Genomic DNA, 50,375 nt, shown 5'->3' on the forward strand with positions numbered 1-50,375 from the left:
GAGACGGCCGTGGTGGCCGCCCGGTCTGGAGTCGGCCCGCCGGACGGTAACTGGAGTCATCCGGCCTGGCAGCCGGGCCGGTTCACACAACCGGACGGCGTTTCCGCTTCGGGTCAGGTGCAGGTCGATTCCCCCTGGAGAGTCGGGAGGACGACGTGGTCGGCGGTAGGCGGCGGAGTGCAAATGTGTGCGCCCGCAACGGCCGTGGACAGGGTGCCAATGTGTGCGTCCTCCCGGTCGCGCGTCCGCTTCTGGGCCCCCAATGACGTCGCCGACCTCTGGCAGCATGCCCTGAACGTCTGCCGCCTGGTTCCGGGGGGGCCCGTCGACGCGTCCCCTCTCGAGGACTGGGAGTGCGTCGCCCGGATGATCGCCTCGTTCCTGCACACCTGGGACGTCAGCGGCGACCCCAAGTGGCGACGCGATCACCGGATCTTCGAGAGGGACGGCTGGCGCTGCCGGGTCCCTGGCTGCTCGTCGCGCCAGAGCCTGCAGGTCCACCATGTGATCTACCGGTCCCACGGTGGCGGCAACGAAGACGACAACCTGGCGGTGCTCTGCGCCACGCACCACCTGCAGGGGATTCACGCCGGGCGCCTGCGCTGCCGCGGATCGTGCGAGGGGCACCTGCGCTGGGAGTTCGGCGTCGGCCACGGCGGCGCGCCGATCATGACCACCGTCGAGGAGGTCATCTTGAAACCCGACGAGGTCAAGGCGAGCGACGCCGACCGTCACGGCGCTCAAATAGAAGCCGCCAACGCCGACCGCTGCCGCTCCCGGCAGGCCGCCTGCTAGCCCGAGCAGGCGCGACAGCCGCCGGGACTGCGCCGGAAGTGCCTCAAGGTTGACGGATTCGACATGACCCGGCGTAACATGCAGCCTGATTCGCCGGGCGCAGCACGGGACGCAGGTGACCCTGGTGGCGGGCGCAGGGTCGGCGCCATGAACCGGGGATAGCCCGGTGCTCCTGGGGGGACGGGTGAAGGACCTCCGGCCGGCGGCGGTGTTCGTGCTGGCGTACGCGCTGAGACTCCTCTACGTCCTGCAGATCCGGGACGCCCCGTACTTCGACGTCCCCCTGATCGACGGCCCGAACTACTTTCGCATGGCCGCCGCGATCGCCTCCGGCTCCCTGACCGGCGGGCATCAGGTGTTCTGGCAGCCGCCGCTGTACTCCTACTTCCTGGCCCTCCTGTTCGTGACGGTCGGCAACGGCATGCTGGCGATCTACGCCGTCCAGGCGGCCGTCGGGGCGCTCTCCTGCGTGCTGATCTACTGGATCGGGAAGCGACTGTTCGACGCGCGGGCGGCCACGGCGGCCGGAGTCATCGGCGCCCTGTACGGCCCTTTGATCCACTTCGACGCGCAGCCGCTCGTCCCGGTCGTGCACATCGTCCTCGTCCTGGGCGGGCTCCTGATGCTCCTTCGTGCGGCGGGGATCGGCGAGCCGGCCGACCCGCGCCCCGGAGGATTCTTTTCGGCCGGGCTCCTCTGGGGGCTGGCCGCCACGGCGACCCCGAACATTCTCCTGGCGGTCCCCCCGGCCGCCGCCTGGGCCTGGCGGCGGATGCGCGCGGCGGGCGTCGCGGGACTTCTGGTCGCGGGCGTGGGGCTTCCGGTTCTGGTCGTCACGGCGCGCAACGTTCTCGTGGCGCGCGATGCGGTGCTGATCTCCTCGAACGGCGGCATCAATTTTTTCGTGGGCAACAACCCGGACTACGAGCGGACGATCCGCCTGCGCCCCGGGGGGGAGTTCGAGCGCCTCGCCCAGGAGCCGGAGAACCTCGGCATCGTGAAGGCCTCCGCCCGGTCGCGCTATTTCGCCGCGCGCGCCGGTCGGTACCTGCGCGAGCACCCCGGGGAGGCGTTGCGTCTCTATGCGCGCAAGACAGGCGAATTGATCGCCGGACGGGAGATCCCGCGCAACCAGGACGCTTACGTCTACCGCCGCGAGTCGTGGCTTCTGGCGCTCCTCCTCTGGCGCTTCGGCATTTCGTTTCCGTTCGGCCTCGTCGCCCCGCTCGCCCTGGCCGGCCTGTTCGTCGGCGGACAGGCCTCCGAAGCGCAGGGTTCCGGCCGCCGACTCCTCCTGCTCTACACGGCGGCGTACGCGGTCTCCATCCTTCTGTTTTTTCCAACCGATCGCTACCGGCTCCCTCTGGTTCCGGTCGCCGCGCTGCTCGCGGGTCGGATGCTGGCCGCGCTGCCGGGGTGCCTGAAGAGACCGATCGTCCCGGCCGCTTTCCTGTGCGGGCTTGTCCTGTTCAATCTGGACGCCCGGGCCCCCCGAGAGGTCTACCCGGAAGAGGAGGCGCTGAACGCCGCCTACGCCCTCAGAATGAAAGGGCGGCCGCAGGAGGCGCGCGACGCGTACCTGCAGGCGATGGCGCTGAACCCGCGGAGGATCGATCCGTACAACGCCCTGGCCGTCATGGCGGCGGAGGAAGGACGCTGGGACGAGGCGGCGGCCCGCTACGAAGCGCTTCTGGAGATTGCCCCCGACTTCGCCGAAGTGCGGCGCAGCCTCGGGGAGGCGTACAGAGCGCTCGGGCGCAAGGAGGATGCCTGGCGCGAATGGCGGGCCGCCGTCGACCTCGCCCCCGGCGAAGGGCTTGCTCTCGCCGACATGTGCATGTCGGCTTACGAGGACGGGGCGATCGCCGACGCCGAGGCGCACTGCGAGCGGGCCGTGCGGGCACGGCCCGACCTGCCCGAAACCCACCTGTCCATGGGCCTGGTCGCCCGCGCTCTGCAGCGACGCGACCGGGCGCGGGCGGAATTGACCGAGGCGGCCCGTCTCTTTCCGCGCGGGAGCGCCGGCGGCCGGCGCGCGATCGAGATCCTGGAGAAGATGCGGCGTCGGGATGCGCGTCTCAAAGGAGAGCCGTCCCCCACCCCGCCCTGAGGGTGCCCACGCTTCCGGTCGGGCCGCCGGGGCGCACGAGCCGCCGAGCCCTGCGCCGAGCCCTCCGCTTGCGGCGCGGCGCCGGGGGATGGTAACCTCATGACTCTGCCCAACTTGGGGAGGTGACAACCGCCATGCTTTCAATAGGTTCCATTGCGCCTGCGTTCACGGTGAAGGACGACCGGGGGCGGGACGTCTCCCTGGCCGATTTCAAGGGGAAGACCGTCGTCCTCTGGTTCTATCCGAAGGCCGACACGCCGGGCTGAACCATCGAGGGTTGCGGGTACCGCGACCTGGCGACCGAATTCGACAAGAGAAACGCCGTGATCCTGGGAGCGTCGTTCGACACCGTGGAAGAGAACCGGGCCTTCGCCGAGAAGTTCGGCTACCCGTTCCGCCTGCTCTGCGACACGAAGCGGGAGATCGGGATGGCCTACGGCGCCTGCGACACGCCGCAGGACGAATGCGCCCGGCGGATCTCCTACGTGATCGACCCGCAGGGCACCATTGCGCATGCCTTTCCGAAGGTCGACACGAAGAGTCATCCGCGCGCGGTGCTCGCCCTTCTCGCATGAGCATGCCGATGCCGGTCGACAATCCGCGCGCCGCACCGGACCTGGCGGGCCTCAGGATCCGCCGCGAGCCCGACCGCCCGAAGCGCCCCATCGGGATCCTGCTTCTCGGGGCGGTCCTGGCGTTCGCCGTCGCCGCCGGCGCATACGTCCTCATGTCCCCTGTCCTGCGGGCCGTGCCGGTGGAGTCCACGAAGGCGGCTCTGGTCACGGAAGGCCAGGCGCTGACGGTCCTGTCGGCTTCGGGGTACGTCGAGGCCGAGACCCGGGCGGACCTCTCCCCCAAGATCACCTCGCGCATCACCGACTTGCGGGTGACGGAGGGATCGCGCGTCAAGAAAGGGGAGATCATCGCCCGCCTGGACCACCAGGACCTCGACGCGCAGCTCGCCGAGGCCCAGGCGGCCTGGGCCCAGGCCGCGGCGGATCTCGCGAGACAGCAGACGCTCTTCCAGCAGGGGCTGGCGACGAAATCGGCCCTCGACGCCGCGGTGTCCGGAGAGGCCGCGACGCGCGCCCGGGCCGACTACATCCGGGCCCTCCTCGACTACACGGTCCTGCGGGCGCCGTTCGACGGGGTCGTGGTCGCCAAGCGGGCGCACGTCGGCGAGGCGGTCTCTCCGTTCGGGTCGCCCGGCCAGGGCTCCTCGAACGGCGGCGCCATCGTGACGCTGGTCGACTTCTCGACTCTCTACGTCGGCGTGGACGTCAACGAGTCGAACCTGGCGCGCCTTGCCTCGAAGCAGCCGGCCGAGATCACGCTCGAGGCGTATCCCGAGCGCGTCTACAAGGGCTACCTGAAGCAGGTGATCCCGTCCGCCGACCGCCAGAAGGGGACGGTGAAGGTCAAGGTGGCCATCCTCGATCCCGACGAGAACATCCTTCCCGACCTCTCGGCGCGCGTGAGCTTCACCAGCGAGGCGACCCGGGGGGCGTCGGCGCGGACGCAGATCGAGATCCCGAAGAGCGCCCTGGCTGTGCGCGACGGGAAGACCGGTGTCTTTCTCATCCAGGACGACAGGGCCGTCTTCCGGCCGGTCGTCCTCGGGCGCGAGAAGGATTCGACCGCCGAGATCAAGGAAGGGCTGCGCGGGGGCGAGGCGCTGGTCGCCGACGCGTCGAAGGACGGCCTCGAGGACGGCGCCCGCATCCGGATCAGCAAGTAGGCAGGGGCCGCCCGCCCGGCTGCGGCCGACGCGCCTGCGGGAGCGGCACACAGGAGGAACCGTGGCAGAGCCGCTCATCACCATCGAGCACGTTTCGAAAGTCTATCGCCGGGATTCCCTCCAGATCCCGGTCCTCGAGGACATCAACCTGGACATCGGCAAGGGGGAGTTCGTCGCCCTGATGGGGCCCTCCGGCTCGGGCAAGACGACGCTCCTGAACCTCATCGCTGGGATCGACACCACGACCCGGGGCCGCATCACCGTCGAGGGGAAGGACATTTCGCAGATGGGCGAGAGCGCGCTGGCCCGGTGGCGGGCCCGCCACATCGGCTTCATCTTCCAGCTCTACAACCTGATCCCGGTCCTCACCGCGTTCGAGAACGTCGAGCTGCCGCTCCTCCTGACGCCCCTGTCGCGCCGTGAGCGCCACGAGCACGTGAAGACGGCCCTGTCGATCGTCGGCCTGGCCGACCGCATCGATCACTATCCCCGGCAGCTCTCCGGCGGCCAGGAGCAGCGCGTCGCCATCGCCCGGGCCATCGTCGCGGATCCGTTGATCCTGGTGGCCGACGAGCCGACGGGGGATCTGGACGCGAAGAGCGCCGAGGAGATCCTCGCCCTGCTCGACCGGCTGAACGCCGAGTTCTCCAAGACGATCGTCATGGTCACGCACGACCCGCGCGCGGCGGCGCGCGCCCACCGGATGCTGCACCTCGACAAGGGCGTGCTCTCGGCCGAGACCGCCGCCTCCGCCCTGGAACGATCCCGGGAAGGCCGGTCATGAAGTATTTCCGCTACGTCTGGAAGAACGTCTTTCGGAAGAAGAGCCGGGCGTTTCTCACCATGGCATCGATCGTCCTGGTCCTGGTGCTCATCGTCGTCCTCTCGTCGCTGCTCGAGGCGATGGAGTACGACCCCAGCGGCGGCCGGGGATCGACGCACATCGTCGTGCAGCACGCCACCGGGCTCGCCAATTTCATGCCCCTCGCCTACCGCCAGAAGATCGAGCAGGTCCCGGACGTCGTCGCGGTGGCGCCGCAGATCTGGTTCGGTGGCACCTACATCGACGATCGCCCGGAGAACTTCTTCGGCCAGCTCTCGACCGACCCGGAGGTCTGGGCGGTCATCCACGACGACTACACGATCCCGGCGGACCAGCTCGCGACCTGGCAGGGTGAGCGCGATTCGTTCATCGCCGGCCGGCAGCTCATCGACAAGTACCACTGGAAGATCGGCGACCGGATCCAGCTGAAGGGGACCTATATCTCGATGACCCTCGACCTGGTCCTGCGCGGCGTGTACCGCGGCCCCGACGAGTCGAACATCTTCTTCCACAACAAGTACCTGGAGAACTCGTTCGTGGGGCGCCTGAACCAGACCGGCATCTTCTTTCTGCGCACGAATCTGGCGGGGCAGGTGCCGGGGACCTGCGACGCGATCAACCGCATGTTCGAGAACAGCGAGGCCCCGGTCAAGGCCATGCCCGAGCAGCAGTTCATGCTGCAGTTCGCCGAGATGATGGGAAACATCAAGCTCCTGGTTCGATCCATCGCGCTCACCGTGCTGCTCACGGTGGTCCTCATCGTGGCGAATTCGGTCGCCATGAGCGCGCGCGAGCGTGTGACGCAGATCGCGGTCATCCGCGCCCTCGGGTTCCGGCGCGGCCAGGTCCTGGCGCTCGTCCTCTCCGAGGCCGTCGTCCTGGCCCTTCTGGGCGGCGTCGCGGGGGTCCTGCTTTCGATTCCGTTCACCCACATCCTGGTCGAGGGGATGAAGCACTCTCCCGTGGCGCCCTTCGCCTTCAACGTCCGGATCTCCGCCACCACGCTCCTCACCTCCTTCGCCGCCTCCGTGGCGATCGGGATCCTGGCCGGCTTCGTGCCGGCGATCCGCTCGGCGCGGGTGCGGATCGTCGACGGTCTCAGGCAGGTGGCCTGATGGGCATCCCGGACGGCTCGGAGGTCGTCTGATGGGCATCCCGCTCAAGTACAACCTGCGCAACCTGGTCGTCCGCAAAGTCTCGACCGGCATGACCGTTCTCGGCATCGCCCTCGTCGTGACGGTCTTTCTCCTGGTGATGTCGCTCGCGGAAGGGGTCCGCAAGACCCTCTCGACCAGCGTGTCTCCCCTCAACGTCGTCGTCCTGCGGGTCGGGGCGCAGTCCGACGTCCAGAGCTACGTCAGCCGCGACCAGTACGAGGCGATCCGCACGCTCGACGGCATCGCCAAGGGGGAGGACGGCCAGCCGATCGTCTCCTCCGAGATGGTGGTCCTGATCAACATCCCGCGCCGGGACGGCAAGCGGACCAACGTGATCGTGCGCGGCGTCGAGCCGGTCGCCATAGGGATCCGCGACGACAAGGTCAAGGTCGTCGAGGGCCGGATGTTCCGGTCCGGCACCAGCGAGGCGATCGTCTCGACCCGGCTGCGGCAGCGTTTCGCCGACATGCAGATCGGCCGCACGATCCAGTCCGGATCGGAGCGCTACACGGTCGTCGGGTTCTTCGACGCCTCCGGGTCGCCCTACGACTCGGAGATCTGGGCCGATCTGCACAACGTGCAGGAGCAGGCCCACCGGGGGACCGGGTTCAGCAGCGTGGTGGCCCGCGCCACCGACTCGGGGGCGCGCGACCGGGTGGTCGCGGGGATCAAGGGCGACCAGCGGATCAAGCTCGAGGCGACGCCCGAGACCGAGTATTTCGCGAAACAGATGGGGACCGCCAAGCCGATCCAGTTCCTGGCCTACCTGGTGGCGGTCATCATGGCGATCGGCGCCTCGTTCGGCGCCATGAACACGATGTACGCGCAGGTGTCGGCCCGCACGCGCGAGATCGCCACCCTGCGCGCCCTCGGTTTCTCCCGGACCGTCATCCTGGCCTCGTTCGTGTTCGAGTCGATGAGCCTCGGGCTCCTGGGCGGTGTCCTGGGCGGCGCCATGGCCGCCCTCATCGTCAACCTGTTCCTCACCGCCCCGACCGGCACGAACAACTTCCAGACCTTCGCCGAGATCATGTTCAACTTCGAGCTGACCGCTCCGCTGATCGTCGCGGGTGTGATCTTCTCCCTGGCGATGGGGCTGTTCGGCGGCCTGTTCCCCGCCTCGCGCGCCGCGCGGCTGAAGATCACCAACGCCCTGCGCGAGGCCTAGAGGACGTGGAGAAGCGCGCCGCGGCGCTCCCGCGGGCCGAGGTCCCGGGCCTTGTGGCGCTCGCCGGCGCGATGCTCCTGCTGCGCGCCGCCTACTGCTTCAGCTACCCCTTCGACTCCGACGAGCCGCAGCACCTGCACGTCGCCTGGGCCTGGACCCAGGGCCTGCTTCCGTACAGGGATGTCTTCGACAACCACGCGCCGCTGTTTCATGTCCTGAGCGCCCCCCTGGTCGCCCTGATCGGCGAGAGCCCTCGCATCCTCGTGTTCATGCGTCTGGCGTTGATCCCGCTCTCCGCGGCGACGCTCTGGGGAACGTACCTCCTGGGCCGCCGGCTCTTCGGAGCGCGCGCCGGATGGTGGGCGGCGATCCTCTGCGGGCTGAGCCCGACCTTCTTCTTCAAATCGGTCGAATACCGGACGGATGTCCTGTGGGCCGCGCTCTGGGTCCTGGCCATCGCCGTCTTTCTCTCGGGTCCTGCCGGACCCAGGCGCTGGCTCTTCGGCGGGCTGCTCCTTGGGGCCTGCCTGGCCGTCTCGCTCAAGACGGTGATGCTCCTCGCGGCCCTGGGGATCGCGGCCGCGGGCGTCCTGCTCCTGGGGGCCCGTCCGGCCCGGATGGTCCGCTCGGCGCTCGCCGCCGCGGGCGGCATGGTCGTCGTGCCGGCCGCGATCGTGGCCTGGTTCGGGGCGCGCGGCGCCCTGACGGACCTTTATTACTGCGTCATCGGGCACAATCTCCTGCCGGGAGTCGGCCGCTGGGGGTACTCGAAGCGACTGTACCTGCTGCTGCCGATCCTCGCCCTCCTCCTCGGAATGGCGCGCCTCCTCGTCCGCCGCGTTCCCGGACCCGGCGTCGTGCTCGCCTTCCTGCTGCTGCTCTCCGGGTCGCAGTACCTCCTGCTCTCCACGGTCTGGCCCGTTCACACACGCCAGGATCTGCTGCCGTTCTACCCGCTCTTCACCGTCCTTCTGGCGGGAGGGATGCTTGCCTGGCGGGGCGGGGGCGTCCGGCTGGCGGCGGGCCTCGCCTGCCTGCAGCTCCTGGTCCTCCCCGCCCTGTCGCCGCTGCGCGGCCAGGGCACGCGCGTCCAGGAGCGGCTCCTCGCCGAGGTCCTGCGCCTCACGGATCCCTCGGATCCCGTGCTCGACCTCAAGGGGCAGAGCGTGTTCCGCAACCGCCCCTTTTACTTCGCCCTCGAGACCATGACCCTGGAGCGGATGGCGCGCGGTCTCATCGCCGATCGCATTCCCGAGCGCTGCGTCGAGACCAGGACCTGCGTCGCCCCGGCCGACATCAAGGGCTTTCCGCCGCGCGCGCGGCGCTTCCTGGAGGAGCACTTCGTCGTGGTCGGCTCGTGGCGCGTGGCGGGGGTCGTCCTGGAGCCGGCCGCGGGGGACGCGGACCGGGCGCTCTCCTTCGAGATCGCCATCCCCGCGCGGTACGCCGTGGCGGGCAGAGAGGGGCCTCCACGGGGTATGCTGGACGGCGCGCCGTGCGACGGTCCGCGCGATCTCGCGCCCGGCCGGCACGAGTACCGCCCGGCGCCTGCCGACGGACCGATCGCGATCATCTGGGCGCAGGCGGTGGAACGGGGGTTCACCCCGTTCGCGAAGCGCGGAGACTCGCTGTGAGATGGGATGGGCCGGGGCCCGGGGAGCGCCTTCTCGTCCTGGCGCCCCATCCGGACGACGAGACGCTCGCCGCCGGCGGCCTGCTGCAGCGCGCCCTGGCGCGCGGCGGGGCCGCCCGCGTGCTGTTCGCCACCGACGGGGAGAACAACCCGTGGACGCAGCGCCTGGTCGAGCGGCGCGTGCGTATCGGCCCGGAGGATTCCGCCCGGTTCGGCCGGCGCCGCCGCGGAGAAGCGCTCGCCGCCCTCGTGGAGCTGGGGCTCCGGGCCGAGGACGCCGTCTTCCTCGGCCTGCCGGATCAGGCCATCACCGACCTGCTGCTCTTCGGCGACCAGATCGGAGTGAATCGCCTCGCCTCCCTGCTGGCCGACTGGAGGCCGACCCTGGTGATTCTCCCCTCCCCCTTCGATCTGCACCCGGACCACAGCGCCCTGGCCGTCCTGGCCCGCCTCGCGCTGTCCCGGGTCTCCCCGGGCCGATCCGCCGGGGAGGAAGGGGCGCGCATCCTGACCTACATCGTCCACCGCACCGCGGCCATGCGACCCGATGAAGGGGCCGAGGAGGGGCCCGATGTGGCACGCTTCGAGCTGTCGCCTGCGGAGAAGGCCCGGAAGCGTCGCGCGATCCTCTGTCATGCCACCCAGCTGACGGTCCACCGGCGCAAGTTCCTGGCGTATGCCCAGCGCCCCGAGGTGTTTCTCGTCGACGCCGCCCGCGGCGTGCCGGGCAACGGCCTCCACCCGGTGCGGCGGGCGATCCGGGACGGCTCCGCGCTCCGGCTCGACCTGAAGCTGCGTCCGCGCCCGGGGGCATTCGGCCGCCCGACCCTGCACGTGGCGGCGGGGGCCGAGGGGGCGCGGCAGAGCCTGTCGCTCGACCTGCGCTGGAGGCGCGGGCGCTCGGACATCACCGATGCGCTCACCATGGAATCCAGGGGACTGGCCTCCCTGCGGGGCGGCCGGCGCGGCGGGATCGTCGAGGTGCCTCTGGCGTCGCTGCCGCGATCCGGCCGGCTGTTCGTGAAGCTGAAGCGTCGCTTCGGGTTTTTCGACGAAGGGGGCTGGCTGGAGGTGGACGGCCTTCCGGACGAAGACTAGCACGACCGGGCACCCGGCCGGGCCGCGCTTCAGCGGGAGCGGGCCGGGGGCCGATCGATCCGGCAGGCGCGCGCCACGCCGTCCCTGTACAGGAGCCACAGGTCGAGGCTGCGGGCCATGACGCGCCGGATGCGGTCGGCGGTCACCGGCGATCGGGCGTGATCGAGGACCATCTTCCAGGCCATCTTGCGGTGCCCCGTTTCGACCATGTGGTGCGCCCGCTTCAGGTCCAGGAAGCGGGGATCGACGCCATAGTGCGAGACCAGTGCGTTCCGGCGCAGCTCGGCCTCGAGATCGACCGGATCCTCCGGCTCGGGCGTCGTGACCCGGCGGCGATCCTCGACGCTCCCCTCGATGAAGATCGTCACCAGGGCGGCCCCCTCGATCCACGGGCGGCGCGTGGTGACCTGATCGATGAAGGCGCGGTAGGCGGCCGCCTCGGGAATCAGTTCGATCCCGGTGAAGCGCGCCCGAGGGAACCCGAGCCCTTCCATCATGATCAGGAACAGCTCGGGATGGGGCACCCCCTTGCTCAGCTTCCCGGTCTCTTCCTCGTAGAGGTTCTCGGCGAGGTCCTGCCGCACTTCGGGGTGCGGGCAGCGGGCGTGCACCCGGCTCAGGAGCACGGGGAAGTCGCGCACATACACGTCGAATTCCTGCGCGAAGTGCAAGAGAAGCTGGGCCCGCGTGGCGTGCCCTTCGTTGATGTGGGGCCAGGCCCAGTGGTTCTTGCGGTCCATGATGGCCAGGAGGTCTTCCTGGAGCTCGGCAACGGCCAGCGGCATCGAGATCCCCTTCCAGCGACGGTCCTGATGATTGTGCCCGAGGGGCGTGAAATCAAGCCCCGCCGGAGGGCGGGGCATCCTGCGGCGGGCCCGCTTCCGCGTCGCCCGGCCCGGGGGAAGGCGTCGGCCGGGCTTCGGCGGGTGGAACCTCCTCCCAATCGGGATCCGGCTCGGCCTCGACGGCAGGGGCATTCTCGTCGCCGGGCTCGCCGCCGTTCGCCGGACGGGATTCCTCCTCGGGCGGGGCCTCGATCGGCGGCGGAATCTGGAAGGGGACCCCTTCCGCCGGCGGACCGGGCTTCTCGGCCGGCACCTTGACCGCCTTGCCCGGTTTGATCTTGCCCGGAGCTTCCTGGCCGACGTCCGGCAGCAGGTAACCACGTGGCGGAACGAGGACGATGGGCTCCCCCGGAACGAGGGATCGGTAGACTTCGCGCGCCGTCCCCTCCTCGAGGCGCAGGGCGACGCGCAGGTCGATCCGATCGGCGCCGTGGCGCGCGCCCGGCCAGAGGCGCCGCCACCATCCGGCGGCCCGCGAGAACGCACCGCGGCTCTCCGGCAGTCCCTCGACCCGGATGGCCACGCGCTGCCGGAAATGCAGCGTGTAGCCGGCCGGCGCCTCGGGAGGCAGGGCATCCGCCACGTTTTCGTCCGCCGCGCCCGCCTCGATCTCGGCGGGCGTCAGCGGCGAGAGGCGCGGATCTCCATCTTTTTCCTTCAGGAACACCGTCCCGGCGTGCGCCAGGAGACCGGGAGCTCCCCCCTCACCCGCGCGCGCGAGTCCGCCGATTTCGATCGCCTGCAGCGGGAGCTCACGCATCGTCATCCCGAGCAGCCGGTAGCGGAGGAGCTTCGCCTCCGCGTCGACGATCACGTACGGCTTGCGGGTCTTGGAGAGCGCCAGTTCGGATTCGAGCAGGGCGACCCGGCGACGGAGCGCATGGAGGTCTCCCCGGGTCGGCGCCTTCGCGCTCCCTGCCCCCAGGGCGGCCAGGAGAAGCGCCGCAGTCCATCCGGCCCGCATCCGTGCGCCGCTCATCAGAAGATGTAGACCGGCGTGCCGATGCGGATGCTGTGGTAGACCATGTCGAGGTCGCGCGCTCCGAGACGCACGCAGCCATGGGTGATGCTCAGCCCCAGGGCGCGCTCGTAGAGCGTGCCGTGAATCAGGTACCCGTCGCCCAGATCCATGGCGTAGTCGCCCAGCTCGGTCGGCGCGAGGCGCGCCGCCAGGTCGCGCGGGATCGGCTCCCCGATCTCGAGGAACGCCCAGTCGGGCTTGATCCAGACCGGGTTGGGGTGCTTGGCGCGAATGTCGAACTCGCCCCGCGGCGTGTCGAACACCCACAACCGCTTCTTGACCGGGTCCGACAGGGCGCGCCCGCTTCCGGTCGAGCAGACCGCCTCGAGCGCCGGCCGGTCGTTCTTGACCAGAGTCAGGAGATTCCGCCCGGTGTCGATGATCACGTAGGTCCCCTTCGGACGGAGGGCGGCGATCTGGCTCTCCAGGGCCGCCGCGCGTTTCTCGAGAGCGCGGAACTCCTTCTGATCGGCGGCGTCGAGCGGGGTCGGGTCGGCCGCACCGGGATGCAGCCGTTCCTGTCGCAGGCGCAGGATCAGGCCCCCGGCGAGCAGCACGAAGCCGGCGAGAACGAGCAGGGGCATCGCACGCCGCCAGGCCGATCGCGCCACGTTAGTCGGGTTCGGCGGGGTTCCGTTCACGGCACCACCTCTTCCGGAATCGTCCCGACGATCGTCACCGCCGTCCCGACCTTCACTCTCGGGACGAGATCGTCCATCTCGTCGTTTTCGAGGGCCACGCACCCCTGGGTCCAGTCCTGGCTCCGTCCCCCGTTGCCGTGGATCTCGATCAGGCTGCCGATCCCCTTCCCCTTCGGGACCTGGCCGCTGCGCTGCAGCCTGCGGAACCGCTCACGGTCCTCGGCGTTCGGATAATCGAGCATGAGAGCGCGATAGTACCTGGTCTGACCCGGACCGCGGACCTCGGTCACGCGGTAGCGTCCTTCCGGTGTCGCGTCGTCCCCCGCCTGCGTCTTGGTGGCCACGCCGGCCAGCCCCAGATCGGCACGATACGAGGCCACCTCGTCCTTCCCCTTGAACAGCCGGAGCTGCCGCCGCAGCTTGTCGACGATGATGACCGGCTTGCCGGTCGCCGTGCTCTCTTTGAGCGTCTCCTTCACCCACCGTCTCCACACGGCGCGCCGCGGGCTGCTGTGCAGCGCATCGAAGGCGCGGTTGAGCTCGCCGACCGCTCCGGCGAGGCGGGAGCGCCCGCGCTCCGCCGCCTCCAGCGCCCGTTCATACTCCCCCTTCTCGAACGCCCGCTTCGCCTCCCCCAGGGCCACGTCGGCCTGCAGGATGGCCTGGGCGCTGTCCGCGTCCCAGGCATGGCGTGCCAGCGCGTGCACCCGCGGCAACACGGCGGTCAGCTCCTTGATCGCCGCGCCCGCGCGTGTCCTGATGCGGGCCCGCGCCACGGTCGCCTGGTAGGCGCAGATCTCCGCCGCGATCCGGGCCTCGGACATGAGGCGCGCGGCCTCTTCGAAGTCCCGGGACAGCGCCCGGCGACGGGACTCCAGCCGAACCTCGGCCTCGGCCAGCACCAGCGCCTCCCGGGCCGCGGCGCACGGGGCCGAGGCGCGCGAGACCCCCTCGGCGGCCTCCGCCCGCTCCATCGCCGAGCGGGCCGCATCCATGTCGTCGAGAGGAGGACGCCCGCACGCGGAGATGATGCACAGGACCGCGAGGAGGAGTGCAGCGCGCCTCAAGACATCGAATGCGGGACGACCGATCGAAGGGACGGATCCGGGATGCAGGACCCCGGCCCGCGCCGGGCGGGCCGGGGTGCCGTGGAGCGCCAGGCTATCGGGCCCTGGCCTGGCCAGCCCTCTTCTGCTTGGCCTGCTCCAGCTGGTCAGCAATGGAGGTGGCCTTGTCCTTCACGGAGTTGGCGCTCTCGAGCGCCTTCTTGTAGTCGCCTGCACCGAAGGCCTGGCGCGCCTGCTCGAGCGTCCCGCGCAGGTTTTCCAGGTCGGTCTTGAACAGGGCGAGGTCGGCCCTGGAGTCCTTCGTGACCGGGGCGACCTTGAGACCGGCCTCGGCGGCCGCGACCGCCGTGTCGGCGGCGGCAATCGACGCCTCGGAATCGGTCTTGGCCTGCTCCTTGTTCGCGGCGGCGGCCTGGGCTGCCTTGGAGGCCTCTTCCTTCGACTTCGTCAGAAGCTCCTTGGCCTTGTCGTAGTTCTTGATCCACTTGGCGTTCTGCGCCTGGATCTCGTCATTCGCTGCCTTGAAGGTGGAGTCGGCGGCCTGGTACTCGTTCGGGGCCCAGGTCTCCGCCTGCGCCTCGCGTGCCTTGTCCATATCGGCCTGGGCCGCGTCAATGTCCTCCTGGGGGGCCTTGGCGCAGCCGACCGCCGCGACGCATGCCAGAACCGCAATGGCGACGATGCTGTTCCGTCTGCTCATGGATGAAATGTCCCTCCTCTCTCTCGCTGGGTTTGGACACCGTGTCAACTCGTTCACGCCTCGTCTCGAACTCTTCCGTCGGCCTCCTTTCCTCAAGAGGGGCAAGAGGATACCAGAAACCGGCGACCTCGGTATCCGGATCCGCTCATCCGTGGATGAGCTCCGCGGCCCGCCGGGTGGCGCGGACGACCGCCTTGATCAGCGTCACCCGCAGCCCCCCCTCCTCCAGCTCGAGGAGCCCGTCGATCGTACACCCAGCCGGCGTGGTCACCCCATCCTTGAGCTTGGCGGGATGCTCCCCCGTCTGCAGGACCATGGTGGCCGATCCGAGCACCATCTGCGCCGCCAGGGTGGTGGCCACGTCGCGCGGCAGGCCGACCTTCACCCCCCCCTCCGCAAGCGACTCGATGACGACGTAGATGTAGGCGGGCCCCGAAGCCGACAGGCCGGTCACCGCGTCCATGTGCCGCTCTTCCAGGATCAGGCAGCGCCCGAGCGGCTCGAAGATCCGGCGCGCGACTTCCAGGTGCTGGGCGTCGGCGAAGCGACCCCGCGCCAGGACCGTCATCCCCTGCCGCGCCAGGCAGGGGGTGTTCGGCATGGCGCGCACGATCGGAACGCGCGGACCGAGCCGCTTCTCGATGAACGCCGTGTCCACGGAGGCGGCCACCGACAGGACCAGCTGCTGGCGCGTCACCCGTCCCCGGATGCCGGCGAGGACCTCGCCCATGGCCTGCGGCTTGACGGCGAGGATGACGACCGATGCGCCGCGCACCGCCTGGGCGTTGTCGAGGGTCGTGGCGACGCGGAAGCGGGCGGACAGCGAGTCCAGGCGCTCCTGATGCCTCGCGGTCGCCACGACCTGATCGCGCGCCACGAGCCCGGCGTCGATCAGGCCGCCGATCAGGCTCTCGCCGATCTTCCCGGCCCCCAGGACGGCGATCTTCCGTATCCCCTTCTGCGGCTTCATGTCACGACCCCGAAAAAGACCGCCTAGTCTAGCATCATCCTCCGCGCTTTCCCGATTGCCGGGCCGGGCTGTGCCGTGTATATTGACGGCATGCGGACACGGAGTCGTATCCTGTCGCTGGTGACGGCCGTGGCCCTGCTCGTCGCCGGCGGACCGGCCCTCTACTGCGCGCAGGCCTCGATGCACTCGATGCCCTGCTGCAAGACCTCCGCGCGCTGCGATCTCGGCATGAAGGCCGCCGCCTGCTGCACCGTCGAGCCGTCATCCGGCTTTCCCGAGAGAACGGCGGGGCTTGGAACCGGTTTCGCGGCACCGGGTCAGGAGAAGCGTCCGCACGCCGCTCGTTCCCTTGCGGAAGCCCCCGCGGTCGATCCGGTCGCCGCGAAGGGTCCTGCCCGTCTCTGGTACCCTCCGGCGCACGTCGAGACCGTCCCCGCATACCTTCGCCACGCCTCGATCCTCTGCTGATCGGCCCGCCTCCGCGTCCCTGATCCTCCGCCTTGCACGGCTCTGAGTTTCTGACGCGCGCGTCGTGCCGTCCTGCAGCATGCGGCCGCGTGTCGATCGAGGTAGCGCATGCGAACACGTGTTTACGCATTGTGGGTGCTCGTCCCGGTTCTGGCCTTCGGTTCCGAGGATCCGTCTCCTCCACGTGAGCGGACGGAAACCAGGGCGCCAGGGGCGACGTGGAGCACCGTCTATCACGGATACGCCTTCCTGACGTCGAACCGCCAGGGCGGTCCCTCGGGCGAGCAGGATTTCGACTCGGTCAACCATCTGATGATCGTCACGTCGAGACGGTGGGGTCCTGGAACCTTCGATCTTCTCGGCACCTTCAGTGCCGAGCCGATGACCATCGCCCCCGCCGGCGCTCCGCTGCTCTTCCAGAGAGGCGAAACGTACCGGGACGTCCTCCTGGTGGACCGCCAGCACGCTCATGACCTGTTCGTGCAGCTGGGGGCCCGCCTGACCGTCGAGCTCGTGCCGGCGCGGAGCGTCCGGATCGGCGTGGCGCCGGTCGGGGAGCCGACCGTGGGCCCCACCCCGTTCGTCCACAGGCTCTCGGCCTCCGAGAACCCGCTGGCCCCCCTGGCGCATCACAACCAGGATTCGACCCACATCTCCGCCGACGTCCTCACCGCCGGAGTCCAGCTCGGGCGCCTGGGCCTCGAGGCCTCGGCGTTCCATGGACGGGAGCCGGATGAAAACCGCTGGGACGTGGACCAGGGCGGCCTCGATTCGTACGCGGCCCGCCTGTCCTGGCGCCCGGCCCCCGGGCTCTACCTTCAGGTGTCGGCGGCCCGCCGGGAGCGCCCCGAGGCGGTCGAGGACGGGGACCAGACGCGCCAGACCGCCTCGGTCGAATTCGAGCGGAGCCACGAAGGCGGGTTCGCCGCGGCGACGCTCGTGGCCGGCAGAAACCTCCTCGAGGATGGCGCCCAGGAGTGGGGCAGCCTGCTCGAAGGGATCTGGAAGCTGGGGGGGAAGCATTTCATCTACGGTCGCGCCGAGCGGGTCGACCGCGATCTGTTCGAGCTGCAGAACAAGGCCCAGAGGCCCTCGACCGTTCCGGCGCGGCGCGTGGCGGTGGAGGCCCTGACGGTCGGATACACGCGCGAGCTGCCGTCCTTTCCGGCCGCAGACGCCGGTCTGGGGGCGGCCCTGACCGTCTATCGCTTCGAGGACCGCCTCGAGCCGGTCTACGGGGAGCGACCGGTTTCCGCCCAGATCTTCCTGAGGCTGAGATTTGGATCGAAGCAGGCCGGGGCGCACCACCATCACGGTGCGCTCGCGCGGCCTCTCGATCAGGGGGCGGATGGGACGTCGTAGATGTAATAGGCGTGGCCGACGATTGCGGTCGGACGGAGATGCAGGAGCCAGTTGTCCGGCCCGTCACCGTGCCGGGCGCGCAGCCGGCCGATCGCGCGGGCCAGGATGTGGGCGCTCAATGCGTAGGTGCCCGGACTCGGTCCTCGCTGCAGGTCCTCGACGGTGACACGGACCGCCTCGATCCCCAGGTGCTCGGGGCGGACGCTGCCGAAATAAGCGAACCTGAGAACCCCGCTGGGGGGGTGGCGGGCCAGCCAGTCTTTCAGCTGGTTCAGGCTCTGCCCCCAGTCGACGTTGCTGTCGTCGAGCCAGAGGTACCCGCAGCGAGCGCCTCCGTCCAGGCCCGTCTTCCCGGGGTCCGAGAGCAGGCAGGCCATCTCGTTGAAGTACGAGAGATGGTCAGGATAGATGCCGGTCCCGGCGACGACCATCCACGCGATGAGAACGCAGGCGGACGCCTTCCGCCAGGCCCCTCCGTCCTTGAGGAGAGACGCCAGGCCGGCCCCGCCGACCAGGTGCAGGAACGGCAGCGCGGGAATCATGTAGCGGAAGCCGAGGTTGTCCGAAAAGAGCGTGTAGACCGCGAAGAAGAAGATCGGCGGCAGGAGGAGGAAGGCCCGGTCCATGGCCGGCGCGGCCCCTCGCCGCACGAGCGCCCACGCTCCGATCGCGGCCAGGATGATCGCCGGGAGCGGCTCCTTGAGCAGGTACGAGACCAGGTAATAGGTCAGGAAACGCGGCTTGAACTGCCCGGCCATGAAGGCCCAGTACCCCGGATCGTGATCGGCGTTGATGATCTTGATCCCCTCGATGTACAGGAACGGGTTGCGCGGAAACAGGTACAAGGCGTGCAGCACGAGGGCCGCGACGGCGCACATGGCGAGAAAGGCGTACAGGCACCAGGCGAGTCTCTGCCCGCCCTCCTCCGAGGCGTAGGGGTCGACCAGCGTCGACTGGCGCATCGGCACCGCCGCGGGGATCCAGCGCGTCGCCCAGACCAGGAGAGCGAAGCCGGCCATCATCAGGAAGACGCCGGAAAATTTCGCGCCCAGGAGCAGTCCGAGAGCGAGACCGCACCAGACGAGCCGCTTCAGGCTCCGGTGATTGAGGTAGTGCCAGAGGGCGAAGAAGAACAGCACGGCGAAGAGCGCGAGACCCGAGTCGGTGGCGACCAGGGGGGCGTGGGCCACGATGGTCGGATCGAAGACATGGAGCAGGAGGGCGCATGCCGCCGCGGTCGCCCCCAGGAGCTTCCGGCCCCAGGCGACGATCAGGCCCGCCAGGGCGATCGACAGCAGGACGAACGGAAAGCGCGACCACGACACGACGCGCCCCTCCCCGTTTTCGAAGAGCACCTCGTTGCCGAGCTGCCACTGGAAGAACGGATCGGGCGTGTCGTCGATCGCCGCCCAGTCCTCCGGCGAGATCGGAAGCCGGGCGCCGATCAGGAGCAGGGGGAGCGCCGCGATCTCCTTGAGGAGAGGCGGGTGCTGCAGGTTGACCTTGAATTCCCCCGTCTTCAGGTACGAGAGCCCGGCGCCGATGTGCGCCGTCTCGTCGAACGTGGTCGACTTGGACCGGCTCTCGCTGAACACTTGAAGAAAGAAGACCAGGACGAGTCCGCCCAGAACGAGCGGGTGCGATGACCATTCACGAGGCCGGCCCATGGCGCGCATCCTAGCATGGAGGCTCCCGGCCGCGGTTGACCCCGCACCGGGCGTGCAGTAGCATCCCCCGCTCCCGTGCCCGCCACGCGGCGGGCCCGCGCGCACCCATGGCCAGAGCGGAATCCAGCCGATCTTCAACAGGAAACGGACCGCCGGGGAAGGACCCCTGGGAGGCGCGCGCCGTTCCGCTCGCTCTCGTCCTGCTCGCCGTCCTTCTCCTCCAGGGGCTGATCTTCATCGGCGAGTCCTCCCAGACGAGCGACGAGGCGGCGCACCTTGCCGCCGGTTACTCGTACCTGACGAAGGGCGATTTTCGCCTGAACCCCGAGCATCCCCCCCTGATCAAGGAATGGGCGGCCCTGCCGCTTCTCCCGCTCGACCTGGCGTTCCCCTCGGGGGCCCTGTGGGAGCAGTCCGAGGAGTGGAACATAGGCCGCCTGTTCGTGCATGAGAACCGGCTCCCGAACGACACGCTGCTCCTGCTCGGCCGGCTGCCGGTCCTGCTCCTGTCACTCCTGCTCGGCTGGTTCCTCTTCCGCTGGGGGCGGACGCTGTTCGGGGCGCGCGGCGCGCTTCTGGGCCTGGCGCTGTACGTGCTCGATCCGAACGTCGTCGCGCATTCGTCCCTGGTGACCACCGACCTCGGCGAGACGCTGTTCATCTACCTCGCCGTCTACGCCCTGTGGACCTGGACGGAGCGTCCGTCCCCCGCGAGGCTCGCCGTGTGCGGCGCCATGGTCGGGGGGGCCTTCGCCTCCAAATACACCTCGATCTGGCTGGTGCCGATCTTCGGGGCTCTGCTTTGCGGCTTGCTCCTGCTGCGCTTCCCGGTGGCGGCGATCCCCTGGAGGAGGGGCCCGGGCGATCCGCGCGCGCCGCTGTCGCGGCGGCTGGCCGGCCTCGTCCTGGCCGCGCTCTGCGTGGCGGCGGTTTCCTTCTTGGTCCTGGCGGCCTGCTACGGCTTCACCGGCCTGCCGGCGTACGTCGTCGGCCTGCAGCGCGGCCTTTACCACTCCGGCACCGGACACATGGCCTACCTGAACGGCGCGTACTCGGAGGACGGCTGGTGGTACTACTTTCTGTATGCCTACCTGGTCAAGACGCCGATTGGCACGCTCCTGCTCGTCGCCTGGACGCTGGCCGCCCTGCTGCGCGGGCGCCGGCTCCGCATGAAGGAGGAGATGTTCCTCTGGATCCCGATCGCGGGGGTCGTCGCGATCACCTCCCTGTGGAAGGTCAATATCGGCCTGCGGCACATCCTGCCCATCTATCCGTTCCTGTACGTCGCGGCCGGGCGGATTCTCATGCCGCGCGCCGAAGCCGATCCCGGCCGGGCAGGCCGCCCGGCGGCCGTCCTGACGGCGGCGTGCCTCGCCTGGAACGTGGTCGCGGCCGCGGGCATCGCGCCGCACCACCTGGCCTATTTCAACGAGATCGTCGGCGGGCCGCGCAACGGCCACCTCCACCTGCTCGATTCCAACCTGGACTGGGGGCAGTCGGCCAAGGCCCTGCGCCGCTATGCCGAGCAGGAGAACCTGCCGGTGATCTACTGCGCCTTCTCGGGGAACTCCGATCCCTGGTATTACGGGCTGCGGTACCAGTACACCCCCGGCTCGGGAAACCTGGACAATGCCAAGACGCGCCCGGTGCGCGTCCCCGCGGATGCGCCCCGGGAGGTCGTGGCGATCAGCGCCATGGTCCTGCATTCGGTCCATTTCCTCGACGAGACCGACAAGGGGTCGGTGGCCTCGCACGATCTGTACGAGCCGTTTCGCAGCCAGACCCCCGTGGCCACGCCCGGATACTCCTTCCTGGTGTACGACATCACGCGGAGCGCCGGCGCGCACTCCTATTTCGCCGCCCTGCATCTGAGCTTCCGGCAGCTCGAGCTGGCCGGCTACGAAGCCGGCAAGGCGCTCGCGATCGACCCGCGCAATGCGGTCGCCCTGGCGGTCCTCGAGAAGCTCAGGGAGAGCGTTTCCCCCCCGACGACCGGCGGAGACCCTTCAAAAGCGCCCGCGCCTTGGCGTCCATGACGGTGCCGCCGGGATCGAGCGCGGCGGCGCGCTCGAGCGCCGCGAGCGCCCCGTCACGGTCTCCCATGCGTTCGAGGAGCAGACCGAGCGCCCGGTAGGGAACGGGGACGGACGGCGCCAGACGGATCGCCTCGCGGTGTTCCGTGGCGGCGGCCGCCAGATCCCCCGCCTGCTCCAACGCCCGGGCCAGATGGTAGTGGTAGACCGGATGGTCGGGCCGCGCGGACACCGCCTGCCGCAGCGCCTGCCGGGCCGCCTCGGTCTGCTGCGCGTCCAGAAGGGCCAGCCCCAGGCCGTCGAGCAGGTCGGGGTCCCCCGGCCGGAGGGCCAGCGCTCTCTGGAAGCTCGCCGCCGCCCGCCGGTCCCCCGCCTGGTGCTGCGCCACACCGAGGTTCCGGACGTAATCGGCGTTGTCCGGCTCGAGGCGCACGGCCTCCTCGTAGGCCGCGATCGCCGCCTGCGGGTTCCGCAGCGAGAGCTCGGCGGCCCCCATGTTGGTGAAGGCCAGGGCGCTCCCCGGATCGACGACGATCGCGCGGCGCAGGTAGTCCCGCGCCTCCGCCCCCCGTCCGAGGGCCGTGAGGCTCCTCGCCAGGTTCACCAGGTACTGCACGTTCCCCGGCTGCAGGCGGAGGGCGGAAAGGTAGTGCTCGACCGCGTCCTCCCATCGCTTCCGGCGCGCCTCGATCCCCGCCAGGTTGTAGTGGGCGTCGCCGAAGTCGGGCCACAGGCCGATGGCCTTCCGGTAGGCCGCGACCGCTTCATCGTCGTGGCCCCGCGCCTCGCAGGCCGCGCCATAATTGAACAGCGCTCGAACGCTGTCCGGCGCGACGCGCACCGCGGCGCGGAAGATCGTGTAGTCGTCGCGCCATTCCCGGAGCCGCACGATGGTCCGTGCCGAGAGCGCCGCCAGAAGGACTCCCGCCGCCATGAGCGCCGGGCTGATGCGACGCGGCACCGGGCCGGTCGGCCGGAGGCGCGCCGCCGTCTGGGCGAGGATCGCCGCCGCCGTCAGGCAGAATCCGGCGGAGGGCAGGTACATCAGGCGCTCCGCCATGATCGTCCCGATCGGGAACAGGAGGTTGGCGACCGGCACGAAGGGGAGGCCGAGAAGCGTCAGCGCGAAGGCCAGCCCGGGGGCCTTCCTCCACGACACCACCACGCCCGTGATCCACGCGAGCAGGATCAGGAGCCCCGCGAGCGATCCGGCATCCGCAATCCCGGCGGCCGGAAGGATCGCCCGATACGAGTAGTCGATCGACATCCGGCCCGGCCAGACGAAGAGGCCGGCGTACCGGGCCAGGACCTTGAGAGCCGTCAGCCGGGCCTCCAGAAACGGCGCGTGGCCAATCGGATTGTCGATGAACGGGATCGCTCCCATGGGATTGAGGCCCCCGAGCGCGGCGGACCGGAGCCCGAGCGCAGACAGCAGGGCCATGACCGACGTCAGGTGAAAGGCCCAGGCGGGCCGGCGGCGCACGATGAGGAGGTCGGCGGCCACGATGAGCGCCGGGGCCACCACGGCGTTCTCCTTGGAGAGGAAGCCGAGCACCACCAGCGCGATCGACAGGGCGTAGTCACGCCACGGCCGAACGCCTCGCCGCTCCGTCCGGCCGGCGCCCGGCGCGTCGGCCTCCGCGTCCCTGCCGCGCAGGAAGGCGAGAACGGAGCCGAGGACACCCGCCCCGGCCAGGAGCTCGGCTCGCCCCACCACCTCCCCGAGCGCCTCGGTATGCGCCGGATGGACGGCGAACAGAAGGGCCGCGAAGAGGGGCACGGGCAGGGCGCGCTCCCCGGGCCCCGACACCAGCTCCGGGGCCGTACGGAACGCGCGCTCCGCGATCCGGAAGACGAGCCAGGTGTTCAGGAGATGCGCCAACAGGTTGAACAGACGGAACGGGAAGGGGCGCAGGCCGGAGACGGCGTGGTTCAGGGCGAACGACAGAATGGTGACCGGGCGGTAGAGGCTCGGCACCTCGACGTCGCCGGTGGTCCAATAGCCGCTCCCGAACAGGCGCGGCGCCCGCGACAGGTCGCGGATCCGTTCGTTCTGCTCGATGATCTTGTGGTCGTCGTGAATGAACCCCGGACGCAGGGCCGGGAGGTTCACCAGGAGACAGACCGCCGCCAGGGCGAGCAGCGAGCGCCGGACCCCATCCGCCGCGGCCGTGTCCGGCCCGACGGTCACGGCTTCTTGCCCCCGACGTAGCCGAGCGAGCGGAGGTCGTCCTCCAGTCCGGGTGGCAGCACCGGCTCGGCGCGGTCGTCCCGTCCCGGGTCGGCGGCCAGGAGATCGAGGAGCGCCCGGCGCAGGACGGCCTCGTCCGCCGGAAAGCGGCCGGCGGCGCCCGCCGTCTCACCCGGATCCGACTCGAGATCGTAGAACTCCCAGTCCGGTTCTCCCGATGCCCTGGGGATCATGATCAGCTTGAAGCGGTCGCTGCGCAGCATGCGCCACTTTCCCGCCACGCCCTCGACATACTGCCTGGGGTTCTCCTTGTAGAAGTTCCTCCCCGACTCGGAATAGGCCAGCGGCCCGGGCTCCTTCCCGCCACGCATCCAGGGGACCAGGCTCACCCCCTGGAGCCCGGATGGAATCGGCAGGCCCGCGAGCTGCAGGACGGTCGGCACGATGTCGATGGTGCGCGCCACGGTCGGGACGACGATGCCGGCCGGCAGCGAGGGCGGGTAGCTGATGATGAGCGGCACCCGCACCGTGGGCTCGTACAGGTACGCGCCGTGCTCGAAGAAGTAATCGTGCTCCCCGAGGCTCTCGCCGTGATCGGCGGTCAGGACGACGAGGGTGGCTTTCAAGAGATCCATTCCCTGAAGCACGCCCAGGAGCTCCCCCACCGCGTGATCGGCGCACGCCACCTCCCCGTCGTAGTGCGCCACCGCGTGCTCGATCTGGCGCGCCGGGAGACGGGTCTTGCCGAAGATGATGTCGCCCCGCTCGACGCCCGGCCCCGCCTCGTCGTTGAAATCGTGCGGCCCCTTGTAGTCCGGATCGAACATCTCGGTATACGGCGCCGGGGCCTCGTAGGGCCAGTGGGGCGCGTTGTAACGCATCCACAGGAAGAACGGCGCCTCCTTCCGCTTGCGGTTCCTGAGCCACTGCACGGCCTTGCGCGTCGCGTCGCTGTCGCTTCGCGACGGCACGTAGACCCGCTTCCCTTCCGGATCGAGGTAGATGTCGGGATCGTAGAGATCGAAATCGTAGTGCAGCCCTACGTTGAGCCCCTGGGTCACGGCGAACGACTCGTAACCCCTCTTCTTGAGGGCCCCGGTCAGGGTCAGCCGTCCCTTCATCGCTTCGAAGCTCTGCCCCTCATACCGGAGGCCGTGCACCATGGGATAGACGCCGGTCAGGATCGAGGGGAACGACTGCACCGTCCGGCCGGCCGCGGTGATCGCCTGCTTGAACACGACGCCGCGCCGCGCGAGGGTGTCGATGGAGCGGCTCGTGGGCCGGCGGTAGCCGTAGCAGCCGAGGTGATCGGGCCGCAGCGTGTCCACGGTGATGAGCAGGACGTTGGGCCCATTCCGCGCCGGGCCCGGCGGGGCGCCGGCTCCGGAGCAGGCTCCGAGGGCGAGCAGGAGAAGCGCCGGCCCCAGGGAGCGGCAGATGTCCCGGGAAGGGATCCCGGGCGCGCGCCCGTCACCCATTCCGTGCGGGGGTTCCGGCCACTCCGGAGACCGCCCCCGCCGGGCCGCGCGGCCGGCCATAGCGGTCGTCGAACAGCCGGCCCCATTCCGTGCGGCGGAACCGGGCGATCCGGGCCTGGCCGATGATCGGGTACCAGAGGAAGTCGTGGTAGAGGTTCGATGCCGCCGGGGCCCAGACCACGAGCGGCGAGTGCAGCGCGATCTTCTCGAGGAAACGCAGCGGCCCCCGTCGCAGCATCTGGTCTCCCCAGATGACCAGGGAACGCGTCGTCCTGAATCCCAGGTTGAGCGACGTGATGTCGTCCCCCACCAGATGGATGTCACGCGGATCCGCGATCCCCAGGCCGCGATCGTGGCACATCCTGAGGTACGGGATGGCGAGCGGATCGAATCCCATGAGGCGCGCCGCCACCGCGTCGATCGCCACCGAATCGGCCCCGGCCAGGATCACGTTGGCCACCACGGGCTGCATCGTCCGCGGACCCGCCCCGTCGCCGCACACCGTGCCGTCCATGACGGTGAACACGCCCGGGTGGAGCTCCTTCTGCATGTACACCAGATCGACCAGCACCTCGTGCATGTACTTGTGGGCGTAGTGGCGCACCTCCTTCAGTAGGCCGCCGAAGGAATTCTTGATCGATCCCGTGGTCACCGCGTGCCCGTGCGTCTTGACCGTGGGAAGATGGACGATGTTCTTGCCGGGGTAGATCGCCGGGATCTCGATCCCCTCCGGGAAGATCTCGTTCAGCCTGAGGAGGGGGGATCGGAACCGGAACACCTGCCATGGCACCTCCGGCAGGGCCGTGAACTTGAGACCGTACCGCTCGAGGACCGGCAGCCAGCGGTTGTTGGCCGCCCCTTTCCAGGGGTCGGTCACCACCGTCTTGTTCTCCGCCGGCACGAGGTGGTCGTATCCGTCCTCCCGCATCGCCTTGACCACACCCTCCACCTGCCACGGCTGGCTGGAGCAGGCCGGAAAGTACTTCGTCCACGACAGGTTCAGCTTGAGGATCGTGGGGATGGAAGGGTCGATGACCGATCGGTAGGAGGCCAGCCGCATGAGGCGGCCGTAGTCGTCGAGCACGGCCCCGGGGGTGGTGCGGAGAGCGGCAATCAGCGGTTTCGGCAACAGGGACCTCCCCGGGCGGCGCGCGCCCGACCGGTCCATTATGACCCAGACCGGCCCGCCTGGGACAGGAGGAGGACCACCGTCAAGGCCCACAGCCCGACGCACACGAGCAGCGGCCGATCGGTCAGGAGCGCGTGGGTCGGACTGCCCCCGCCCCCTTTCCGGTGCACGAGGTACAGATACCTGAACAGGCCGTACAGGACGAAGGGCACCGTCAGGTACAGGTGCCTGGTCCCGAGGTTCATCTCGACATCGGGGGACACGGAATAGAGGATGTAGACCACCAGCGTGGAGGGAGTCACCACGTTGATCATCTGGTCGATGAAGTCGAGCGAGTACTCGCGCAGGATGGTGCGGTGGCCGTGCGGGTCCTCGAGATTCTCGAGCTCCTGGCGCCTTTTGCAGAGGGCCAGGAACAGCGACAGGAGAATCGTGCACATCACCAGCCAGTGGGAGATCGACACGTCGATGACGAGTCCGCCCCCGACGGCGCGCAGCACGAAACCGGAGGCGATCAGCATGACGTCGACGATCACCACCTCCTTCAGCCAGAACGAGTAGACGAGGTTGATCGCCACGTAGGTCAGGAGGACCGCGCCGAACGGGGGGAACAGGGCGAACCCCGCCATGATCGCGCCGGTGAGCAGGAGAATGGCTGCGGTCAGGGCGGGCACGGTCCCGACCGACCGCGAGGCGATCGGCCGCCGCGCCTTGGCCGGATGCTTCCGATCGCGGTCGGCGTCGAACAGGTCGTTGAAGATGTACACCGCACCGCTGGTGGCGCAGAAGAGACCGAACGCGGCCGCGGCGCGCAGGACGAGCGCCGGCTCCCCCAGCTTCTTGGCGAAGATCAGCGCCGCGAACACCACCAGGTTCTTGATCCACTGGCTCGGGCGCATGGAGACGACGAGGCCGACCAGAACGGACGCGCGCGCGGTCCATGCCTGTCTGGCGGTCTTCGGCACGACTCGTTCCTCCCTGGAGCACGGACGGCCGGGCGACGGCGTGAGGGGTGCGGATGTTAGCATCCGCCCGCGGCCGCGTCAAAGCCCGGGCGGGCGCGCGGGGCCGGGACCTGTATAATGCCGGAAGTGCGCACCGCCGTGGTCATCCCCGCCCGCGACGAGGAAGCCTCCCTGCCTTTGGTCCTCGAGGCCATCCCGGCCCATCTCGTCGACGAGATCGTGGTCGTCGACAACGCCAGCACCGACCGGACCGCGGCGGTCGCGCGGTCGAGAGGGGCCTCGATCCTGTTCGAGCCCCGGCCGGGGTACGGGGCCGCCTGCCTGCGCGGCATCGAGTATTTGAAGCTCAAGAGGCCGGACGTCGTGGTGTTCCTGGACGCCGACTTCAGCGACCACCCGGAGGAGCTGCCCTTCCTGCTCGAGCCGATCGCCCGGGACGCCGCCGACCTCGTGATCGGTTCGCGCATGCGGGGCACCAGGGAGAAAGGCGCCCTGCTGCCGCAGGCCCGAGCCGGGAACTGGCTCGCCACGCGACTCATGCGGCTTCTCTACGGAGGGCGATTCACCGACCTCGGGCCCTTCCGGGCGATCCGCTTCGGCGCCCTGGTCGATCTGGGGATGGCCGACCGCAGCTTCGGCTGGACGGCCGAGATGCAGGTGAAGGCCCTTCGGGCGGGCCTGCGCACCGCGGAGGTGCCGGTCTCCTACCGGCGCCGCGTGGGAGTCTCGAAGATTACGGGGACGTTCTCGGGGACGATCCGGGCCGGCGCCCGGATCCTCTGGACGCTGGCGCGGCATGCCGGAACGTCCGCCCGGACGCCCCCGGCCGGGCCGGGACAGGCGTGCAACCGGGGGATCAGGAAGCCGGACGGGCCCGCGCCGGACGCCCTCGATGGATCGGAGTGATGCTCGCCGTGCCGCCGGACGTGACGGCGTCCCGGTCGCGCCGCCGCGGGGCCCGCTCCGCCCGGGCGATCGCCGCGTGGTGACGAACGGCGATCATTTCGGCCGCGATGCTGACCGCGATCTCCTCGGGGGTCTCGGCGCCGATGGCGAGACCGATCGGCCCCCGCACCTCCCGCAGGGCCTCCTTCGGCGATCCCAGTTCCTCGGCCCGGGTCAGCACCGTGACGATCTTGCGGCGGCTCCCGATGAGTCCGACGTAGGCGGCGCCGCGGCCTACGGCGTGGCGCACCGCGGCGAGGTCGGTCTTGTGGCAGCGGGTGACGACCGTGACGAACGCCCCCGCGGGGATCACGGGCAGGCCGGAGGAGAAATCGCGCTCCACGCGCACCCGCCGCACACCGGCAGGGTACCGCGAGGCCGCGAGATACTCCGGCCGGTCGTCGACGACGGTCACGGCGAAACCGAGGCGCGCGCCCTGACGGACGATTTCGCGGCCGACGTGCCCGCCCCCGAACACGAACAGGCAGGCGGGGGGCCGCACGACCTCGATCAGGACGCGCACGCGGCCGCCGCACACCATGCCCGTGGCGCCGTCCCCTTGTTCCGTGAAGCGGTACTCCTTTTCGACGCCGCGGCCTTCACGGATCGCATCCCGGGCGTCCGCGATCACCAGCGCCTCGAACGCCCCCCCGCCGACGCTGAACTCGGTCTCGCCGATCTCCGTGACGATCATCCGGGCCCCCGCCGGGCGGGGTGCCGATCCCTGATGGGCGACGACTGTCGCCACCGCGAGGACTCGACCGGCGCGCAGGAGCCGGGCCACCTCTTCGTAGAACTCCAGGCTCATGTCACGACCCCGAGGCGATCGTCTTCCCGTTCGCCTCCCACCAGCGGGTCCAGGCCTGCGGATTGAGCCCGATCCTCTGGCCGCTCAGCTGGCGCAGGGCGCCGAGGGCGTTCAGCCGTGACGTCTCATCGCCCCCCTTCAACCGCTCGATGAGAAACGAGACGACCGAGGCGTCCTTGAAGCGGCCGAGCTGGCTCATCGCCGAGGACCGGATTTCGGGCGAAGGATCGGAGGCGGCCACCGACTTCAGCATCTCGGCGACTTCCGGACCGTCGTGGAGCTGCAGGCCTGACACGACCTCGCTCCGGACCTCCTCCGCCGGGTGGTTGAGCAGCGCCTTGAGCGCCGCGAGCGCCTCGGGGGTGCTGAACACGCTCAGGGCCTGGGCCGCGGCGCGCGCCACCTCCAGCTCCGGGTGCCGGGATGCGATGGACAGGAACGGGATTCCCGCAGGATCGCGCAGCGCCCCCAGCGCATAGCAGGTGCCGATGAGAACGTCGGGAGCCTCGGCCTCCGCACCGTCGAGGAGCTGCTTCACCGCCTCGGGGTCCCCGCCGTTCCCATGGATCAGGTGGGCGACCAGGATGCGGCTGTCGGTCTCCTCCGAGCTCGGCTTCATGCGGATCGGGTTGTACGGAATCATGACGCGCTTGTCCTGGCGCAGGAGCTCGCGGAGCGCGGCGCGGGCGGCCGGCTGCTCCATGCGCGCCAGGTCGATGATCGCCGGAGCGCGGTACGTCTTGACCGCACCCTGGGCGCCCTTCACGAACACCTCGAATTTCCCTTCCTGGATGATCGCCTCGAGCTTCTCCCGGGCGTCCTGGCGCACCTCGATATCATTGTTCTGCAGCTGGTTGTAAAGCGTCTGGACGTCGTAGGCCGGGGCGCAGCCGAGCGCCGCCGCGGCGGTGAAGCCGAGGGAGGTCACGAGCAGGCGCGAGGCGCGGCTCGTGAGGCTCACTTGTTTCCCTTGTCGTGCAGCGTCACGAGAGTCTCGATCTCGTACACGTGGGTTCCCGCAGGGGTCTTGATCGTCACCTCGTCCCCCGCCCGGTGTCCGACCAGCGCCTTGCCGATGGGGGACGTGACCGAGACGAGTCCCTTGGAAAAATCGGCCATGTCGGGGATCACCAGCTCATACGTGAGGGCCTTCCCCGTCCCCCCTTCGACCAGGGAGACGACGGAGCCGAGGGCCACCCGGTCCTTCGGCAGCGAGCTCAGGCTGACCATCGACAGTTCCTTGAGCTGCTTCTGGACCTGGCCGATGCGCGCCTTGACGAACTGCTGCCGATCGAGCGCGGAGTGATACTCGGAATTTTCGCGCAGATCCCCCATCTGCAGGGCACGCTGGATTTCCTTCGGCAGATCGACCCGGTACTCCTTCTCCAGGCCTTTCAGCTCTTTCTCCAGCCTGCTGATCGCTTCATCGAGCAACGGCTCACCTCTGCACGTGGTTTTCGGTGATTTGACCGGAAACTCTAGCACCCGAATTCGCGAGTTGCAAGGCGGGTGGGGGGCCTTTCGGCCCCCGCGTCTCGGGTTGGGTTTTAGGGGAGGATTCGGGATTCGCTCAAAATTCGTATATGTGCAGCCTAAATTTTGTCATCTATATCTATAGAAAAGCACATATACAAACTCTCTGAAAGAGAATTTAGTCCCGGATTTGGAACTGTCAAGTCAGGCACCCACTTTTTCACTCGGACCTTCAGCTCACATCCGAGGAGGCCGCCGCCGGCCGGTTGACATGCCGATCCCCCTCCGATATCATCGGGTGCCATACCTGAGCCTGATTCAACTCATTGGGAGCAGCCCCTCTCCGTGGCGCAGCGAGTCTCCCGGAAAATCGTCATCACAGTCGCCCTCCTTGTGACGGGCTTTGCCATCCTGTTCAGCGTCGGCCTGAGAGGGTCTCTGGTCTATTACCTGACGGTGTCCGAGTTCCTGGATCCGGCCCGCCAGACCGACCTCGGCGACAACTTCCGCGTGAACGGCACCGTCGAGCCGGGCTCCATCAGGAGACTCGAGGGGACTCCGGGTGCCCGCTTCGTCATGACGGACGGTGTCAAGACGCTTCCCGTCGTCTACCGGAAGGAAGTCCCGGACACCTTCGTGGACGGGGCGGAGACCGTCGTCGAGGGCTCGATCGGTCCGGATGGGACCTTCGCCGCGTCCACACTTCTGGCCAAGTGCCCCTCCAAGTACGAAGCGCAGAACCGGGCGACGAACAACTACAGAAAACCGGCGGGAGAGGACTCCCCATCCGGCGCCCGGGATACCGGGGTTCTGCCGCGATGAATGGCTGACTTCGGGGCCCTCTGCCTGTTCGTCGCCCTCGCGACCTCCGCCTGGGCCGCCCTGGCCTCCTACAATGGCTGGCGCGCGCGCCTGGGGGAGCTCGTCCTCAGCGCCGAGCGCGCGATCTACGTCACCTGGGCTCTCGTCTTCCTCGCGGTCCTCAGCCTGCAGTACTGCATTTTCACCGACCAGTTCGACCTCGAGTACGTCGCCTCCTACTCGAACCGGGCCCTCCCCGGGATCTACAAGTTCACGGCGCTCTGGGGAGGGCAGGCCGGGTCGCTCCTGTTCTGGCAGCTCATCCTGATCTCCTACGCGTCCCTCATCGTCTTCACCAATCGCCGGCGGAACCGGTCCTTGATGCCCCTGGTGGTCACGACCCTGGCCGTCGTTTCGACTTTCTTCCTGGGACTGGTCTGCTTCATGGCGCGTCCGTTCGTCCGCCTGGCGTTCATCCCGGAAGACGGCAACGGGCTCAACCCGCAGCTGCAGAACCCGTTCATGGCGATCCATCCCCCCTGCCTGTACCTGGGCTACGTCGGATTGACGCTGCCGTTCGCCTTCGCCATTGCGGCGCTCGTCACCGGCCGGCTCGACGACACCTGGTTCCGCACCACCCGCCGCTGGACGATTCTCTCCTGGTTCTTTCTCGGAACGGGGGTCCTTCTGGGTGGCTGGTGGGCCTACGTCGAGCTGGGCTGGGGGGGCTACTGGGCCTGGGACCCGGTCGAGAACGCCTCCCTCATTCCCTGGCTCACCTGCACCGCCTTCCTGCACTCGGTCATGATCGAGGAACGCAAGAAGATGCTGAGGGTCTGGAACCTGTCGCTCGTGATCATGAGCTTCCTGCTCTCGATTCTCGGCACGTTCATCACGAGGAGCGGGGTCATCTCCTCGGTCCATTCCTTCACCAAGTCGGAAATCGGCCCGGTGTTCGCCGCGTTCCTCGGCCTGTGCACCCTCGTGTCGGTGGGGCTCCTCCTCTACCGGCTCCCGCTGCTCCAGAGCGAGCACCGCCTCGACTCGTTCGTGTCGCGCGAGAGCACGTTCCTGTTCAACAACCTCCTCCTTGTCGGCGCGGCCTTCGCGGTCCTCTGGGGGACCCTGTTCCCGATCCTGTCGGAGGCGGTGCGCGGCGTGAAGATCACCGTCGGCCCCCCCTTCTTCAACGAGATCATGGTCCCCATCGCCTTCGCCCTGGTGACCCTCGCCGGGATCTGCCCGGTGATCGCCTGGCGGCGCGCCAGCGCCCGCAAGCTGATGGAGAAGATCCAGGTCCCCTTCTGGGCCCTCATCGGGGGGGCGGCAGCGCTGCTCCTGAGCGGCGTGCATGACGTCTATGCCATCGTGTCGTTCTCGCTCGCGACGTTCGTCATCACGACCACGGTCATGGAGTTCTGGTGGGGCACCCGATCCAGGCTGAAAGTGACCGGCCAGAACGCCGCGTCGGCGTTCCTGAGCCTGGTGGACCGGAACAAGCGCCGGTACGGCGGCTTCGTGGTGCACCTCGGATTCATCCTCATCGTGATTGGCGTGACCGGATCGACCGTGTTCAAGCAGGAAGCGACCGCCTCTCTCCGGCGCGGCGAGAGCTTCTCGGTCGGGAGGTACCGGATGGTCTTCGAGGACATGGTGAGCCACGACGACGCCAACCGCGAGTTCATGGGGGCCCGGCTCGCGGTGTTCGACGGCGCGCGCCGCAGCGGCACGCTCGTTCCCGGCCAGAATTTCTACAAGGCGGGGCAGAACCCCTCGACCGAGGTCGACATCCGCTACACCCTGCGCGACGACCTGTACCTCATCCTGACCGGGTTCGACCCCCAGGAGGGTCGCGCGACGCTCAAGGCCTACCTGAACCCCCTGGTCAACTGGATCTGGATCGGCGGGGGCGTGCTGATCCTGGGCGCCTGGTTCGCCATGCTCCCCGACATCCGGGACCGGAGGCGCGATGCCGAAGCGAAGCTGCGTGAGGTGGAGAGCCGTGCCGCCTGAGGCCGCCCGCGGGATGGTCATGGTGCTCCTCCTCGTCGCCACACCCGCGGTCGCCCTGGCGGGTGCGGCGCCGACGGCCCTGCAGGAGGTGGAAGGGCGTCTCATGTGCTACTGCGGCTGCTCCGATCTGACGGTGCGCGTCTGCACCTGTGGAACGGCCGACGCCATCCGGCAGGAGATCGCGGAGCGCCTAGGGAATGGCGAGACGCCGGATCAGGTCGTGGCGGCCTATGTCGCCCGCCACGGGGCGCAGATCCGCTCGGCCCCCTCCAAGTCGGGTTTCGAGCTCCTCGCCTGGGTCACGCCCTTCGCCGCGATTCTCCTGGCCGGCTCGGCGCTGATCGTCATCGTGCGGCGGTGGGGCGCCCGGGCCGTGGCGGGGGGGACCGGGAGCGCTGCCGGCGGGGCGGCCGACCGTCCCTTCCTGCCCGAGGAGCAGAAGGCCCTGGAGCGGGTGCGCCGCGAAATGCGGGAGGAGCGCTGATGCTTCTCCTGGCGGGCATCCTGATGACACTCGCCGCGTGCGCCTTCGTGCTGTCGCCGCTCGTGCGGCACGTCGCCGCGCCCCTGACCGACGGGCCGGACCTGGAAGCGGAGATGCGCGAGCTCATGGCCCTGAAGGCCGTCGCCTACGAGACGCTCCAGGACGTCGAGTTCGACTACCACGCCGGCAAGATTGCCGAGAAGGACTACCGGGAGATGACCGATCGTTATACCCGGGAAGCGGTCGACGTGATGCGGCGCATCGAGGCGATCGAGAGCAGGCTCACCGGCCTTCGGGGCGGATCTCCCGGGCGCTCGTGAGCCCGGACCTCCGGAGAGACTCATCCACGAGCGGCGCCACGCCGGCGATCGAAGCACGCAGGCTCGCCAGGCGCTATGGTCACGTGGGCGCGCTCGAACCCCTCGATCTCACCGTTCCCGCCGGAGAGTCGGTGCTCCTGCTCGGACCCAACGGCGCCGGCAAATCGACCCTGCTCCGCCTCCTGGCCACGCTCCTTCGCCCCACGTCCGGGACCCTGCGCCTGTTTGGCGATTCGTGCGGGTCCGACGATGCCGCCGCGCTTCGCCGCCGGATCGGGTTCCTGTCGCACCAGACCTTTCTGTACGACCACCTGACCGCCCGGGAGAACCTCCTCTTCTACGGGAGGCTGTACGGTCTGCCCGATCCCGGGCGGGCGGCCGAGGAGGCGATCCGGGCCGTCCGCCTCGATCACCGCGGCGAGGATTGCGTGGGGACCTACTCGCGGGGCATGCAGCAGCGCCTGGCGATCGCCCGCGCTCTCCTGCACCGGCCTGACATCATCCTGCTGGACGAGCCCTTCACCGGCCTGGACCGGGAATCCTCGCGCCGCCTGGAGGAGCGTCTGCATGACGAGCGGCTGGCGGGCCGCACCTCGGTGATCGCCACGCACGACTACGGCAGGAGTCTCGGCGCCTCCGATCGGGTCCTTGTGCTCCGGAACGGCCTCCTGGCGCTCGATCGGCCCGCCCGCGCGGTCGACCCGAAGGAGATCGAGGCGCTCCTCGACGGCGCGTCTCCCGCAGGCGGGGTGCGGAACCGATCGTGAGCTACTGGCGGGCGGTCCTCCTCGTGGCGGGCAAGGACTTGAGAATCGAGCTGCGCAGCCGCGAGCAGGTCGTGAGCCTCCTGTTCTTCGCGCTGCTGGTTCTGGTGGTATTCAACTTCGCGTTCGATTTCACCGTCATCGATTTCGTGACCCTGGGCCCAGGCGTCCTGTGGGTGGCTTTCATCTTCTCGGGCGTCCTGGCGATCAACCGCTCGTTCCAGAACGAACGGGAGCAGGAGCGGATCCAGGGAATCCTTCTGGCGCCGATCGACCGCAGCGCCTTTTACCTCGGCAAGGTTGCGGCGACCGTCCTGTTCATGACGGCCATCGAGGCGATCCTGGTTCCGATCGCGGTCGTCATGTTCAACTTCAGGTTCAGCGGCCGGATCGCCCTGACGATCCTGGCGCTCGCCTTGAACACGGTCGGGTTCGCGGCGGTCGGCACCCTGTTTTCCGCCATGACCACCCGCACCCGGCGTGGCGATCTGCTCCTGCCGCTCCTGCTCTTCCCTGCCGCGGTCCCGGTCGCGCTGGCGGCGGTCAAGACGACGACCCACCTGCTCGCCGGGCGCCCCTTCGAGAGGTACGCATCCTGGATCGCCCTGTCCGCGGCCTACGACCTGATCTTTCTGGCCGCGGCGGTCCTGCTGTTCGACTATGTGCTGGAGGAATGACGGGCCCTGCAGTGTGTCCGCGTGTTCGGGCCGGGTCTTTAGGTGATAGGATCCCGCCCCGCCGTAGGCACGGTGCCCCCGATCGGAACACGGAGCCGCGATGACAGGACCCCAGACCCGTCGCACGGACACACACCTTCTCGGCTGGATCGAGCCGGCGCTCTGGGTGGCGGTCGCGCTCCTCGTCCCCTTCTGCCTGCACGTGATCTTCCGGGTCGTTCCCACCGAGGGAAAGATGGGCGTGGTCCAGCGCATCTTTTACTTCCACGTTCCATCGGCCTTCGCGGGGTTTCTGGGGGTCGGGTTGTGCGCCCTGTGCAGCGCGCTGTACCTTTGGAAACGACAGCGCCGCTACGACCTGGTGGCGCATGCCTCCGCCGAGATCGCCGTCGTCTTCTTCACCATCGTCCTGCTCACCGGACCGATCTGGGCCAGGCCGGTTTGGGGTGTGTGGTGGACGGGTGAGGTCCGCCTGACCTCGACCCTGGTCCTGTGGCTGATGTATGCCGGCTACCTCATCCTTCGACGCAGCGCCGAGAACCCCGAGCAGGAGGCGCGCTGGGGCGCGGTCCTGGGCATCGTGGGGGCCCTGGACCTGCCGATCATCTACAAGTCGGTGGAATGGTGGCGGGGCCTGCATCCCAAGGTGCTGAAGGTGTCGGGCGGCCAGGGCCTCGATCCGATCATGGAGCGCGGCCTGCTGCTGTGCTCGGTCACGTTCATCGTCCTGTTCGCTCTCCTGCTCCTCCTGCGCTGCCGCGCGGGGGTCCTGGAAGACGAGCTGGACGCTCTCACCCGGCACCTGGCGCGACGCGGGGCCGGCGCGGAGCCGGCATGATGCTCTCGAGTCTCGCGCCGATCGCCCCTCTCCTGGCGCTGGTGGCGCAGGATCCCGCGACCGGTTTTGTCGCCGAAAACGTCGCCGCCCGCCCCGAGGTCGTGGAGCGGGGGCTGCGCTTCCTCAATCTCGCCTACACGGCCGTCTGGGTGGTCCTGGCGGTCTACCTGCTCAGCCTGTCCCTCCGCCTCCGCCGTCTCTCATCCCAGTTGCGACGGCTGAAGGAGCGCGCCGGGCTCTGAGAGCGGCCTGGGAGCCTGTCCGAATATTCGGACGGGCTCCTGGTCCGTCGGAACTTTTCCGGCGCGCCCTCCGTTGGATCTCTCGGAGTCGGCCGGGGACGGGTTCCCCGCCGCCCGGAGGAGCACCCATGACGCGATCGTTCAAAGGCGTGGCCCCGGCCGCGCTGGCCGGAATCCTCGCGCTGTCCCTGACCGCCGATCCCGCCGTCGCGAGGGACACGGGGAAGGGCCGCTGGCTCAAGATCCGTGTCTATGAGCACGGCGCGACGACCCCGACGGTCCTCGTCAACCTGCCGATGGGCCTGGTCACGGCGGCGCTGAAGATCGCCGCCAGGACGGACGCGAGCGTCAACCTGGACTCCCCGGCGGAAGGGGGCGAGAAGACCCGCCTGCGCATCAAGGACTTCGATTTCGAGGCCCTGGTCAAGGAGATCGACGCGATGGAGCCCGGCCAGATCATCGAGGTCCAGGACGGAGACGACAAGGTCTCGATCTGGATCGAGTAACGGCCCGGCGGCGGCCTCCCCGACGGGCGCGGGCGACGCCGGGTTGATTGCCCCCCACCCGCCCTCTATAATCCCTGCGCCACGGGGAGGTCTGATGCTGCCTGACGACGCGCCCAAGGGGATCCTGCGGGACTATTTCGAGACGATCGTCACCTGCGTCATTTTCGTGATGTTCGCCCGCACGTTCGTGTTCCAGCAGTCGAAGATCCCGACCGGCTCGATGATCCCCACGCTTCTCGTGGGCGACTACATCATGGTCAACAAGTTCGCGTACGCTCCCGCGTCCTCGTGGCCCCTCCTGGCGCGCGCCGAGAAGGCGATCCTGCCGATCCGCCAGATGCATCGCGGCGACATCGTCGTCTTCAAGTTCCCCGAGGAGCCGGAGAAGGACTACATCAAGCGCGTCATCGGCCTCCCGGGAGAGGAGATTGAAATCCGCTCCCGGCAGGTGTACATCGACGGCAATCCCCTCGAGGAGAGCTACAAGGTTCACCGGAATCCCCGGGGGCTCAACTTCGAGCAGGACGACTATCCCAAGACGCGCATCCCGGAGAACTCCCTGTTCTGCATGGGAGACAACCGCGACAACAGCAAGGACAGCCGATCGTGGGGCTTCGTGCCTCGCGACTTCGTCAAGGGGCGGGCCTTCATGATCTGGTGGTCCTACGACGAGGACCGGGACGCCTGGCAGAGAACCGGCGTCGCCGACAAGATCGGGGGGATCTGGGACAAGATCTCCCACCTGTTCACCAAATCACGCTGGGAGCGGAGCTTCCGCATCATCAAGTGAGGCCTGCCGGCGGGGCGGTCCGGCCGGCGGCGGCGGTCGTGACCGGATCGATTGAAAGCGGAGTCCGCCCCTCTCCCGTGAAGGCCCTGTAGCTCGACCACCTCCAGTCCCCCGGATCGCGCACCAGCCCCGCCAGCACCGGGTTGTGGTGCAGGAAATCGGCCTTCCGCCTGACGTCCTCCTCGCCCCGCAGTGGCAGGGTCTGATCGGCGTCCTGCCAGACCAGCCCCAGGCGCCCCAGCCGGTGATTGACTTCCCTGGCATAGCGCGACTTGAGGCGCTGCACGGTGATGCGCGCCCAGCGCGGATCGGCCCCCCGGCTTGCGACGATCAGACGTACGCGGTCGGGAAGGACGACGTAGGCATGCAGAAGGAAGCCAAGCCTCAGGCGCAACCCGGCCAGAATGCGGCAGAAGAGCGCCGCCCGGGCGGGGTCCGAGAAGGTCGGCTCGACGCCGAAGGTCCACAAGGTGACGAGGTAAGCCTGCGACTGCTGCGCCTCTCTGGTCATCGCGCTCCCGCTCCGGCTCTCCCGTGCGGTCTCTCTAGCAAGCCGGATGCTGGACCGGCGATCCAGGCGGGACGCGGCTTCCGGAGGAGCGCCCGGCGTCGCGATGTCCTCCCGCGGACGCCGCGCCTCGGGCGGCGTCCGGCCGGGGACACGGGCCGGGAGCCCGTCCGGGTATGGGGCCGCCCTTAGTCGCCGACGGGCACGGCGAGACGCGGCAGGTCCGGGGCGGGCGCCCCGGGGGCGATGATCGCGTGCCGGCCGCGGCCCGGCTCCCGCTCGGGGAAGTCCTCGCGAAAGTGGGCTCCCCGGCTCTCGCGCCGGCGCAGGGCCGATTCGGCGATGAGACGTCCCACGAAGAGGAGGTTCCTGGCTTCGACGCCGGCGCGCGTGGCGCGGCGCGGCGCGAGCCCGCGCTCTAGGTCGAGCGTTGTGGCGATCGACCGCTCGAGCCCCGTGGCGTCCCTGAGAATCCCCGCCCCTTCCCACAGGACGCGCCGGAGCGCGCCCAGGACCTCGAGGGCGCGCGCCGGATCGATCGACCGCGCCACGTCCGGATCCCCGGCGATCGGCCCTTCCGGCGGGGGCGCCGGCGCGTCGCCGAGGATGGCCCGGCCGGCCCGGGCTCCGAAGACCAGGCCCTCGAGCAGGGAGTTGCTGGCCAGCCGGTTGGCGCCGTGCACTCCCGTGCAGGCCGCCTCCCCCGCCGCATACAGGCCCGGAATCGACGTGCGCCCCCACAGGTCGGTCTTGACGCCGCCCATCATGTAGTGCGCCGCCGGAGTCACCGGAATACGGTCCCGTCCGATGTCGAGACCGTGGCGGGCGCAGGTCGCGGCGATGGTGGGAAATCGCCGGCGCACGAAGTCCGGGTCCAGATGGCGCATGCTGAGATAGACGGAGGGATGACGCGTGCGGCGCATCTCGGCGACGATGCCGCGCGCCACGATGTCACGCGGCGCCAGGTCGCCGCGCGCGTCGACGCGGGTCATGAACGGCTCCCCCGCCGCGTTCTCGAGGCGGCCCCCCTCCCCGCGCATCGCTTCCGACAGGAGAAACCGCGGCACGCCCGGGAGCTGAAGCGCCGTGGGATGGAACTGCACGAACTCCATGTCCATCATCTCGGCGCCGGCGCGGTAGGCCATCGCCATGCCGTCGCCCGTGGCCTGCGGCGGATTGGTGGTCTCGAGATAGGCCTGCCCGGCCCCGCCGGTCGCCAGGACCACCGCCCGGGCGCGCAGCAGGATGGAGCGGCCCTCGGTCTCGTCGAGAGCCAGGACCCCGACGCAGCGCCCGCCCGCCAGGACCAGATCGATGGAGAAGGTGCGCTCGACCAGGGTGATGCCGTGCTCTCCGGAGGCCCTGGCGACCAGGGCGCGCGCGATCTCGCGCCCGGTCGAATCACCCTGGGCGCGCAGGATGCGCCTCTTGCTGTGCGCCGCCTCCCGCGCCAGGGCGATGCGGGTCCCCTCCCGGTCGAAGCGCGCCCCCCAGTCGATCAGCTCGAGCGCGAGCGCCGGCCCTTCCTCGACCAGCACCCGCACCGCCCCCTCGTGGCACAGGCCGTCTCCCGCCTCGATCGTGTCCTGGAAGTGGAGGGAGACCTCGTCGTCGTCCGACAGGACCGCCGCCAGGCCGCCCTGGGCCTTGTCGGTCGCCGAGTCGGTGGGAGAGTCCTTGGTGAGAACGGCGATCCGCCCGCCCCCGCCGGCGATCTCGATGGCGGCGCGCAGGCCGGCGATGCCGCTGCCGGCCACCACGGTATCGAAAATCGGATCCACGGTGGCGCCGAGTGTAATCGAATTCCGTTTCCTTGACAGGCCCCGGGGGCGAACTGATAATGACCCTTCAGGCGCGGAGACCCGGCGGATCCGACATGCAGGACTTCCCATCCCAGGGACCGATCGACGGCCTCTTCCTGCCGCGGCTCGTCGCCTCGCTTCACCTCGATGAGTTCGAGGGAGCGCTGCGTCTCACCTTTCCGGACGCCACGAAGATCCTCTATTTCAAGCGGGGCGAGATCGCCTCGGCGGCCAGCAATGCCGAGCCGGATCGGCTGGCCAACATCCTGATCCAGGAAGGCCGGCTGGGCGCCGAGCAGCTCGACCTGGCGCGCAACAGCATCCCGCCGGGAGCGTCCCTGGGAAAGACCCTCATCGACATGGGGTTCCTGAGCCCCTCCGAGCTGCTTCAGGGGGCGCGTCGGCAGGTGCGCCTGATCGTCGTCTCCTGCTTCCGGTCCACCTCCGGAGGGTACGAAATGGTGCCGGGACCTCTGCCCCCTGAGGTGACCTCTCTCGGCCTCAACACGCGGCGCCTCGTCTTCGATTGCCTGCAGGAGGCGGGCGACCGGGCCGCCGTGATTCGCGAGATCGGCTCGATGGAATCGGTCTATCGGCCGACCGATCGCCTCGCCCTGGCCCTGTCGGGGCTGAAGCTCGATGCGGAGACCGACCGCGTCGCGCGCCTGCTGGACGGCACCTCCACGCTGCGCGACCTCAGCAGCCGGACGGCGCTCGATGACTTCACCGTGGGCAAGATCGTCCTGGCCCTCGACCTCCTAAGGGCCGCCGAGCGAGTCGCCCCCGCGGCCGGCGAGGTGGCGGCACGTCCCGCCCCGGCCATCGCGGTCGCCGCGGCGGAGCCGGCGACGCGAGCCGGCGGGCGCGGGCGCACGATCCCGGTCGAGACCGACCCGGAGGAGGAGCCGCCGGAGCCGGCGCCGGTGGAGTCGGCCGATGCGACGGACGACGGTGAAGTCGTGATCATCGAGGAGGACGCGGGAGGTGACGCGGCGCCCCCCGGTCTCGAGCCCGCGCCGGCTCCGCCCCGGCCCTCCGAGCCGCCTCGGGCTGCCGCGGCAACCCCGGCGGAGCCCACCCCGTTTCCCGCGGAGGAGCTCCCCGCCTTTGCCAGTCCGCTTCCCGGTGAGTCGGCGACCGTCGAGCCGCAGTGGCAGGTCGACCCGGAGACCGGCGAGCGGGTCCATGTAGGGCCGATCGAGATGACCTTCGACGGGAAGGTCGGCGGGCGTCACGGCGAAACTCGTGGGCTGTCGCGTTTCATGACGGCGGCCGTGGGCGTGGCCGTGGTGGCGGCCGCCACCATCGCGTTCCTGATCCTGCGCCGCGGGACGTCCGCTCCGGAACCCCCCGGGGAGGCGGCTGAGGCCGGCACAATCGCCTCGGCGCCACCCCCGGCGGCCCCTCCCGACGCGCAGCCGCCCGCGACGCCTCCGGCTGAACCCGAGCGGCCGGCCCGGGATGACTCCGCGACCGCGCCGGTTCCGGAGACCGTGGCAGCCGCTCCGTCCGCACCTCCGACCCCGAGGCCCCGCCCCGCGCGTGCCGGGGCCGCCGTGGCGGACGATCCCGGCTACGCCCGGGCGCGCCAGCGCCTGGACCAGGACGACGCCGCCGGGGCGGCCGGCCTGTTCAGGGAGGTGCTGTCCGCCCGGCGGCCGGGCGCCGTGAGCCTGCAGCTGATGATCGCCTGCCAGGAGGACACGGTGAAGGGGGCGCGCCGGCGTGCCGGTGAGGGGAGCGAGTTGTACATCCTTCCCTACACGCTCAAGGGTCGTTCGTGCTACCGCGTTCTCTGGGGTCTGTACGAGAGCGCCGAGGACGCCCGGGCGGCGGTTCCCACACTTCCGGCCGGATTGAGCGAGGGAACCCATCCGATCACCGTGTCCGTGGCGCGCCTCCTCCCTGCGGAATAAGGATGCCCCCGCGTCTCGTCGGTCCCGCGCTCCTCGTGCTGCTCGTCCTGCCGTGGCCTTGCGGCTCGGCGCGTGCCGACATCATCCATCTGAAAAACGGCGGGAAGATCGTCGCCGACTCCTGGGAGGAGCGGGGCGACGTCCTGATCGTCGTCCAGGGGAGCGGTCGAATCACGGTCCCGCGGGCGGACATCCTGCGCGTCGAGACCACCCCTCCCGGACCTCCCGCGTCGGACCCGGCCCCCCGGCCCGGACCCGCAGGTCCGCCGGGATCTCCGGCCCCGCCGGCGACCGCCGCGAAGAGCGGCATCGACCAGATGAGCGACGACGAGATCGCCGAAGCCATCACCGCGCTGAAGCGGCGCATCGACGACTATCCCCTGGCGCGCGAGGAGAACACGCGCCGTCTCGTGGCGCTCCTCGATCATCTCGGCGGGCGGGCGTACAAGGCGCGGCAGTTCGACACCGCGGTCAGCCGATTTCGCGAGGCGCTCGGCTACGACCCGAAGGACGCCGGCGCGCAGCTCGGCCTGGCCGCGGCCTATTTCCGGCAGGACCAGGACATCTTCGCGCGCTCGACGCTGGAGCGGGCGCTCCTGGATCATCCGGACCATCCCGCGCTGCACGCCCTGCTCGGCGACGTGTACAACAGCCAGGAGCGCACCGAGGAAGCGCTTCTGGAATGGCGAAAGGCCTATGCGCTCAAGCCCGATCCCTCCCTGAAGGAGAAGATCGACAAACTGGCTCGGGAGCGCTCCATCGACGGGGACTACCGGCAGTCGGAGGCGGCGCACTTCACCCTGAGGTACGACGGACAGCGGGCCGGGCCCGACCTGGGCAGCCAGATCCTGGACTATCTGGAAAGCCAGTTTCGCCCGCTCGAGTCGCGCTTCGATCACTATCCGCTGCAGCCGATCGTGGTCATCCTCTATCCGCAGAAGCAGTTCTACGAGGCGACGCAGGCGGGGGCCGACGTCGGCGGGCTCTATGACGGCAAGATCCGGGTGCCGAGCGGCGGGTTGAAGCAGATCGACGCCGAGGCCCGTCGCGTGCTCCTGCACGAGCTCGCGCACGCCTTCATCGCCGGCAAGAGCCGGGGCACGGCGCCCCGGTGGCTGCACGAGGGGCTGGCGCAGTCGATCGAAGGCCGGACGACGCCGACCGCCACGGGGGCCGCCCTGGCCCGTGAGTACCAGAATCCGGGCGGCCGGGAATCCTGGGGCCAGGCGTTTTCCTATCCCTCCGCCCTGTGCTTCGTCGAGTGGCTGGATGGGCGCATCGGCTTCCCTGCGCTGGTCGACGTCCTCGAACAGATGGGCCGAGGAGTGACTCCCGAGGCCGCCTTCGAGCAGGTCACCCGCTATTCGCTCAAGGAGTTGCGCCAGGCCTGGGGAGAGGCCCTGGTCCGGAAATACTTGCAATAATCCCGTCCACGCCTCAAGTTATTCCCGGACTATCAGATGCCGGGCCCGGGTGTGTCGGCCCAGGCGGGAGGGATGTTGGACCGATGAACGGGAGCCTGGCGCGGCGTTCGCCGAGCGATGTCCTGGCCGAGGTGCTGCGCCGGCAGGCGTCCGGCATCATGCGGCTCAAAAACGCCGCCACGACCCGGCAGCTGTTCATCGACGCCGGCGTGATGATCCGCTTCGCCGTCAGCACCCTCCCCAGCGAGAGCATCACCGGCCTGTTCCGCGACAAGGGGGGCGTCACCGAGGCCCAGGTGAAGCATGCCACGGCCGTCAAGACGGCCGACGAGCTTCTCGGCACGGCCCTCGTCCGGACCGGCGCTCTGACGAAGGAGGCGCTGGCGGGACTGACCCGGGAACACATCCACCGCGTGACCCTGGGCGCCCTGGCGACGCGCGATGGAGAGTTCGAGTTCCAGGCCGGCGCCCTGCCCTTCCGCGAGCAGCTCGACGGCGGTCTCGGCAGCCCCGAGATTCTTCTGGAGTGGGCGCGGGCCTTCCCCGAAATCGACTGGATTCGCAGGCGGCTCGGGCAGAGCGAGGCGCGCGTGCAGCTCTCGAGGCGCCCGCCGGAAGGCTATCAGAAGGTGCCGCTCAACCCCGCCGAGGGGTTCATCATGTCCCGCGTCGACGGCAGCTCGAGCGTCGGCGACATCATCTCTCTCAGCCCCATGGGGGAGGAGAACACCCTGCGCGCCCTGTTCGGCCTGGCCCTCGCCGGCATCCTGGAGATGCCCGACGGCGCGGCCGAGATCCCGCTGCCGCCCGCCACGTCGACGTCCCCTGGGCCGGTTCCAAGGACCGCTCCCGCGGTGCCGCATGCGCCCGCGGCGCGCCCCGCCACCGTTCCTGCCGCGGCCGCGGGAGCCGCCCCCGCGCCCGTCATGGCGGCGCGACCGCCGGCCGTCGCGGCCGTGCGGACTCCGACGAACGGCGGCGCGACCGCGCCCCCCGCCCAGGCAGCCGCTCCCGCGGCTCCGCGCTCCCCGGCCAAGGGACCGGCTCCGGCGGCCGCACCCAGGCCCGCATCCCGCCCGCCGGCGTCCCGGCCGGCCATGGCACCGCGGCGAGTCACCTCGGTCACCGAGCGCGTGCGCCCCACAGCCAGCCCGGACCTCGAGGCCGAGATGCTGCAGCGCTTCGATCAGCTGCGCGAGCAGGACCTCTACCAGGTGCTCGGGGTGATCGCGACCGCCAACGCCGACGAAGTCCGCCGCGCGTACTATGCGCTCGCCAAGAAGTTCCATCCCGACAAGTTCATGCGCGAGGATGCGAAGACGAAGGCGGAGAAGGTGTTCGCCCACATCACCGAGGCCTATTCGACCCTCACGAACCCCGAGACCCGCACGAGGTACGACGAGGACCAGGCCCTGCGCAAATCGTCGCGGGAGCCGGAGAAGAAGGTCGACCCGGGGGCCGTGGCGCACATCAATTTCAGGCACGGCAAGGACATGTTCGACAAGGGGAAGCTCGGGGAAGCCATCACCTTCCTGCAGAACGCCTGCGACCAGGACCCGTCGAAGGCGGAGCATTTCCATTACCTGGCGATCGCCCAGAGCAAGAATCCCCGCTGGAAAAAGGACGCCGAGGAGAACTTCCTGAAGGCGATCGAGAAGGACCCGATGAACGCCGAGATCTACGCCCATCTCGGCTCGCTCTACGCCCGCGGCGGCATGCACAGCAAGGCGCGCGACATGTTCAAGAAGGCCCTGCAATGGGACCCCGCCCAGCAGGAGGCCTCCGAAGGGCTGGCGCAGCTCGAAGAAGGCAAGAAGGGCCTCCTCGGGATGTTCAAGAAGTAACCCTTTCCCGCGCGTTGACTTCCGGTTCGCCGTCCCTAGATTTGCAGGGTGGGACCGCCGGTCCCGATGACAATTCTGTCATCCGTCCGGGGCCCTGGCGCGGGGGTCGCCGCCAGCCAGATGGATCCAGGTGTGAAGGACGGAGCCGCGGCCCCGGAGACACCGGAGCGTTTCGGCCCGTACAAGGTCGAAGATCGAATCGGCGCCGGCGGAATGGGGATCGTCTACCGGGCGCTCGACGAGGCGCTGCAGCGTCACGTGGCCCTCAAGACCCTCCTCCCCGCTCTCGCCGCCGATCCCGAGTTCGTCGCCCGCTTCAAGCGCGAGGCGCAATCGGCCGCGGCGCTCAACCACCCGAACATCACGCAGATCTACACCATCGGCCAGGAGGGGACCGTTCCCTACTTCGCCATGGAGCTGATCCACGGCCGGTCACTCGAGGCGATCATCAAGGAGAAGGGGGCCGTCGGGCCGGCGGAGGCGACCGGCCACGTCCTCCAGGCCGCCAGGGGACTCCGGCACGCGGCCCAGAAAAAGCTGATCCACCGCGACATCAAGCCAAGTAACCTCATGCTCACCGAAGACGGCGTCGTCAAGATCACCGATTTCGGCCTGGCCAAGGCAGCGCGGTGCGAAACCCAGCTCACCGCCACCGGCGAGGTGCTCGGATCTCCCGGATACATCTCGCCGGAGCAGGCGCAGGGGGCGACGCTCGACGTCCGTTCGGACATCTACTCGCTCGGCGCGGCCTTCTATCACCTGGTCACCGGCCGGCTGCCGTTCGAGGCGCCGACGCCGGTGGCTATGATCGTCAAGCACATGAGCGAACCGCTGCGCTCGCCGCGTGCCCTGAACCCGGCGGTCCCGTACCCGGTCGCATCCGCCATTCAGAAGATGATGGCCAAGCGCCCCGGCGAGCGCTTCCAGGACTACGACGCCCTGATCCGCGAGCTGGAGCGGGCGCTCGCGACGATCGGCCCGGAAGCCTCGGCCCAGGCCCCCGGGGTCGTCCAGGCCGGGAGACACCCCTGGTCCGGCATGACGGGAGCCGAAATGCGCGGACGCGCCGGCCGCCTGCCCGCGTCGGGGACGGAGAGCCCGCCTCGCACGCGTGGAGTGTCCTGGATTCCGGCGATTCTCGCCATCCTCCTCGGCGGCCTCGTGGTCGCCGGGGTGGTGAAGAACCGCCGGGACGCGGCCCGGGAAGCGGGACAGCCGGAGCCCATCCGGGTGGCGGCCAGCCTTCCCGACGCGTCCTCGGGGGCCGGCGCGGGATCCCGGGCCCCCGTGACCTTCAGCAATCGTGCCGGCGACGCCCGGATCGGAGCCGTGTCCCGCGAGGGCGGCCTCGAGGATCGCCTGCGCGAGCGCTTCCAAAGGCGCAATCGCGCCAACCTCTCCTTCATCGCCAACGATCACTCGGTCCTCCCGGACGGTCGCCTCAAGGTGTTCGGGCGGATCCAGAACAACGGCGGCAACACCGCCTCGCAGGCGCGCGTGCGGGTGCGGATTCTCCTGGACGACGGCAGCGTGGCGGTGGAGGGTGAAACGCCGCTCGACCCGCCGATCGTCCCGCCCCAGGGGACCGCCACCTTCGAGCTGCCCCTCGATTACACGGGTCCCGTGGGCACGATCAAGGCCGAGATCGTCTGGGTCGAATAGCGTCCCACCGCCGCGGGCTGGGATATGATCCTTCCTCCATGCGCAGATCCGGGAGCCCCTCCGAGCATCCGCTGTTATCCGTGTCCGTGGCGATCGTCCTGGTCGCGTCGGCGCTGACCGGGTACGTGACGCGGGGAGCGCCCCCCGAGGGGGGCCCCGCCGCGGGGAAAGCAACCGGAACGGCCGCCGCGTCCCCCGCCGCCGGCCAGCCGTCCGCCGGCACGCGCAAAATGGCGGAACGCCTCCAGCGCATCGTGGCCGAGACGGATCCCGGCCGCAATCCATTCATGAACGCGGCGCGCGTCAAGCTCCTCGAGCAGATGATCCAGAACCGGGGCGGCGACGCGCCCCCCCAGATGAAGATGGAGCTGGCGACCCAGCTCCTGAACTCGGGCCGCAACGACGACGCCATCGCGATGCTGGATCGCCTGGAGGAGATGCTGCGGCCGTCCGCGGGCGCCCCCCCGTCGCGACTGTGGTTCGAGCTGCGCATCCGCCAGGCGGTGGCCCAGCTGCGGCGCGCCGAGACCGACAACTGCATCGAGCGCCACAACCCCCGCTCCTGCCTGTTCCCGGTCCACGGCTCGGGAATCCACGCGGAGAAGCGCGGGTCCCGGGCGGCCGTGACCATCCTCGAGTCGGTCTTGGCGGTGAATCCCGATCACCGGCAGGCCCGCTGGCTCCTGAACATCGCCTACATGATCCTGGGGGAGTACCCGCAGGGCGTGCCGGCGCGCTGGCTGCTGCCGCCGAAGCTGTTCGAATCGGACTACGACATCGGGCGCTTTCCCGACATCGCCGCGAGGCCGGGCCTGGACGTGGACGACCTGGCCGGTGGAACGATCGCCGACGATTTCGACGGGGACGGATACCTGGATCTGTTCGTCTCGTCCGCCGGGTTGCAGACCCAGATCCGCTACTTCCGGAGCAACGCCGACGGGACGTTCACCGATAAGACGGCCGACGCCGGGCTCACCGGGCTGGTCGGCGGGCTGAACATCATGCAGACCGACTACGACAATGACGGCCGCCTCGACGTCCTGGTCCTGCGAGGCGGCTGGATGGGAGCGGCGGGGCGCTACCCGAAGTCCCTGCTGCACAACGACGGCGGCGGCAGGTTCTCGGATGTCACGGAGGAGGCGGGCCTGCTCAGCTATCATCCGTCACAGACCGCCGTCTGGCGCGATTTCGACGGGGACGGCTGGCTCGACCTGTTCGTCGGCAACGAGACCTCCGAGGGCTCCCAGAACCCGTGCGAGCTGTTCCGCAACAACGGCGACGGCACGTTCACCGAATGCGCCGCGGAGGCGGGCGTGACGGTCAACGAGTACGTGAAGGGGGTCGCCGGCGGCGATTTCGACAACGACGGGCGGCCCGATCTCTACGTCTCGGTGCGCGGCCGTCCGAATCACCTGTTCCGCAACGTCGGGGCCTACGCCGAGCCGCCCGCGGCCGGCGCCCTGCGCCGGTCCCCGGCCGCCCGCGGCTCCTGGGCCGGGCGCTTCACCGACGTGGCGGTGAAGGCCGGCGTGACCGAGCCGTCCGTCAGCTTCCCCACCTGGTTCTTCGACTACGACAACGACGGCTGGGAGGACATCATGGTCACCGGCTACGGCATGCAGGATGTCGGCGACATCGCCGCGGACTACATGGGCCGCGCGACGACGGCACAGAAAGCCCGGCTCTACCACAACAACGGCGACGGCACCTTCACCAACGTCAGCCGCGCCCTGGGCGTGAGCCGGGTGATGCATGCCATGGGCGCCAACTTCGGCGACCTCGACAACGACGGCTGGCTCGACTTCTACGTCGGCACGGGCGACCCGGATTTTGCCACCCTCATTCCCAGCCGCATGTTCCGCAACGACGGCGGCAAGCGCTTCCAGGAAGTCACCACCTCCGGCGGCTTCGGCATGCTGCAGAAGGGCCACGGCATCGCCTTCGGCGACCTCGACAACGACGGCGACCAGGATGTTTTCTCCAAGGTCGGCGGGGCGGTCGAGACCGACAATTTCACCAGCCAGCTCTTCCTCAATCCCGGCCATGGCAATCACTGGCTGAAGGTGCAGCTCGAAGGCGTGAAGACCAACCGCCTGGCGATCGGCGCGCGCGTGCGCGTGGTCGTGCGCGAGGGCGGGACGGAGCGGTCGATCTACCGCACGGTCAATTCCGGCGCGAGCTTCGGCGCCAGCCCGCTGCGCGCGGAGGTGGGGCTCGGCCAGGCGACCGAGGTGCTGCGCGTCGAGGTGTTCTGGCCCGTCACCGGTGTCACGCAGGTCGTGACCGGCCTGGAGCCGGACCACGCCTACTTCCTCCGCGAGGGCCAGGCGGCCGCGGTTCCCGTGAGGTTGAAGACCTTCACCATCCCGACCGAGCCGGTGGCCGGCCATCATCATCACCACCCCTAATCCCTGTTCCGCCATGAAGACCTGGCTGCTCCCGGTCCTGTTGCTTGCGACCGTCGCGGCCCGCGCCGCCGAACCGGCCGTCCCCGCGCCCGCGACGGCCACGGCCCCGCGGGAAGCCTATCTTTCGCTCGGCTCGTCCTTCGCCCGCGACTCCCGTCTCGCCGAACTCGGCTGGAACGACGCGCAGTTCGAGGCCTTCATCGAGGGCTTGCGCGCGGCCTTCCGGGGCCGGCCTTATGCGAGCAGCAATGCGACGGAGCAGTTGCAGGCGGCGATCGGCCAGCGGGTGCAGGAGCTGGCCCAGCGGGAGATGCGCAACTATTTCGCCCACCCCAAACGGTTGCAGGAATATATGAAGTCGCGGGCCAAGGAGCTGCAGCTCGAAATGGCCGACAGCGGCATGGCCTACGGCCTCATGCCGGGGCGGGGAACCACGCGGCCCGCACCGGAGGACACGGTGGTGCTTTCATTCCAGGCGGTCGCCGCCGACGGGCAGACGGAACTGCCGGCGCTGGCCGTCAATCGCAAGCGGGTTCGCGTGAGCGAGCTGATCCCCGGCCTGGCCGAGGGCGTCCAGTTGATGACCGCGGGAGGAACCGGGCTTTTCATCCTGCCTCCCGAACTTTCCTTCAACGACGGCACCTGGCCCCAGGGGGTCGAAGCGGGCACGCCGATCATCTTCACGGTCGCCTTGCACGAGGTGATCGTCGCGCAGTGACATGAACCTGATGCGCATTTTAATCGTCGATGACGAGACCCTGGCGCGCGACCGCCTCCGGGCCCTGCTCCGGCAGGAACCGGACCTGGAGATCATCGGCGAATGTGCCAATGGCGAGGAGGCCCTTGTGGCCATCCGCGTCGGGGCGCCGGACCTCGTTTTTCTGGACATGCAGATGCCGGGTGGCGACGGCCTGCAGGTCGTGGCGCGGCTCCCGGAGGATCGGCGCCCGGCCATCGTCTTCGCCACCGCGCATGAGCAGTACGCGGTCGACGCTTTCGACGTCGCAGCCGTGGACTATCTGCTGAAACCCTTCGATCTCGACCGGCTGCGGCTCGCGCTGCAGCGCGCCCGCGATCACCTCCAGGCCCGG

46 protein-coding genes are annotated in these 50,375 nt (G+C 69.5%); 30 read left to right on the forward strand and 16 right to left on the reverse strand.

The features are described 5' to 3' along the window. Positions 1-219 precede the first annotated feature (219 nt). From VGV60_13415 to VGV60_13455, 9 genes are all read left to right on the forward strand, one after another. Positions 220-795, forward strand: a complete 576-nt coding sequence (locus VGV60_13415) for an HNH endonuclease signature motif containing protein (protein HEV8702266.1) — start codon at positions 220-222, stop codon at positions 793-795. 166 nt (positions 796-961) lie between these two features. After that, complete coding sequence (locus VGV60_13420) at positions 962-2,905, forward strand: tetratricopeptide repeat protein (GenBank protein HEV8702267.1); 1,944 nt, start codon at positions 962-964, stop codon at positions 2,903-2,905. Positions 2,906-3,039: 134 nt separating this feature from the next. Next, entirely contained in the window at positions 3,040-3,480 is a 441-nt protein-coding gene (locus VGV60_13425; GenBank protein HEV8702268.1) for a peroxiredoxin, read from the forward strand. An 8-nt stretch (positions 3,481-3,488) separates the two neighbouring features. Further along, on the forward strand, positions 3,489-4,643 hold the full coding sequence (locus VGV60_13430; GenBank protein ID HEV8702269.1) for an efflux RND transporter periplasmic adaptor subunit: 1,155 nt from the start codon (positions 3,489-3,491) through the stop codon (positions 4,641-4,643). Positions 4,644-4,704: 61 nt separating this feature from the next. Beyond that, the gene (locus VGV60_13435; GenBank protein HEV8702270.1) at positions 4,705-5,427 is read left to right on the forward strand and encodes an ABC transporter ATP-binding protein; all 723 of its coding nucleotides are present in this window, start codon (positions 4,705-4,707) and stop codon (positions 5,425-5,427) included. Next, positions 5,424-6,581: an FtsX-like permease family protein gene (locus VGV60_13440; GenBank protein HEV8702271.1), complete on the forward strand. Its 1,158-nt coding sequence runs from the start codon at positions 5,424-5,426 to the stop codon at positions 6,579-6,581. Before VGV60_13435 ends, VGV60_13440 begins: the two co-directional genes overlap by 4 nt. 31 nt (positions 6,582-6,612) lie before the next feature. Then, positions 6,613-7,791 carry an ABC transporter permease gene (locus VGV60_13445; protein ID HEV8702272.1) on the forward strand — a complete coding sequence of 393 codons (1,179 nt, stop codon included), beginning with the start codon at positions 6,613-6,615 and terminating at the stop codon, positions 7,789-7,791. 5 nt (positions 7,792-7,796) lie between these two features. Next, the gene (locus VGV60_13450; GenBank protein HEV8702273.1) at positions 7,797-9,425 is read left to right on the forward strand and encodes a glycosyltransferase family 39 protein; all 1,629 of its coding nucleotides are present in this window, start codon (positions 7,797-7,799) and stop codon (positions 9,423-9,425) included. Continuing rightward, positions 9,422-10,522: a PIG-L family deacetylase gene (locus VGV60_13455; protein HEV8702274.1), complete on the forward strand. Its 1,101-nt coding sequence runs from the start codon at positions 9,422-9,424 to the stop codon at positions 10,520-10,522. The genes VGV60_13450 and VGV60_13455 overlap by 4 nt, the downstream gene beginning before the upstream one ends. A gap of 29 nt (positions 10,523-10,551) precedes the next feature. Here VGV60_13455 and VGV60_13460 read toward each other — a convergent pair whose 3' ends face one another. The 6 genes from VGV60_13460 to proC all read right to left on the reverse strand — a co-directional run bounded on the left by VGV60_13460 (position 10,552) and on the right by proC (position 15,766). Continuing rightward, complete coding sequence (locus tag VGV60_13460; protein HEV8702275.1) at positions 10,552-11,307, reverse strand: iron-containing redox enzyme family protein; 756 nt, start codon at positions 11,305-11,307, stop codon at positions 10,552-10,554. Positions 11,308-11,359: 52 nt separating this feature from the next. After that, a complete protein-coding gene (locus VGV60_13465) occupies positions 11,360-12,346 on the reverse strand; it encodes a hypothetical protein (GenBank protein HEV8702276.1) in 987 nt (328 codons plus the stop codon). Further along, on the reverse strand, positions 12,346-12,972 hold the full coding sequence (locus VGV60_13470; GenBank protein ID HEV8702277.1) for a L,D-transpeptidase: 627 nt from the start codon (positions 12,970-12,972) through the stop codon (positions 12,346-12,348). Before VGV60_13470 ends, VGV60_13465 begins: the two co-directional genes overlap by 1 nt. A 53-nt stretch (positions 12,973-13,025) precedes the next feature. Continuing rightward, positions 13,026-14,096: a L,D-transpeptidase family protein gene (locus VGV60_13475; protein HEV8702278.1), complete on the reverse strand. Its 1,071-nt coding sequence runs from the start codon at positions 14,094-14,096 to the stop codon at positions 13,026-13,028. A 94-nt stretch (positions 14,097-14,190) separates the two neighbouring features. After that, positions 14,191-14,796, reverse strand: a complete 606-nt coding sequence (locus tag VGV60_13480; protein HEV8702279.1) for a hypothetical protein — start codon at positions 14,794-14,796, stop codon at positions 14,191-14,193. 145 nt (positions 14,797-14,941) lie between these two features. Further along, positions 14,942-15,766 carry a pyrroline-5-carboxylate reductase gene (gene proC, locus VGV60_13485; protein ID HEV8702280.1) on the reverse strand — a complete coding sequence of 275 codons (825 nt, stop codon included), beginning with the start codon at positions 15,764-15,766 and terminating at the stop codon, positions 14,942-14,944. A 90-nt stretch (positions 15,767-15,856) separates the two neighbouring features. Between proC and VGV60_13490 the strand changes: the two genes are divergently transcribed. Next, the gene (locus tag VGV60_13490; protein HEV8702281.1) at positions 15,857-16,234 is read left to right on the forward strand and encodes a hypothetical protein; all 378 of its coding nucleotides are present in this window, start codon (positions 15,857-15,859) and stop codon (positions 16,232-16,234) included. 108 nt (positions 16,235-16,342) lie between these two features. After that, the gene (locus VGV60_13495) at positions 16,343-17,596 is read left to right on the forward strand and encodes a hypothetical protein (GenBank protein HEV8702282.1); all 1,254 of its coding nucleotides are present in this window, start codon (positions 16,343-16,345) and stop codon (positions 17,594-17,596) included. On the opposite strand, the gene VGV60_13500 is transcribed toward VGV60_13495, so the two are convergent. Then, positions 17,572-19,263 carry a glycosyltransferase family 39 protein gene (locus VGV60_13500; GenBank protein ID HEV8702283.1) on the reverse strand — a complete coding sequence of 564 codons (1,692 nt, stop codon included), beginning with the start codon at positions 19,261-19,263 and terminating at the stop codon, positions 17,572-17,574. The two genes, VGV60_13495 and VGV60_13500, sit on opposite strands and share 25 nt — an antisense overlap. A 107-nt stretch (positions 19,264-19,370) precedes the next feature. Here VGV60_13500 and VGV60_13505 point away from each other — a divergent pair, with 107 nt between their 5' ends. Then, positions 19,371-21,299: a glycosyltransferase family 39 protein gene (locus VGV60_13505; protein ID HEV8702284.1), complete on the forward strand. Its 1,929-nt coding sequence runs from the start codon at positions 19,371-19,373 to the stop codon at positions 21,297-21,299. Here the strand turns inward: VGV60_13505 and VGV60_13510 are convergent. Genes VGV60_13510 through VGV60_13525 form a run of 4 tightly spaced genes read right to left on the reverse strand, consistent with a single transcriptional unit; the run spans position 21,229 to position 27,059 of the window. Continuing rightward, complete coding sequence (locus VGV60_13510; protein HEV8702285.1) at positions 21,229-23,487, reverse strand: tetratricopeptide repeat protein; 2,259 nt, start codon at positions 23,485-23,487, stop codon at positions 21,229-21,231. The genes VGV60_13505 and VGV60_13510 overlap by 71 nt on opposite strands. Beyond that, a complete protein-coding gene (locus VGV60_13515) occupies positions 23,484-24,965 on the reverse strand; it encodes a sulfatase (protein ID HEV8702286.1) in 1,482 nt (493 codons plus the stop codon). Before VGV60_13515 ends, VGV60_13510 begins: the two co-directional genes overlap by 4 nt. Then, complete coding sequence (locus VGV60_13520) at positions 24,958-26,094, reverse strand: DUF362 domain-containing protein (protein HEV8702287.1); 1,137 nt, start codon at positions 26,092-26,094, stop codon at positions 24,958-24,960. Before VGV60_13520 ends, VGV60_13515 begins: the two co-directional genes overlap by 8 nt. Positions 26,095-26,132: 38 nt before the next feature. Continuing rightward, positions 26,133-27,059 (reverse strand): decaprenyl-phosphate phosphoribosyltransferase, encoded by a 927-nt coding sequence (locus VGV60_13525; protein ID HEV8702288.1) that lies wholly within the window; start codon positions 27,057-27,059, stop codon positions 26,133-26,135. Positions 27,060-27,176: 117 nt separating this feature from the next. On the opposite strand from VGV60_13525, the gene VGV60_13530 reads away from it, so the two are divergent. Then, complete coding sequence (locus VGV60_13530) at positions 27,177-27,965, forward strand: glycosyltransferase family 2 protein (GenBank protein HEV8702289.1); 789 nt, start codon at positions 27,177-27,179, stop codon at positions 27,963-27,965. On the opposite strand, the gene VGV60_13535 is transcribed toward VGV60_13530, so the two are convergent. Genes VGV60_13535 through greA form a run of 3 tightly spaced genes read right to left on the reverse strand, consistent with a single transcriptional unit; the run spans position 27,916 to position 30,246 of the window. Beyond that, positions 27,916-28,812: an XdhC/CoxI family protein gene (locus tag VGV60_13535; GenBank protein HEV8702290.1), complete on the reverse strand. Its 897-nt coding sequence runs from the start codon at positions 28,810-28,812 to the stop codon at positions 27,916-27,918. The genes VGV60_13530 and VGV60_13535 overlap by 50 nt on opposite strands. 1 nt (position 28,813) lies before the next feature. Then, entirely contained in the window at positions 28,814-29,773 is a 960-nt protein-coding gene (locus VGV60_13540) for a HEAT repeat domain-containing protein (GenBank protein ID HEV8702291.1), read from the reverse strand. Continuing rightward, positions 29,770-30,246, reverse strand: coding sequence for a transcription elongation factor GreA (gene greA, locus VGV60_13545; protein HEV8702292.1), 477 nt, complete (start codon positions 30,244-30,246; stop codon positions 29,770-29,772). Before greA ends, VGV60_13540 begins: the two co-directional genes overlap by 4 nt. Positions 30,247-30,630: 384 nt before the next feature. On the opposite strand from greA, the gene VGV60_13550 reads away from it, so the two are divergent. The 10 genes from VGV60_13550 (at position 30,631) to lepB (ending at position 37,720) form a co-directional block, all read left to right on the forward strand. Beyond that, on the forward strand, positions 30,631-31,107 hold the full coding sequence (locus VGV60_13550) for a cytochrome c maturation protein CcmE (GenBank protein HEV8702293.1): 477 nt from the start codon (positions 30,631-30,633) through the stop codon (positions 31,105-31,107). Next, on the forward strand, positions 31,108-33,099 hold the full coding sequence (locus VGV60_13555) for a heme lyase CcmF/NrfE family subunit (GenBank protein HEV8702294.1): 1,992 nt from the start codon (positions 31,108-31,110) through the stop codon (positions 33,097-33,099). After that, positions 33,089-33,583: a cytochrome c-type biogenesis protein CcmH gene (locus tag VGV60_13560; protein HEV8702295.1), complete on the forward strand. Its 495-nt coding sequence runs from the start codon at positions 33,089-33,091 to the stop codon at positions 33,581-33,583. Before VGV60_13555 ends, VGV60_13560 begins: the two co-directional genes overlap by 11 nt. Further along, positions 33,583-33,903: a hypothetical protein gene (locus VGV60_13565; GenBank protein ID HEV8702296.1), complete on the forward strand. Its 321-nt coding sequence runs from the start codon at positions 33,583-33,585 to the stop codon at positions 33,901-33,903. Before VGV60_13560 ends, VGV60_13565 begins: the two co-directional genes overlap by 1 nt. Next, positions 33,900-34,670, forward strand: coding sequence for an ABC transporter ATP-binding protein (locus tag VGV60_13570; protein HEV8702297.1), 771 nt, complete (start codon positions 33,900-33,902; stop codon positions 34,668-34,670). The genes VGV60_13565 and VGV60_13570 overlap by 4 nt, the downstream gene beginning before the upstream one ends. Continuing rightward, the gene (locus VGV60_13575; protein HEV8702298.1) at positions 34,667-35,344 is read left to right on the forward strand and encodes a heme exporter protein CcmB; all 678 of its coding nucleotides are present in this window, start codon (positions 34,667-34,669) and stop codon (positions 35,342-35,344) included. The genes VGV60_13570 and VGV60_13575 overlap by 4 nt, the downstream gene beginning before the upstream one ends. A 100-nt stretch (positions 35,345-35,444) precedes the next feature. After that, positions 35,445-36,182 carry a cytochrome c biogenesis protein gene (locus VGV60_13580; GenBank protein ID HEV8702299.1) on the forward strand — a complete coding sequence of 246 codons (738 nt, stop codon included), beginning with the start codon at positions 35,445-35,447 and terminating at the stop codon, positions 36,180-36,182. Then, entirely contained in the window at positions 36,179-36,424 is a 246-nt protein-coding gene (locus tag VGV60_13585; GenBank protein ID HEV8702300.1) for a CcmD family protein, read from the forward strand. The genes VGV60_13580 and VGV60_13585 overlap by 4 nt, the downstream gene beginning before the upstream one ends. A 128-nt stretch (positions 36,425-36,552) precedes the next feature. Beyond that, positions 36,553-36,930 (forward strand): hypothetical protein, encoded by a 378-nt coding sequence (locus VGV60_13590; protein ID HEV8702301.1) that lies wholly within the window; start codon positions 36,553-36,555, stop codon positions 36,928-36,930. Between the two features lie 94 nt (positions 36,931-37,024). Beyond that, a complete protein-coding gene (gene lepB / locus VGV60_13595) occupies positions 37,025-37,720 on the forward strand; it encodes a signal peptidase I (protein HEV8702302.1) in 696 nt (231 codons plus the stop codon). Here the strand turns inward: lepB and VGV60_13600 are convergent. Further along, positions 37,713-38,231, reverse strand: coding sequence for a hypothetical protein (locus VGV60_13600; protein HEV8702303.1), 519 nt, complete (start codon positions 38,229-38,231; stop codon positions 37,713-37,715). The two genes, lepB and VGV60_13600, sit on opposite strands and share 8 nt — an antisense overlap. Before the next feature lie 185 nt (positions 38,232-38,416). After that, complete coding sequence (nadB, locus tag VGV60_13605; protein HEV8702304.1) at positions 38,417-40,009, reverse strand: L-aspartate oxidase; 1,593 nt, start codon at positions 40,007-40,009, stop codon at positions 38,417-38,419. Between the two features lie 95 nt (positions 40,010-40,104). Here nadB and VGV60_13610 point away from each other — a divergent pair, with 95 nt between their 5' ends. The 7 genes from VGV60_13610 to VGV60_13640 form a co-directional block, all read left to right on the forward strand. Then, positions 40,105-41,946 (forward strand): DUF4388 domain-containing protein, encoded by a 1,842-nt coding sequence (locus VGV60_13610; protein HEV8702305.1) that lies wholly within the window; start codon positions 40,105-40,107, stop codon positions 41,944-41,946. 2 nt (positions 41,947-41,948) lie between these two features. Further along, positions 41,949-43,370 carry a tetratricopeptide repeat protein gene (locus tag VGV60_13615; protein ID HEV8702306.1) on the forward strand — a complete coding sequence of 474 codons (1,422 nt, stop codon included), beginning with the start codon at positions 41,949-41,951 and terminating at the stop codon, positions 43,368-43,370. 83 nt (positions 43,371-43,453) lie between these two features. Continuing rightward, positions 43,454-45,214, forward strand: coding sequence for a DnaJ domain-containing protein (locus VGV60_13620; GenBank protein ID HEV8702307.1), 1,761 nt, complete (start codon positions 43,454-43,456; stop codon positions 45,212-45,214). Positions 45,215-45,346: 132 nt separating this feature from the next. Beyond that, a complete protein-coding gene (locus VGV60_13625) occupies positions 45,347-46,876 on the forward strand; it encodes a protein kinase (protein ID HEV8702308.1) in 1,530 nt (509 codons plus the stop codon). A 38-nt stretch (positions 46,877-46,914) separates the two neighbouring features. After that, positions 46,915-49,284 carry a CRTAC1 family protein gene (locus VGV60_13630; GenBank protein HEV8702309.1) on the forward strand — a complete coding sequence of 790 codons (2,370 nt, stop codon included), beginning with the start codon at positions 46,915-46,917 and terminating at the stop codon, positions 49,282-49,284. 13 nt (positions 49,285-49,297) lie between these two features. Further along, on the forward strand, positions 49,298-50,002 hold the full coding sequence (locus VGV60_13635) for an FKBP-type peptidyl-prolyl cis-trans isomerase (protein ID HEV8702310.1): 705 nt from the start codon (positions 49,298-49,300) through the stop codon (positions 50,000-50,002). A gap of 1 nt (position 50,003) precedes the next feature. After that, on the forward strand, positions 50,004-50,375 hold a 372-nt coding region (locus tag VGV60_13640), incomplete at its 3' end, for a response regulator (GenBank protein HEV8702311.1).

This window comes from Candidatus Polarisedimenticolia bacterium, from assembly GCA_036001465.1.
Taxonomy (GTDB): Bacteria; Acidobacteriota; Polarisedimenticolia; order Gp22-AA2; family Gp22-AA2; genus Gp22-AA3.

Coding starts and splice junctions, on each gene's coding strand:
- VGV60_13415 (HEV8702266.1), top strand. CDS start 220: ATGTGTGCGTCCTCCCGGTCGCGCGTCCGCTTCTGGGCCCCCAATGAC.
- VGV60_13430 (HEV8702269.1), top strand. CDS start 3,489: ATGCCGGTCGACAATCCGCGCGCCGCACCGGACCTGGCGGGCCTCAGG.
- VGV60_13440 (HEV8702271.1), top strand. CDS start 5,424: ATGAAGTATTTCCGCTACGTCTGGAAGAACGTCTTTCGGAAGAAGAGC.
- VGV60_13445 (HEV8702272.1), top strand. CDS start 6,613: ATGGGCATCCCGCTCAAGTACAACCTGCGCAACCTGGTCGTCCGCAAA.
- VGV60_13460 (HEV8702275.1), bottom strand. CDS start 11,307: ATGCCGCTGGCCGTTGCCGAGCTCCAGGAAGACCTCCTGGCCATCATG.
- VGV60_13465 (HEV8702276.1), bottom strand. CDS start 12,346: ATGAGCGGCGCACGGATGCGGGCCGGATGGACTGCGGCGCTTCTCCTG.
- VGV60_13470 (HEV8702277.1), bottom strand. CDS start 12,972: ATGCCCCTGCTCGTTCTCGCCGGCTTCGTGCTGCTCGCCGGGGGCCTG.
- VGV60_13480 (HEV8702279.1), bottom strand. CDS start 14,796: ATGAGCAGACGGAACAGCATCGTCGCCATTGCGGTTCTGGCATGCGTC.
- proC (HEV8702280.1), bottom strand. CDS start 15,766: ATGAAGCCGCAGAAGGGGATACGGAAGATCGCCGTCCTGGGGGCCGGG.
- VGV60_13490 (HEV8702281.1), top strand. CDS start 15,857: ATGCGGACACGGAGTCGTATCCTGTCGCTGGTGACGGCCGTGGCCCTG.
- VGV60_13495 (HEV8702282.1), top strand. CDS start 16,343: ATGCGAACACGTGTTTACGCATTGTGGGTGCTCGTCCCGGTTCTGGCC.
- VGV60_13500 (HEV8702283.1), bottom strand. CDS start 19,263: ATGGGCCGGCCTCGTGAATGGTCATCGCACCCGCTCGTTCTGGGCGGA.
- VGV60_13505 (HEV8702284.1), top strand. CDS start 19,371: ATGGCCAGAGCGGAATCCAGCCGATCTTCAACAGGAAACGGACCGCCG.
- VGV60_13515 (HEV8702286.1), bottom strand. CDS start 24,965: ATGGGTGACGGGCGCGCGCCCGGGATCCCTTCCCGGGACATCTGCCGC.
- VGV60_13530 (HEV8702289.1), top strand. CDS start 27,177: ATGCCGGAAGTGCGCACCGCCGTGGTCATCCCCGCCCGCGACGAGGAA.
- VGV60_13535 (HEV8702290.1), bottom strand. CDS start 28,812: ATGAGCCTGGAGTTCTACGAAGAGGTGGCCCGGCTCCTGCGCGCCGGT.
- VGV60_13555 (HEV8702294.1), top strand. CDS start 31,108: ATGGCTGACTTCGGGGCCCTCTGCCTGTTCGTCGCCCTCGCGACCTCC.
- VGV60_13565 (HEV8702296.1), top strand. CDS start 33,583: ATGCTTCTCCTGGCGGGCATCCTGATGACACTCGCCGCGTGCGCCTTC.
- VGV60_13580 (HEV8702299.1), top strand. CDS start 35,445: ATGACAGGACCCCAGACCCGTCGCACGGACACACACCTTCTCGGCTGG.
- VGV60_13585 (HEV8702300.1), top strand. CDS start 36,179: ATGATGCTCTCGAGTCTCGCGCCGATCGCCCCTCTCCTGGCGCTGGTG.
- VGV60_13590 (HEV8702301.1), top strand. CDS start 36,553: ATGACGCGATCGTTCAAAGGCGTGGCCCCGGCCGCGCTGGCCGGAATC.
- lepB (HEV8702302.1), top strand. CDS start 37,025: ATGCTGCCTGACGACGCGCCCAAGGGGATCCTGCGGGACTATTTCGAG.
- VGV60_13600 (HEV8702303.1), bottom strand. CDS start 38,231: ATGACCAGAGAGGCGCAGCAGTCGCAGGCTTACCTCGTCACCTTGTGG.
- VGV60_13610 (HEV8702305.1), top strand. CDS start 40,105: ATGCAGGACTTCCCATCCCAGGGACCGATCGACGGCCTCTTCCTGCCG.
- VGV60_13615 (HEV8702306.1), top strand. CDS start 41,949: ATGCCCCCGCGTCTCGTCGGTCCCGCGCTCCTCGTGCTGCTCGTCCTG.
- VGV60_13620 (HEV8702307.1), top strand. CDS start 43,454: ATGAACGGGAGCCTGGCGCGGCGTTCGCCGAGCGATGTCCTGGCCGAG.
- VGV60_13630 (HEV8702309.1), top strand. CDS start 46,915: ATGCGCAGATCCGGGAGCCCCTCCGAGCATCCGCTGTTATCCGTGTCC.
- VGV60_13635 (HEV8702310.1), top strand. CDS start 49,298: ATGAAGACCTGGCTGCTCCCGGTCCTGTTGCTTGCGACCGTCGCGGCC.